Origin of the sequence: Rhizobium sp. NXC24 (assembly GCF_002944315.1) — a bacterium.
Lineage (GTDB): Bacteria > Pseudomonadota > Alphaproteobacteria > Rhizobiales > Rhizobiaceae > Rhizobium.
In genome coordinates this window covers 3,658,208-3,713,844 of record NZ_CP024311.1, presented here as the reverse complement: position 1 = coordinate 3,713,844, position 55,637 = coordinate 3,658,208, and the positions used below count along the sequence as shown (strand labels likewise).

Sequence of the window (55,637 nt, the reverse complement as noted above, 5' to 3'; positions counted from 1 at the left end):
ATCTCATCGAGGATGAGGGTGACGTTGTTGACGGTGCAGAGTTCGCGCACGCGGGTGAAGTAGCCGGGCGCGGGAATGATGACACCGGCCTCGCCCTGGATCGGCTCGATCAGCGCTGCGACGGTGTTTTTGTTGATCGCGGCAGCAAAGGCCTCAGCATCGCCGAAAGGAACAGTGCGGAAGCCCGGCGTATAGGGGCCGAAGCCGGTGCGGGCATCCGGATCGGTCGAGAAGCTGATGATGCTGAGCGTCCGGCCGTGGAAATTGTTGGAGCAGACGATAATCTCGGCCTGGTTTTCCGGAACGCCCTTCACCTCATAGCCCCATTTGCGCACCGCCTTGATCGCGGTTTCGACGGCTTCGGCGCCGGAGTTCATCGGCAGGATCTTGTGCGAGCCGGTCAGCGCCGCCAGCTCCTCGTAGAGATAGGCGAGCTGGTCGTTGCGGAAGGCGCGGGAGGTGAGCGTCAGCTTGCCGGATTGCTCGATCATCGCCTCGCGGATTTTCGGATGGCAATGCCCCTGGTTGACCGCGGAATATGCTGACAGGCAATCGAGGTAGCGCTTGCCGTCGGTGTCCCAGACATAGACGCCTTCGCCGCGGGTCAGCACGACATCGAGCGGCTTGTAATTATGGGCGCCGAGGCGCTGTTCAGTGGCGATAAGATCGGTTGATGCGCTCATGGTAAGTTCCCCCCGAGAATTATGCTGCCCGTGTCGGGCGATCGAAAATGCGTCGTCCGAAGAGGCTCGCCGCCATCTCCACCAGGACGCGGGCGCTCTTGCCGCGGTCGTCGAGGAAGGGATTGAGCTCGACCAGATCCAGCGACGAGACGAGGCCGCTGTCGGACAGCATTTCCATGATGAGATGGGCTTCGCGGAAAGTCGCGCCGCCCGGCACGGTCGTCCCGACACCCGGCGCGATATCCGGATCGAGGAAATCGACATCGAAGCTGACATGCAGCAGGCCATTGGCGGCGCTGATGGTGTCGAGCACCTGGCGCATGATGGCTGCCACGCCCTGCTCGTCCAACGAGCGCATATCGAAGACGTTGACGCCATGCTCGCGGATTTCCTGGCGCTCGTGCGGGTCGACGGAGCGTATGCCGACCTGGAATACCTTCTTCGGATCGACCAGCGGGCGGGAGGCCGGCAGGATATCGGCAATCTCCGCTTCGCCGCAGAAGAAGGCGACTGGCATGCCGTGAATATTGCCCGATGGAGATGTGGCCGGCGAATTGAAGTCTGAATGCGCGTCGAGCCAGAGCACGAACAGCGGCCGGCCAACCTCAGCCGCATGGCGCGCCATGCCGGAGACGCTGCCCATGGAAAGGCTGTGATCGCCGCCGAGGATCAGCGGGAAGCCGCCCGATGAGGCAACTTCGTAAACCTTGGCTTCCAGAGCGCGGGTGAAGGCGCCAACGGTCTTCAGATTATGCGCTTTCGGATGGTCCGGCAGGTCGGCGGCGGGGGCCGGATGCAGGTCGCCGCTGTCGGTGACGCGATGGTCGAGTTCGGTCAGCATCGTCTCGATGCCGGCGATGCGCAGGGCCGTCGGGCCCATGCCGGCGCCGCGGCGGCCGGAGCCTTCCTCGAGCGGAACGCCGATCAGCGTGATGGATGTGGGTTCTACGTTCATCGGCGGTCCTCCGTTCAGCGCATAAGCCCGAAAAGTGCAGAGTGGCTTTCGGGAAGGCCTATGCGTTATCCAAGATACAGGTTGGCTGTCGGTGTCGATTATCAGCGACGGAGATGACAGCAAAAAGATGGAAAATTGTCAAAAATCGAGTAGTCTTCGACAGATTGATAAATGCCATTTAGCAGAATGATAAGTCCATGGATGATCTCGATCGTGACCTCCTGAGTGCGTTGCGCCACAACGCCCGCACCTCCGTCTCGTCGCTTGCGGCAGCGACCGGCGCCTCACGCGCCACGGTGACGGCGCGCATCGAACGGCTGGTCGACAATGGCACCATCACCGCCTTTACCATCAGAACCGGCCACGAGGCCCGCTCCGCCGGGGTGCGCGCCATCGTCATGATCGAGGTGCTCGGCAAATTGGCGGATAAGGTCGCCGATCAGCTTCGCGGCCTGCCGCAGGTGAGGGCGCTGCACAGCACCAACGGAAAATGGGATTTCATCGCCGAGCTGGAGGATCGCGATCTCGCTTCCTTCGACGAAACGCTGCGCAGGATTCGCTTGATCAACGGTATCAACACGACGGAGTCCAATATCCTGCTGAAGACGAGCAAGATGGGATTTTAAACATTCTTTCCAAGGAGGCACCACCCGCCCTCGCCCTTTGAGGCTCCAGCCCCCTTCGACAAGCCCAGGAGGCTTGCGGGTGAGGACTGGTCTCTTGCGCGCCCCAAAACTCTCTCAACCTCACCCTGGGGTACTTTGACGTTTAAGCGTCAGCGAAAGCGGCAAGGCCTCGAAGGGCGAGGTGGCCGCGGATTGGCTTGAGCAGAAAGTCGTGTGATCTCCTTAATACTCATGCTCATAAACGATCCCGGCTTCGCCTGCGCCATCCGAGCCGGCTGCGCCCCGTAGCTTAACGCCGCGGCCTACGTCGAGATTGATGATCGCCTTGGTGTTGTTGGAGGCGCCCTGCTGCAGCTCGATATAGGTGCGCTTGTTCAGATATTTACCGGCGCCAACCTGGGCCTGGCCCTTTGAGTCCGTCGTGATGTCGAGATCGTCGACACCGAGATGGCTACGCAGCCCCTCGAACAAGGAGGTGGAACGGCCGCCGGCGAGCTGGCTCGCGGCATCGGCGAGCTGGGCGATCTGCAGGGCTGAAAGCTTGGACATCGATTGACCGAAGATCAGTTGCGCCAGCACCTCGTCCTGCGGTAGGGCAGGCGACGAGGAAAAGCTGATCTTCGGGTCGGTAGCCAAACCCGTGACGTCGACGGTGATGGTTGTGGAATTCACGGTCGATGTGGCTTCCATGTCGAGGGCAGGCGTCAGGTCGCCACCGAAGGTGATCTTGCTGCTGTTGGTGAAATCCAGACGGCGGCTGAGGATAGTCAGGCGTCCGCGCCGCATGGTGAAGCCGCCGGAGACGATCGGATTGGCGGCCGTGCCGCGAACTGTGATATTGCCGCCGAGTTCCGCGTCGATGCCGCGGCCGCGGACGAAAATCTGCGCGGGCGCGTCAAGCTGCAGGTCGATACCGAGGGTGGTGGATTTATCGCGCGGGCCCTGAGGCTTCTGGTCCCTGAACTGGGCGCTGACGGCGGCGGGTGCGTTCTTGTGTTTGATATTGATCTCGGAGAGCGAGGCCGGCAGCTTTTCCGGCACGGTGATCGATGCCTTGTTGAGCCGCAGACTTCCGGTGAGCGCTGGTGCGGTCAGCAAAGGCCCCTTGATGTTGAGGGTGCCGTTGATGGTTGCGGTCACCAGCGTGCCGTCGACATAGGTGGCATCGTTGAATTTCAACTGGATGTCGGCGGGAAAGCCGCTGTCCGGAACAATGCCGACCGTGCCGCTTGCCGATACGCTGCCGCCGCTGGCGAGATTGCCGTTGAGCCGCGAGATCACCGCCTGCCTGCCGTCGAGCGTGACGGTGACGGCGAGGCCGTTGAGGGTGAGATTGCGACGGACATCGACGAGTTTGGAGCCGTCGGTGGTGATCGTGCCTGTGACGGCAGGTGCGGCGGTCGTGCCGGCGATCCGTATGTCGATCTTCGCCGTGCCAGTCATGCTGAGGCCCTGCGCGGCAAGCTGCCCGGCCACCGCGTCGAAGGGCAGGGTGCCGGAGAAACTCATCCCCAGGGCCTTGCTGCCGGCAATGGCGACGGTGCCGCCGCCGTTGAGCGCCAGGCCATTCTGGCCGGTAAGGTTCGTGTCGATGGTGACGGTGTTGTTGGCGAACTGGCCGTTCGCCTTGATGCCGAGCGGGCCGAGCCCGGCCGATTTCGTCTGGCTGGTCGCCGCACCGGACCAATTGGTCTGAAAGGCGACGACGGGTGCGGCCGGCTTGCCGGTCACCGTCACCTTGCCGGAGATCGCACCTTCGGCGGCAAGCGTCGGGGCGAAGACATTGGCGAGGCTGGCGGGCAGGTTGGCGATCTCAGCGGTGATATTCAGCGCTTGTCCAGCCGTGCCGTTGACCGTCACCGAACCGCCGCCGGTCTGGATGGTGAGGCCGCTCAGCGATGCCGTGCCGTCTTTGACGACGATCTTGGTCGGCGATGCCAGCTTGACCGGAATGGTGCGCGGCGCGCCGGCGAAATTATCGAGGCTGACGACCGTCTGGCCACCGCCGGTTTCGACATTGCCATTGGCTGTCAGCGGCGCGTTGTCGTAGTTCGATTTGAGATCGAAAACCGTGCGGTTGCCCTGCTGCGTGAAGGTCAGCCCGAGATTGGCAATGCGGTCGGCGCCGGAGGCGATGGCGTCGGCGCGGATGCTGCCATTGGCGGAAAAAGCCTTGAGGTCGTCGACGGTCAGCGCGATGGCCGGTTTGTCGATCGAGAGATCGTCGCGGCGAATGCCGCTGCCGCTGGCATTGACTTTCAGGCCGATCTTGCCATTGGCGTTGGAGAGATCGATCGAACCCTTGAGATCGCCGTCGGCCTTCTGCCCCGCGAGGGCTGCAAGCAGGCTGAGGTCAGGCAGATCGAAGTTCAACGCGCCCGACGGTTCGAAACTTGGCGAAAGATCCAGCTTGCCCTGCAGCTTGTTGGCGCCGACTTCGACGGCGAGCTTCGGAATGCTGGTGCGGCCGTTCTGCGAGGTCGCATCGGCGGTAATGCTGATCGGTTTGCCCTCGATTGCGCCGCTTGCCTGTACGCTCGCCTGTGGCGCATTCGGATCGGCGGTTCCGGTCAGCGCCACATCGAGCGTGTCCAGCAGGCGACCGGCCAGCTTGACGTTGACCGCTTTCAGCGTCGCATCGATGCCGAGCGCGGCCAGCGGGCCCTTGGCTTTCAGGCCGATATCCGCCTGTCCTTCGGCATTGGGGACGAGCTTGGAGAGATCGAGCAGTTTGCCGGTGATATCCGATGTCAGCGCCTGGCCATCGAGCGCGGCACTGCCGCTGATTTCGGCAACATTCGATTTCAGGGCCAGGTTGGACAGGTTCATTTTCGTCGGCACGGTGCCGGCGACCTGACCCTCCAGCGAGATCGTCCCCTCGAACTTGTCGGACACACCGTCTGGCAGTACGGCGGGCAGCGCAAAGATCTTGAAGTTGCCGGTGAGCGACTTCGATGACAGCGTGTATTTGCCGTTGATGGTGCCGCCGATGCTGGCGCTTTCCAGCGTCGTATTGTTGAAGCCGATCATGTCGGGCGAGAGTTGCAAGGGCGCCGTCAGCGCGACCGGCGCGCGGATAAGGCGGTTGAGGTCGGGGCTGATGAAGGCCGTCTGGCCGATCACGAGGCGAAGCTGCAGCGGGCCGGAGCCGTTGGTCAGGTTGAAGGCGTCGCTCTTGGCGCTAAGATTCACCTGACCGATCTGGCCCTGCGGCGTGCTGACCCTTTCGAGCGAGGCCTTGGCATCGATCTTCACGGACGGCGCAGCGCCCGTCAGCGCGACATCGACACGCGAAATCATCGCCCGCACTTCGCCGTCTTCCATCGGCCAGCGGAAATCCACAGGCCCCGATGTGCCGAGCAGGTTGGCGTTGAGGCTGTTATTGCCTGAGGGATCGAGCGTGCCGGAAGCGGCGATGACGACGCTGCCGGTGGCGAGATTGCCGGTCTGGATATCGATCTTGCCCTTGCCGTCGAAGGTCGCCGCAAGGTCGATCGTCGTCTGGCCGGCAAAGAGGGGCCGGAAGGTCGGCGGCAGCAATGAATCGACGTCGCCGCCGCCCTTTACGTCGATACGGTGCAGCCCTTCGGCGGAAAGGGCATGATGGCCATTGATCGATACCGTCGGCTTGCCGTCGAGTGCTGCCTGCAGCTTGCCGGTCCAGTTCGATAACGGGCCTTCGCCGGAAAGATTGATATTGATCGCCGGGCCGCCCGGCAGATGCAGCATCCCGGCCAGCATTCCGTCACGCGGTTCGGCGATTTCGGCCTTCAGGTTCAGGCGGTTTTCAGCCGGTGCAAAAGCGATATCGGCGGAGAGCTTGGCGTCCGGAACGTCCTGGCGATTGGCATCGAGGATGAGGTCGACGCTGCTGCTGTTCGCCTTGACGCTGCCGTTGGCGGCAAGCGCGAAATCCTGGCCGGCAACGGCCTGCCCGATGCGAAGATTCGGCAATGCGATGGCGCCGATATCGACGGCGATGGGCAGCGAGAAGCCTTTGCCTTCGTTCGCCGCTGCCTGCTGTTCTGTCGCCGGTTTTGCGGTTGACACCGGCAGGCGTTGAAAATCGACGGCGTCGGCGGCAACGCGGTCGGCATGGAAAGTGCCCGTCAGCAGCGAGACCGGCGACCAGTCGATGGCGAGATTCTGCACCTTCGCGAACGTGCCCTTGGTGTCGGCAACCGCAATCGAGCCGACGCGGAGGTTGCCGGTCAGGAGACCCGACGGCGCGGCGATCGTGATGGTCTGGTCCGGTGTCGAGACGAGCTTCGCCACCTGATTGACGGCATAGTCGGTCGCGGCGGGTACAAAGCCGACAATGAGCACGGCGGCGATCGCAAGCACGAGAATTGCCACGAACGCATAGGCGATGAGGCGCACCAATCTCCCGACAATTCGAATCAACATGCTCATGAGAGCGACAGTAACCTCAATTTTTGTAACCGCGTGCTGAACCGTCTGCGATCGTACGGCGTGTCAGAAGGCTTGACCGATGCCGGCATAGATGCCGTATGCCGTACCATTCTCATATTTCCTGAGCGGGACGGCGACGTCGAGCCTGATGGGACCGAAGGGTGTAGCGTAGCGCACACCGACGCCCGCGCCAATGCGAACATCGGAAAAGTCAGGAAAAGTGCTGTCGGTGACGCTGCCCATATCGACGAAAGGCACGATGCCGATCGTATCGGTGATCTTGATGCGGGCTTCAAGAGAGGCGGTGGCATAGGAGCGGCCGCCGAGCGCATCGCCATTGGAATTATAAGGCGTGATTTCCTGGTAGGCGTAGCCGCGTACCGAGCCGCCGCCGCCGGCATAGAAGCGCCGAGTCGCCGGAATGTCCTCTATACTGTTGGAGCCGATCAGCGAGCCGAGAGAAAGCTTGCCGGCGAAGACGACATTATCGTTGGCGCCGACGCCCTGATAGCCGGAAATCGAGCCTTCGAAGGAGCTAAACACTCCGCCGCCTATTGCTTCATAGCTCGGCTTGGCGCTGACAGAGGCGCGGTAGCCCGCAGTCGGGTCCAGCTTGTTGTCGCGCGTGTCCCTGACATATTCGAGCGGGATCGCCAGCGTCAGATAGTTTTGATCGCCATAGGCGTCGGTGCTGTCCTGCTCATAGCTAATTTCGCCGCCGCCGGAGACGGTATCCTGATCGGAGAGCTCGTAGGCAAGGCTCCCGCTCGCGGTGATGGTATCGGCATCATAGGCATCCGGATGCAGGCTTTGCATCTTCAGGCCGGCGGTAAAGGTTGCCGAGGGATAGAAGGTCGCTGGCCGGACATAGGTAATGCCGGCGCTATAGTCGAGCTGTCCGACATCAGTGGTTTCGCCGATACGGGAGACCGATCCTTCGATGCGCAGCGAATCCGCCCGGCCGGTCAGGTTGCGATGACCCCAATAGCCCTGCACGCCGAAACCATCGATGGTGGAATATTGCGCGCCGACGCCGAAATAGCGCTGCTTGCCTTCAGCCACTTCGATGGTCATGGGAATGCTGCCGTCCGGGGCAAGCTTGTCGGCCTCGCGGATGGTGACGCTCGAAAAGACTCCGAGCTTACGCAGGCGGTCGGAAGCTTTCTTCAGCTCATCCGGCGAATAGGGCTTGCCCTCGTTGATGCGGGCATAGCGCTTGATGAAATCCGGGTCGACCGATTTCTGGCCGCTGACGCCGACATTGCCGATGGGCGCCATGGGCCCGCTTTCGACGCTGAGCGCCACGTCGACCCTGTTGGTCTCGTGATCGGCGACGACATCGCGCTTGATCAGCTTGGCGAGCGGATGGCCTTGGTTCTTGAAGTCTGCGACGATCTTGTCGCCGGCTTTCAGGATCGTCAGCGAGCCGGCGTCACCGCCCGGAACAAGCCCATAGCCGGCAGGGTCGAGATTGCGGGCATCGCCGAGCAGCTTGATCTTGCCTAGCGTGAAGACCGGGCCTGGATCGACGCTGATGGTGACTGCGACGGGCTTCGAACGGCCAAAGGTGGGATTCGGCGACAGCGCATCGATATCGGTGCCGTTGACTGTGATGGTGACCACGCCGCCATAGCGCGCTTTTTCATAGAGGGTGGCGATCAGCCGGTCGCGATCATCGCGCGCCTTGATGACGACGCCGAGGTCGCCGGAGACGGGCTTTTTCTTGTCCGAAACCAGCATGGAGCTGTCGGTCAAGGCCTCCTTGAGATCCTTGTCGAGATTGTCCGTCTTGAAATCGACGGTGTAATGAACGGGATCGGAAACCTGGTCTGTCGTATCGTCTTCGCCCCAGAGCGTCATGCCGAACAGTTTGAAAGCAAACGCGTTTCCGGCATGGAGTGGGCCGAGCGCAATCGTTGCCGCAACCGCCATTACGGTGCCTGCTCGCCGATACGCAATACTCTTCCTCGGACCAGTTCTTTTATGCATACGCCGCTTTACGGTTATATAAGAACTTTCTCAGTTTGGCGTTTCCCCCGGGTTAACGCGCGGGCCACCATAGAGGCAAAACCGTCCCGCGTGTACCTTTTTAGACTCAAAAACCTGCAAAAGACCGCGGCGGAAATGAAAAATCCCGGATTTTCGTCCGGGACTTAGGGCTATTTCAGCGCTCTTTAGGGAGCAAATGGCGGTCGTCGCTCCCATGGTCATTGCTTCGATCCAGCGTTGAAATTGGCGTCATTTCCCTTGGGGCGACACCAGTTTTGCACCTCTTACAGATGAAAAGACGAGGAGCCGGAATCAAAAAGTCCCGGACCTCAGGCCCGGGACTTCGGTATCTCAAATCCGTATTGGATCAGTAACCGCCGCCATCATAGTAGCTGCGACGATAGCCGCCACGCGGGCAATCGTCGATGTAACGGCGGCCATAGCGGTCACGGTAGTAGCACTGGCCCGGCTGTTCGGCGACGCTGCCGATCACTGCACCCGAAACACCGCCAATCGCGGCGCCGACGGCTGCACCACGGACATTGCCGGTAACGGCGCCGCCGATGATGGCGCCAGATGCCGCGCCGATGCCGGCGCCTTGTTCAGTCGGGGTGCAGCTTGCGATAGACAAGCCGACCAATGCGAGCATAAGAGCTTTCTTCATATATTCTCTCCAACGTTAGTTAAGCCGGTACCCCCGGCCAACGCCGTCCCAATTTTTTCAGCTCCACCACGATGGGCTGTCCTTGCAGTCCCTGCAGCTACGAAGAAATATCGTGCAAAATATGTTTGTCCATTGGGCAGTTGCGGTTTTTTTGGTGCTAAACTCGATAGATCAACATTTGGCAAAGAAAAGGAACTAGACGGAGAGAAAAATCCACCGTCTTTCTAAAGTAGAGGTTGATTGCACTACAAAAAAGTCAAATGATGACTGTTGCCTCTGGAGGAGAGGCGAGGAGGAAAATATGTCAAAAGTGACTTTGACGGTGAACGGCCGGACGGTCGGCGGCGAGTGCGAGGATCGCATGCTGCTCGTCCATTTCATCAGAGAAAAGCTTGGCCTGACAGGAACGCATGTCGGCTGCGACACCACACAATGCGGCGCCTGCGTCATTCACATGGATGGCAAATCGATCAAGAGCTGCTCGATCCTGGCCGTGCAGGCATCCGGCTCCGATATTACAACCATCGAGGGTCTGGCTGCCAATGGCGAACTGCATCCCGTTCAAGCCGCCTTCAAGGAGCATCACGGCCTGCAATGTGGCTTCTGCACCCCCGGCATGGTGATGACAGCCGTCGACATGATCAATCGCCATGGCGGCGCGCTGGACGAAAAGACTGTGCGGGCCGAACTTGACGGCAATATCTGTCGCTGCACCGGCTACCACAATATCGTCAAGGCGGTCCTTGCCGCCAATGCTGAGATGCATGCCGCCAAACAGGCGGCCGAATAAAATTTCACCGAGATTGTCTGGCGAACGCCAACGACCGTTATCTTGGCGGATTGCCGACCCCGGAACCCCAATGGGAGGATGTCATGGGCGTTGAAGGCATTGGCGCGCGCGTCGCGCGCAAGGAAGACAAACGATTTCTGACGGGTAAGGGGCGCTATACCGACGATATGGTGGCGCCGGGCATGAAATATGCCTATTTCGTCCGCAGCCCGCATGCGCATGCGAAGATCACCGGCATCGATGCCTCGGCCGCATTGGCCATGCCGGGCGTGATTGGCGTGCTGGATGGTAAGCAATTGCTGGCCGATGGCATCGGCAACCTCATCTGCGGCTGGATGATTCATTCCAAGGACGGCTCGCCGATGAAGATGGGCGCCTGGCGGCCGCTGGCTGTCGAGACGGTGCGCTATGTTGGCGATGCCGTGGCGATCGTCGTTGCCGATTCGCTTGGCGAGGCTCGCGATGCCGCCGAAGCCGTCGTCGTGGATTATGAAGAGCTTCCTGCCGTGATCGAGGCGGTCGAGGCGCTGAAGCCCGGCGCGCCGCAGCTCCATCCGGAAGCGGTCGATAATTTGATCTTCGACTGGGAGCTCGGCGATGCCGCGGCGACCGACAAGGCAATCGCCGAGGCGGCCCATGTCACGGAACTTGAAATCCACAACAACCGGCTCTCGCCGAATGCCATGGAGCCGCGCGCGACCCTCGGCATCTATGATGCCGGCGACGATCATTATACGTGCTACACCACCAGCCAGAACCCGCATGTGGCCCGGCTGGTCATGAGCGCTTTCTACAATGTCGCCCCGGAAAACAAGCTGCGCGTCATTGCGCCTGATGTCGGCGGCGGTTTCGGCTCCAAGATCTACATTTACCCCGAGGAGATCGTCTGTCTCTGGGCGTCGAAGAAGACCGGCGTGCCGGTCAAATGGACGGCAGACCGTACCGAGGCATTCCTAACCGATGCTCATGGCCGCGACCATGTCTCGAAGGTGAAGATGGCTTTCGACGCGCAAAACCGCGTTGTCGGACTGAAGGTCGACACGATCGCCAATCTCGGCGCTTATATGTCGCTCTTCTCTTCGGCGGTGCCGACCTATCTCTACGCGACGCTGCTTTCGGGCCAATATGAAATCCCGGCGATCCACGCCAATGTCCGCACTGTCTATACCAATACGGTGCCGGTCGATGCTTATCGCGGTGCCGGGCGTCCGGAGGCAACCTATCTGCTGGAACGTACCATGGAAACGGCGGCGCGCGAGCTCGGCGTTTCACCGGCGGAACTCAGGCGAACCAACTTCATCCGCTCCTTCCCCCATCAGACGCCGGTGATCATGAATTATGACGCTGGTGACTATGAGGCCTCTCTCAACGCCGCCATGCAGCAGGCCGATTGGGACGGTTTCCCGGCCCGCAGGGCGGCCGCGGAGGCGCGCGGACTGAAGCGCGGTATCGGCATGAGCTGCTATATCGAGGCCTGCGGTATCGCGCCATCACAGGCGGTGGGGTCGCTCGGCGCCGGCGTCGGCCTGTGGGAATCGGCCGAGGTTCGGGTCAATGCGGTCGGCACCGTCGAGGTGCTCACCGGTTCGCATAGCCATGGCCAGGGTCATGAGACGACCTTCGCTCAGCTCGTCGCAGACCGTTTCGGCGTGCCGATCGATAGCGTGTCGATTGTTCATGGTGACACCGACAAGGTGCAGATGGGCATGGGCACCTATGGCTCACGTTCCGGCGCGGTCGGCATGTCCGCCGTGGTGAAGGCGCTCGACAAGGTGGAGGCCAAGGCGAAGAAGATCGCCGCGCATCTGATGGAAGCCGACGAGAGCGATATCGTCATCGAAAACGGCGAAGTCAAAGTCGCCGGTACCGACAAGTCGCTGCCCTGGTTCCAGGTGGCGCTGGCCGCCTATACGGCGCATAACTTGCCCGCCGGCATGGAGCCGGGCTTGAAGGAAACCGCCTTCTACGATCCGGCCAACTTCACCTTCCCGGCCGGCTGCTACATCTGCGAAGTCGAGGTCGATCCGGAAACCGGCAAGACCGACATTATCCAGTTCGTCGCCGCTGACGACTTCGGCAATATCATCAATCCGATGATCGTCGAGGGACAGGTGCATGGCGGCATCGCCCAGGGGGTCGGGCAGGCGATGCTGGAAGGCGTGCATTACGATGCCAGCGGCCAGTTGCTGACGGCGAGCTTCATGGACTACGCCATGCCGCGCGCCGACGACTTGCCGTCCTTCAACCTGTCGCACCAAAACACTCCTTGCCCGAACAATCCGCTGGGGATCAAAGGCTGCGGCGAGGCGGGCGCCATCGGCTCTCCGCCGGCGCTGATCAACGCCATTACCGATGCGATCGGCAATAATGCCCTGACAATGCCCGCCACGCCGCTCAAGGTGTGGGAAGCGGCGCAGGCCGTGGCCTGAGACAAGGGGAGGAGAAAACCATGTACGCAACCAACTATCACCGCGCCTCCTCGGTCGACGAAGCCGTCAAGCTTCTGTCCGATACGTCGGAGGGAAAATATGTCTCCGGCGGCATGACACTGATTGCCACCATGAAGCAGCGTCTGGCCTCGCCGAGCGATCTCGTCGATCTCAGGCATATTCCGGCGCTGAAGGGCATCCGCGTCGACGGCCGCAGGGTAACGATCGGGGCTGCGACGACGCATGCGGAGGTCGCCTCCTCGGCGGCGATCCGCGCCGTCTGTCCGGCGCTCTGCGATCTTGCCGGCATGATTGGCGATCCGCATGTCCGCCATATGGGCACGATCGGCGGCTCGGTCGCCAACAACGACCCGGCGGCGGATTATCCTTCGGCCATGCTGGGCTTGGGCGCCACCATCGTTACTGACAGGCGTCAGATCGCTGCCGACGATTTCTTCACCGGCCTGTTCGAGACGGCGCTGGAAGAGGGCGAGCTGATCACCGCCATAACCTTCGAGGCACCGGAAAAGGCCGGCTACGCCAAGTTTCCCAATCCGGCCTCGCGCTACGCCATGACCGGCGTGTTCGTCACCAAGGGAACGGGAGGTGTGCGGGTCGCAGTCACCGGCGCGGGTGCCGATGGGGTCTTCCGTCATGACGGGATGGAGCAGGCGCTTGCGGCGAACTGGTCGCCGGATGCGCTCGCCAACGTGGCGATCGATTCGTCGGCGCTGCTCTCCGATCTGCATGCCACGGCAGAATATCGCGCCAATTTGATCAAGGTCATGGCCAAGCGCGCCGCGGCGGCGGCATAAAGCCTCGTGAAAACTGCCGGAAGGGCGGCTTAGCTGCCTTTCCGGCTTCGAGGTTCCAGAAAGGTTCGATTGTCAATTCTCGGTGATTGACAATTGTTGTCTGGAATTGTTCAAAATTAAGGGCCATTTGCCGCAGCGAGTGCGAAAGCGATGCGGAGGGGTTGACGTGCAGACCGGCAATCATGAAAACGGTCGCATGGTTCTGGAGCAGATGATGGATTTCGAAGCATTTTTCAAAGGTGAACTGGACGGTCTACACAAGGAAGGCCGCTATCGCGTGTTCGCCGATCTGGAGCGTCAGCGCGGCAGCTTTCCGCGCGCGACCTGGCATACGCCCGAAGGCTCCAAGGACGTAACCGTCTGGTGCTCGAACGACTATCTCGGCATGGGCCAGCATCCCAAGGTGATCGAAGCCATGAAAGAGGCCATCGATCACTGTGGCGCGGGTGCGGGAGGCACCCGGAATATTTCTGGCACCAACCACTACCATGTTCTCCTGGAGCAGGAACTCGCCGATCTGCACGGCAAGGAAGCGGCGCTGATCTTCACCTCCGGCTATATTTCCAACTGGGCGACGCTCGGCACGCTCGGCGCGAAGATTCCTGGCCTGATCATCTTCTCCGACGCGCTGAACCACGCTTCGATGATCGAAGGTATCCGCTACGCCAAGTGCGACAAGGTCATCTGGAAGCATAACGACCTGCATGATCTCGAAGCCAAGCTGAAGGCCGCCGATCCGAAGGCGCCAAAGCTGATCGCTTTCGAGAGCGTCTATTCGATGGATGGCGATATCGCTCCGATCAAGGAGATCTGCGATCTCGCCGACAAATACGGCGCCATGACCTATCTCGACGAAGTGCATGCTGTCGGCATGTACGGCCCACGCGGCGGCGGCATTGCCGAACGCGAAGGCCTGATGGACCGGCTGACGGTGATCGAGGGCACGCTCGGCAAGGCCTTCGGCGTCATGGGCGGCTATATCGCCGCCTCGACCGCACTTTGCGATTTCATCCGGTCCTTCGCGTCCGGCTTCATCTTTACGACATCATTGCCGCCGGCATTGGCGGCAGGCGCAGTCGCCTCGATCCGACACCTGAAGGTCAGCCAGTTCGAACGCGCCCGCCATCAGGATCGGGTTCGCCGGCTGCGCGCGCAGCTCGATGCCTCAGGTATTCCGCACATGCCGAATCCGAGCCATGTCGTGCCGGTTTTGGTCGGCGATGCCGCCAAGTGCAAGTGGATCTCGGATCTGCTGCTTGATATGGGCGTCTACGTCCAGCCGATCAATTATCCGACCGTGCCGAAGAAGACCGAACGGCTGCGCATCACGCCGACGCCGCTGCATTCCGACGCCGATATCGACCATCTCGTCGGCGCGCTGCATGCACTCTGGTCGCGCTGTGCGCTGGCAAGGGCTGTCGCGTAAGAGGTGACTTTCTCACCATGCCGCGCCGGGATTGACGGGCGCGGCTTTCGGCACAATTGAAGCGGTTCTCATTGCGGAAATGTCGGCGTGCGGCCCATTTCCGCGATGATCTTTTATACTGCAGAGGTCAGCTGCGGCTTCCCAGGGCCAGGCGGCATGCAAGGCCGGCAAAGACTGTCGCCAGCAGATATTGCGGCAGCTTCGGAATATGCTTGATCGCCGAGAGTCGACCTCGGATGTGGCTGCTGAGCGCTATGACGGAACCGTTTACTAGGAAGCCGATCCCATTCAGGATGGTAGCCAGTAGAGCCATCTGGATGACCATCGAGCCGTTCGGATCAACGAATTGCGGGAACAGGGCAAGCACGAACAAGGCCATCTTCGGGTTTAGAATATTGGTCGCGAGACCCTCGATGAAGATGCGCCGGCCCGAAAGCCGTTTGAGTCCGGCCGAGGGCGCGAAGGCAGGGCCCTGCGAACGTAGGGTCTTGAAGGCCAGATAGAGCAGATAGGCGCAGCCCGCCCAGCGCACGATCTCATAGGCAATTGGCACGTTCAGGAAAAGCCGTGATAGGCCAAGTGCTGCGGCCAGGGCGTGGCAATAGGTGCCGAGCGCAATACCCGCATAGGTCAGGAAGCCGGCGGATCGGCCCTGGCTGACGCTCCGCGAAGCAATAAGAAGCATGTCTGGGCCGGGCGTGGCGGTTAGCACCAGCGCCGCAGCGGCGAATACAATGAGCGTTGAGAGATCCGGCATCTTGATTCCTTTGAAAGTAAGGCCGGAATTCCTCTCTAGCATCATTATCAGGAATGGCAATAACCAGAACCAATAGGTAAGTTTATGCCTACATGTTGGCGCTTTCGTGGGCCGATGACGGCCCTATCGAAAAGCATCGTCGCCCAAGAGGCTACATCGATCAGGAGGTTTGCCAGGCTTGCAACTGCGTGAGGGTTGCGGTTGCTCCGCCGCAGGCGATCATCAGCACGCGCTCGAAGCGTGCCAACTGATCGGCATGGGCGTAGGCGACGGCCAATGCGGCGCCGCAAGCCGGCTCCACGAGGACGCGATGATCGTCGAGGAAGCGCATGCATGCGTCGACGGCGACTAGGTCATTGACAACAACACAATCGACCGGCCTGTTCCGAGTAATCTCAAAGGCGCGTTCGGCGACCTTGCGAGCGCCAAGCGATGTCGCGATGCTGGTGATGGCCGGCAATTCCACCGGTTTTCCGGCTTTCACTGCGGCTGCGAGCGAGGCGGCACCTTCCGTTTCGGCGGCGATGATCGGAACATGCTGAAGACCGTTACGATCAAGTCCTTCCGAAATGCCGGCCAGCAGCCCGCCACCGCCGACCGAAAGAACGACGGCGTCGAACGGCACGCCGGCTCTGACGACCTCGTCGATCAACGTTGCATGGCCTGTCCAGACGAGCGGATCATCGAAGGGGTGGATGAACGCCGTTCCCGCGTCGACCGCCTGCAGCGCGTGTTCGTTTGCCTCCTGCCAGGATGCCCCGTTCACGAAAACCTCGGCGCCCTCCTGGCGGATCAACGATTTTGCCCGTTCGGTCGTTGTTTCCGGAACGAAGACCGATACGGGGATCGAAAGGCGACGACCGGCATAGGCCACCGCAATGCCGGCATTGCCGCCGGAGGAGGATACGAAGCGCCGCTTTCCGTTTCTGGCATGATGTTCGCAGGCGGCCCCTATGCCGCGGATCTTGAAGGAGCCGGGCGGCTGGAGCGCATCCATTTTCAGCCAGATGGAGCATCCGGAAACCTGGCTGAGCGGTCGGGATTCGAGGAGCGGAGTTTCGAGGTGAAGTGCCATGGAGTGATCTCTCCGCAAAAGCGTTGTTGGCGAGGATGTTAGGCTGCCTTGTCGCGCTGGGCAACAAGCGCGCTGGCGCGGCCGCGTGCCTCATCATCGGCGGCAAAGACTGCATCCATCGTTTCGGCGCTGCCAATCCCGATCATTTGGTCCATGACCGCTTCGGCAATATCGGCCATTTCGAGGAAGCCGATGCGTTCGTCCACGAAGGCTTGGAAGGCAATCTCTTCGGCGGCATTCATGACGGCGCCCTGCAGCCCACCGCGTTCCAGCGCGGTGCGGGCAAGGCGCAGTGCGGGGAAACGAACCTCGTCCGGCGCTTCGAAATCCAGCCGGGCCAGTTTTGCAAAATCCAGCCGGTCGACATCGAGCTTCGGCCGGGACGGATAGGTCAGCGCATAGCCGATCGCCGTGCGCATGTCCGGACAGCCGAGCTGCGCCAGCACCGAGCCATCGGTATAGCCGACCATCGAATGGACGATGGATTGTGGGTGGACGATAACCTCGATCTGATCCGGGCCGACATTGAACAGATGTTTGGCCTCGATCATCTCCAGCGCCTTGTTGAACATCGAAGCGCTGCCGATGGAGATCTTCAGGCCCATGGACCAGTTCGGATGCGCGCGCGCGGTCGCTGCCGTGACATTGGCCATCTCTTCGCGCGACCATGTGCGGAAGGGGCCGCCCGAGGCGGTCAGGATGATGCGCTCGACCGCATGCTGCTGGTCGTCCTCCAGCGCCTGGAAAATCGCGCTGTGCTCGCTATCCACCGGGATCAGCCGTCCGCCGCCTTCGCTGACGGCACGGACGAAGAGTTCGCCGGCTGAAACCAGACATTCCTTATTGGCAAGCGCGATATCGGCGCCCCGGTGCGCAGCCGCAAGCGTCGGCGCAAGGCCCGCCGTGCCGACAATCGCCGCCATCACCCAGTCGGAGGGAATGGAGGCGGCCTCAATGAGAGCATTCCGGCCGGCCGCCGCGGCGATGCCGGTGCCGGCAAGCGCGTCCTTCAGCGCCTGATACCGGTCTTCATTGGCCGTGACGGCGAGAGCGGCGCCACAGGCTTTCGCCTGGCTCGCCAAGAGATCGATATTGTCGTGCCCGGTGATCGCGGCGATCTCGAACGCCTCGCGCCCGCCCAATTGGGCGATGACGTCGAGCGTGTTTTGCCCGATCGAGCCGGTCGAACCCAATATCGTCAGGCGGCGCGGCGCCTTGCTCCCGGTTGTCATTCCAAGTGTCCGAATATTGCTGTAATCGCCCATGGCTCTACAGGGGATCGCGGGAGGCGGCAAGTCCGCAGCTCTATCGGCGCCCTCCCTCTGGTCCCTTCCTGCTGGAGTTTCCAGGTTTTGCGGCAATTTTCGGGCCGCTAATGAACCAATACGCTGATACCGCGTTCCCCATCCGGCAGAGGCGCAGGAGAAGGGCAACAATGGTTTTTAAAGCGGCTACGTTTCACGGCGTAAGGCCTGAAATAGAAAGCGAAAACGCTAAACGCTCGGCACTGGAATCCACCGTCGCCGATGCGCTCGCCGTCGCCGGCGGCCTCGACGCCTCCGACGTCACAGTAACCGCCGTCGGCCAGGAAATCCGTTTGGACGGAACGGCGGCAACACCGCAGGAAATCGAGCGGGCGACTGTGGTGGCCGAGGCCGTGCCGGGGGTGAGGCTGGTAAGGAACAGGATTTTGGTGGGGTGAGGGTCAGGGCGCCACCTTCCGACAACAGGGTTGGGGGACGTGCTGCTGCCTATCCTGGGTTGGCGGCGAACTCAGCAAGCTCTTTCGGTGATCGAATGTGGATGATCCGTGCGTGCCCGCGGTGAGCTTCGATTGCGGCAAGCAGTTTTGGACGCATTTCCCGATGCAGCCACCACATCATTTTGAAGAGACGAATAGTAACCGGAAACATCGGGCATCCGTCAGGTCCATCCGGGCGGCCAAGGAATAGAGACTTCACCTGGCGCTTGGTGGCCCACCAGTAATGAATCCATATCGGGTGATCCACGAAAACAATCGTATCAGCCACATCCATCCGACGTTCAACGGATTCCCACGACCCGTAGCCATCAATCAGCCACCGCCCTTGCGAAAGCCAGGTTTCATGCGACGCTGCAAATTCCGACTTGGGCGTCTGGATCCAATTCGGCTTCCACTGAATCTTGTCGATTGCGAAATAAGGCAATGCGTGCGCAGTGCTTAATGCTCTGCACATCGTCGACTTTCCGCCACCTGCATTGCCGATCACCATCACGCGCGTCATGTTTGTAACCCTACAGGGCATCGAGGCAAAGGCTGCTGTGGTCGTTTCAGCAGCGAGGCCGCAGGTTCGAGATTAGGCTTATTTGAGCCCAGCAGCCTTGCGTAGCGCATGCGTCATATCACTTCGCCAATCCTTTCCCTTGGACTGGAATCGCTCAAGGACATCCGGATCTATTCGCAGGGTGACGGCGACTTTCGGTGCATCCACTTTTGGCCGCCCCCTGGCGCGCTTAATGCTACCCATCAGATCCGGAAAGGCTTCTGCGAAGGGTTTCGCCTGAGCAAGTTGCTCATCCGTTGCTTCCGGAGCATCTGGATCGGACGCGATCATCTTTTGAATTTCGGCTTCTTCTCTCTCATTCAGAGGGCGCCGTGAAGAGAACTTCGTCACCATAAGAGCTTCCTTTTCTTGCGGCTTGCAGGGCGCATCGAAATGACCGAGATGGCTTCTGAGCCAAGCGGCTTGAATACGACGGCTGCAACGATCTGTCCGTCCAGTTCACCGATGGCCATGGAGCGGCCATCATTCGCGGGGACGACGACAGAACCTGCGAAGAATTCAATATCGAGATCGGCAAAGTCCAGGCCGTGCTTGGCGAGGTTTGTTTCGCGCTTCAGTTCGTCCAGATGATCTCCATATAATTTTCGTACACGGAAATTCAATAGGCAGCAAGAATATTCGTACACGGAAAATGGAATGGTGATGCATCCGGTGATGCACTCATAGGCCGCTCCAAGCTAGCCAGCGGCCTCGATCTTCTCGATTGCTCAGCAACCAATTCCTTCACGCTCAGATTGTCCTTCCATGGTAAGGTCCGCATAGATGAATCATTGGGGATAATGCGAATGGAGTTGGGGCAGATATTTAGCATCGGCGCTTCAGTTCTGGCCCTAGCAATGTCGGCGACAACGCTCTGGCTGACCTTGCTTCGAAAGGGCGAGATCAAAATGACTAAGCCAACGGTTATTTTCTTTGGTCCTGACGGCGGCACGGGTGAGGAAAAGGGGATTTCTAAAGTCTTCCTACGGACCTTGCTCTTCTCAAGTGCTCACCGTGGTCATGTCGTCGAAAACGCCTATGCTCGCCTTCGCCGTGGTGAGACACAACAGAATTTCAGCATTTGGGTCTATGGCGAAGACCGGCTTGCAAGAGGTTCTGGCCTATATGTAGGCGCCGAAGGCGTCGCCACAAATCATCATTTTCTTACCCCGTCGGACGTGAGAAATTTCGATTTTGCAGCGGGCGATTATACGTTGGAAATCTTCGCTAAGATTGTCGGCGAAAAGAGGGTGCGGCGCCTAACAGAAATCAATTTGACAATCACGCAAGCTGAAGCTGAACAACTGCGCCAGCCTGGAAACGGGATCTACTTCGATTGGGGGCCGGACGCGGGACGCTACCAGTCTCACGTTGATAGTCGCCCCAAGAAGCCGGTGAACCCGCCTTTGCTGCTTCAGGCGCTCCACGACGGCGCCCGCGAAATCCCTGAGCGTTCTCCTGCAGATCGATGACAATCATACGTCACGCCGAGCGCTGTAGGTCTTTCCGCATTGTTTCGATTAGACCGTGAAAAGCCGCATCCCTTTCATCTCGCGGTCCGTCGTTGGTATCGAGGATAGCTTGTGCGAAGCGCGAAACTTCCGACGAGCCGAATAGCTGGCAGCGGGTCTGCCATAGGGCATATTCCTTGGAGTTTTCGTTCGAATGTTGGATGGCCGCTTTGTGTAACGCACCGAGAAGGCCGATGTAGGCCTCACGCTTTTCTTGATAAAGGCGGTCTTTCGTCACGGCACGCCTGGAATTGAAGTGGTCAATCACGGTCTTCAGAAGCGATCCCAGGCCGAGACCTCCGACAAGTGGCACTACCCATTCCATAGAAGCTGTCTCCCAGAGCCAAAACCGCATGGTTTGATCGTCTTATCAAATCAGAAGGCACAACTCTAATTCCTTTATTGCCATCTGACTTACGCTCAATACGGGTTACACTGCGTCGACATGAATCAAACCTCCGCTAACGGAAATCTCAGTGGAATTGGGAGAGGTCCTCTCGGCTTGGGGATCAGAGGAAATGGCAAAGTCCGAGATCGAAAACATACTTGAGTGGAAAAGGTGGGAGCGAGCGATCTTCAGCGGGGGATTTTTGCGATTCAGTTTTGCCGTGTCGAAGATAATGCCGATTTGCGCCAAAGGTCGCGCCGCGCCACGGCATGGAGAGAACCGGAATCTCTAGGTCACGGATGAGATTCATTGAAACCAATGGTGATCCCGACGCGATTCGAACGCGTGACCCTCAGATTAGGAATCTGATGCTCTATCCTGCTGAGCTACGGGACCACTGACATTGATCCATACAAAAGCAAGGGCCCGAAGCCAAGCCCTTTTACGTCCTGGAGACAATCTGCTTTTGCGGGGCCGTGCGCCGTGGTCAGGCGCACGGAAAGAGGGTGGCGTCTCAGGCGTTGAGGCGCTGTTCGGCGAGGCGGACCCAATAGGAGATGCCGTGGGCGATGGCTTCGTCGTTGAAGTCGTAGGCCGGGTTGTGCAGGCCGGCGGTGTCGCCGTTGCCGACGAAGATGAAGGCGCCGGGGCGGGCGTTCAGCATGTAGGAGAAATCCTCGCCGCCCATCATGGGATCGATGTTGGGGATGACATTAGCAGTACCGGCGATGTCGCGTGCGGCGGCAATCGCGTGCTCGGTCTCGTCGGCGTGGTTGACGGTGACCGGATAGTTGCGGTGGAACTGGATCTCCGCTTCGGCATCGTGGCTGGCGGCAATGCCGCTGACGATCTGCCGGAAGCGCTGCTCGGCAAGGTCGCGGATCTCCGCGTCGAGCGTGCGCACGGTGCCGACGAAGCTTGCGTCGTTCGGAATGACGTTATAGGCGTTGCCGGCATTGAACTTGGTGACGGAGACGACCACCGATTTCAGCGGATCGGCGCTGCGCGAGGCGATGAGCTGCAGGTTGGTGATGATCTGCGCGCCGATGGCGATGGGGTCGATCGTCTTGTGCGGCATGGCGGCGTGGCCGCCGCGGCCCTTGATCGTGACCGTGAATTCGTCGGTCGCCGCCATGATCGCGCCCTTGCGGATGGCGAACTGGCCGACCGGCAGCCCCGGCAGATTGTGCATGCCGTAGACTTCCTCGATCCGGAAGCGCTCCATCATGCCGTCCTTGACCATGGCGTCGCCGCCGGCGCCGCCTTCTTCGGCCGGCTGGAAGATCACGGCGATGTTGCCGTTGAAATTGCGGGTCTCGGCGAGATATTTCGCGGCGCCCAGCAGCATGGCGGTGTGGCCGTCATGGCCGCAGGCATGCATCTTGCCGGGTGTCTCGGAAGCCCAGGGCTTGCCGGTGATTTCGGTGAGCGGCAGGGCATCCATGTCGGCGCGCAGGCCGACGGTGCGGCCTTCGCCCTTGCCGCGGATCAGGCCGACGACGCCGGTGCGGCCGATGCCGGTGACGACCTCGTCGACGCCGAATGCCTTGAGCTTTTCGGCGACGAAGGCGGCGGTGTTTTCCACCGCATACATCAGCTCAGGCCTCGTATGGATATAGCGGCGCCATTCCGTCACTTCGTCCTGGAGTTCGGCGGCTCTGTTCAAAATCGGCATGCTGATTTTTCCTGCTGCTCAATATCGGATTCGGTTTAGCAATTTCATCCGGCGCACAACCCTCAATATCACATCGCACTTTTTGATGCCGTGCGCGTGATCACAAGGCTGTGATCCGTTGGCAATAAAGTCGTCAATCGCCTTTGCCTTCTCTTAGCCATATAGGTTAAATAGGGGGAGCTTTCGAGAAAATTCCGGACTTCTGAAGGATAGACCGTGCTGACGAAGCAGAATCGTTTGTATGCCGCCCTGCGGCTGGTTCCCATGGCCGCAGCCGCATCCATGCTTTTCCTGTCGACCGCGCATGTGGCCGAGGCAAATCCGCATATTCTCGTCGATGTCAGCACCGGCCGCGTGCTCGATCATGAAGACGCCTTCAGAAAGTGGTATCCGGCCTCGCTGACCAAGCTGATGACGGTCTATGTCACCTTCCGCGCCCTCCAGTCCGGCCAGGTCACGCTCGATACGCCCGTCGTCATGTCCAAGCTTTCCTCCTCGCAGCCGCCGGCGAAGATGTATTTCAAGCCGGGGCAGAAGCTGACGCTCGACAACGCCCTGAAGATGATGCTGATCAAATCCGCCAATGACCTTGCCATGGCGATCGCCGAGACGGTTGGCGGTTCCGAGCCGGGCTTTGTCGCGCGCATGAATGCGGAAGCCGCCCGCCTCGGGATGCGTGACACGCATTTCATCAATCCCAACGGCTTGCCGGGCAAGGGTCAGTACACCACGGCGCGCGATCTTGCCGTTGTCAGCGTGGCGCTGCGCCGCGAGTTCCCGCAATATGCCGGCTATTTCTCGCTGGAAGGCTTCACCAACGGCGTCAAGCAGGTGCAGAACATCAACATGCTCATCGGCCGCTTCGACGGCGCAGACGGCATGAAGACCGGTTTCATCTGCGCTTCCGGCTTCAACCAGATCGCCTCGGCCACTCGCAACGGCCGCACCCTGGTCTCCGTCGTTCTCGGAACGGACAGCCTTGCCGCACGCGCCGACGATTCCGCCAATTTCCTGGAAAAGGGTTTCGAGAACCAGTTCTCCGGGCGGGACACCTTGGCAAGCCTGCAGCCCTATGGAACCGGCCAGGACGAGGTTGCCGACGTCACTGCCGACATCTGCAGCGCCAAGGGCGCACAACACCGCAGCGAAACCCGTGATCCCACCGGCCGCACAAAGGTACAGTCGCCCTACATCCATGAAATGGATCACGAGCCGAATTTCGTCTATGCCGGCCTGATCGGCGGTCAGGACGTCGCGACCGCGAGCAAAGGCGACAAGGACGATGTGACGGCAAAGGGCGACAAGGCCGTGAAGGGCGACAAGATTGCCGCCACGGGCGATGTCACCGGCATACCCATTCCCATGCCGCGCCCCACTTACTGATCGGACCTGAACCATGAGCGTTCCGCAGGAGAGGGTGCCGGTTTCGATCCTGACCGGTTTTCTCGGGGCCGGTAAATCGACATTGCTGAACCGCATCCTCAAGGATCCGGAGATGCGGGACGCCGCTGTCATCATCAATGAATTCGGCGATGTCGGCATCGACCACCTGCTGGTCGAAAGCTCCGGCGATTCCATCATCGAGCTCTCCGATGGCTGCCTCTGCTGCACGGTGCGCGGCGAGCTGGTGGATACGCTCGCTAATCTGATGGACGCCATGCAGACCGGCCGCATCCGGCCGCTGAAGCGCGTCGTCGTCGAAACGACCGGCCTTGCCGATCCGGCGCCGGTGATGCAGTCGATCATGGGCAATCCGATCATCGCCGCCAATTTCGACCTGGATGGCGTGATCACCATCGTCGATGCGGTCAATGGGTTGCAGACGCTCGACAATCACGAAGAGGCGCGCAAGCAGGTGGCAGTCGCCGACCGGCTGATCGTCTCCAAGACCGGTTTGGAAGGCGCCGTTTCCGTCGACATGCTGGAGAGCCGGTTGCGGGCGCTCAATCCGCGGGCGCAAATCTTGAACGCCGACAGCAACGAGGCGGGCCATGCCGCCATTCTCGTCAACGGCCTTTACGATCCGGCGTCCAAGATCGCCGATGTCGGCCGCTGGCTGCGAGACGAGCTCGAGGCTGATGATGACCATGATCACCATCATCACGACCATGGGGACGATCACCACCATCATCACGAGGGGCACGGCCATCATCGCCATGGCCACCATCATCATGGCCATCGGCATCAGCACGATCATGATGTGAACCGTCACGACGAGTCGATCCGCTCTTTCTCGATCGTCGAGAGCCAACCGATTGACCCGATCGCGCTGGAAATGTTCATCGACCTCCTGCGTTCCGCGCATGGCGAAAAGCTGCTGCGGATGAAAGCCATCGTTGCCATGTCCGACAGGCCGGAACGTCCGGTCGTACTGCATGGCGTGCAGAATATTTTCCATCCGCCGGTGCGCCTGCCCGCCTGGCCCAATCCCGACGACCGGCGCACGCGCATGGTGATCATCACCAAGGATCTGCCCGAGGATTTCGTGAAGGGCTTGTTCGATGCGTTCCTGAGCAAGCCGCGTGTCGACACGCCGGATCGCGCCGCACTTCAGGACAATCCGCTCGCCGTGCCGGGGATGCGGTTCTGAGGCGCCTTTACCTTCTCCCCGACGGGGAGAAGGTAGCGCGTCAGCGCGGTTGAGGGGGCGTTGCACCGTAAGGAGAATTGCCTTTCGCTTACCGCTCAAGGCCCGCGTCGCGGATCCCCTCATCCGCCCTTCGGGCACCTTCTCCCCGTTGGGGAGAAGGTAGAGCAAAGATGCGCTCCAGGTGAAAATCGCTATCCCTTGCGGATCACGAAGCGATGGCCGCGTTCGGTTTTTTCGCTTGTGAGCAAGGTATGGCCCTGCTCGTTGCAGAGATGGGGAATGTCGATGACGGCAAGCGGGTCCGTCGTCTCCACCGTCAAAACCGCGCCGCTCGGCATGCCGCGCAGGCGTTTTTCCGTTTTGATCGCCGGATACGGGCATTTCAGCCCGCGCAGATCGTAAACCTCGTCGGTCAGGCTATTCACTCTTGGCCCAGAACTTCCAGAAGGGCGGCTTCTTGGCCGGCTCGGTCTGGGCTGTTTCGACGGGCGGGGGTGCATAGGCGAGCGGATTGACCATGGGGTTTGCCATCGGGATCGGCACGTTCGCCGGGACGGCCGTGGCGACCACGGGGCCGCCGGCCGGAGCCGCCGGCTGCGTGGCAAGGCCGTTGCCGGCCATGCGGATGCTTGCGGTCGTCGGATTGGCGACGGTGGTGCCACGGGCGACCTGCTGCGCCGACTGGTTGGACATCATCGTCTCCAGATCGGCCACTTTCATCATCTTGCCGGCCGCAAGTGCGGTGCCGGTCGGTGCATAGGCGAGATCGTGGCCCTTGCGCTGCTTGGCGACGACAGCCTTGCGTTCGGCTTCGGTCGGGTCGTACCAGGCCATGCCGTCGTATTTCTTCAGAGCGGCGCTGTAGTCGGCGTCATACTGCTTGTCGTGGCTCAGCAGCGCGGTCTGCAGGGCCGGCGGGGTGGTCATGACGGGGCATTTGCCGCCGGCGTTGAAGGGGCCGGCGGCCTGCTGGTTGAAGACGTATTTCTTCTCGCAGACCTCAACTTCCGGCGGACGCTTCGTCACTTCGAAATTGTCGTAGCCGACCTTCAGCATCTTCCAGAATTCGATATTGGGGCTGAGGCGATGCTTGACCATGTTTTCCGCGGTCATGCGGAAGGGGAAGGCCTCGAGTTGGATCGCCTTCTGGCCGCCTTTGAACGCGTCGCGCGCGAAGGCATAGATTTCCAGCACCTGCTGGTCGGTCATCGAATAGCAGCCCGATGACGAGCAGGCGCCATGGATCATCAGATTGGCGCCGCTGCGTCCATTGGCCGCGTCATAACGGTTCGGAAAACCGGTGTTGATGGCGAGATAATATTTGGAATTCGGATTGAGGTTGGCCGGCGTCAGCATGTAGAAGCCTTCCGGCGCTTGCCGGTCGCCTTCCTTCACCTTCGGGCCAAGACGGCCAGACCAGGCGCAGATCTTGTAATCGGCGATGACCTCGAAGCGATTGCTCTGGTTCGCCTTGAGGATCTCCATCACGCCTTCTTCCTTGAAGATGCGGATCATGATCGGCGAATTGCGGTCCATGCCCTTTTTCGTCATGTCGGCAAGGATGTGGCTCGGAAGCGGCTGCTCGACCTTGTTTTTCACCGTCGACAGATCGACCGACGCGGATTCCAGCGTGTCGTTACAGCCGGCGAGAGCCAGCGCCATCAGGGAAACATAGGCGAGGTGACGGAAGCGCATTCTGACTTAGCCCATAGACACGAAGAGCGGCTGCACGATCTGTTTCGCCGCCCCCAATCGAAACATGAAACAGAATCATAGACGGCTTATACTTGACAATTCCTTACCAGCCTATGACGCGCCCGCGGCATGGCCGCAAGCTTTTCTTTGTCATAAGCGTTTCGATAACAAGAATGTGGCCAAGATTTGGCCTCATTCCCGTTTTGAGAGATCACGAGTCTCTAACTGAAGTTAGAGATTGCGACCCATATTGAGGAATTTCTGGCGGCGGTCGCTGCGCAATTGTTCGCCCGAACGGCTGGAAAGTTCGCCGAGCGCGTTGGAAATCATGTCGCCCGTCGCCGCAATCACGGTCTGCGGATCGCGATGCGCGCCGCCGAGCGGTTCGGGGATAATGCCATCGATGATGCCGAGCCCCCTCAGATCCTCGGCCGTGATTTTCATATTGGTGGCTGCTTCCTTGGCACGGGTGGAATCGCGCCAGAGGATCGAGGCGGCACCTTCGGGTGAAATCACGCTGTAGATCGAATGTTCGAGCATATAGACGCGGTTGCCGGTGGCAATCGCGATTGCGCCGCCCGACCCGCCTTCGCCGATGACGACCGAGATGATCGGCACCTTGACGCCCAGGCACATTTCCGTGGAGCGGGCAATTGCTTCCGCCTGGCCGCGCTCTTCGGCGCCGACGCCGGGATAGGCGCCGGCCGTGTCGACCAGGGTAACAACCGGCAATCCGAAGCGATCGGCCATTTCCAGGATGCGGATCGCCTTGCGGTAGCCCTCGGGACGGGCGCTGCCGAAATTGTGCTTCAGGCGCGTCTTGGTGTCATTGCCCTTTTCCTGGCCGATGATGGCGATCGGCTGGCCGCGGAAACGGGCAAAGCCCGCTTGGATGGCGGCATCCTCGGAAAACTTGCGGTCGCCGGCGAGCGGCGTGAATTCCGTAAACAGCGCGCCGGCATAATCGACGAAATGCGGGCGCTGCGGATGACGGGCGACCTGCGTCTTCTGCCAGGCATTGAGCTTCGAATAGATATCGGCCATGGCTTCGCGGACGCGAATTTCGAGCCGGCCGACTTCGTCGGACGTATCGATGCTCTCGTCTTCGCTTGCCAGTTTCTTCAGCTCGTGAATCTTGCCTTCGAGATCCGAGATGGGTTTTTCGAAGTCGAGATAATTGTGCATGAGGTGCGTTTCCGATCCTTTTGCCCGTGACGAGAGACGGCACGTATAGCCTGTGTGCCGGTCCTATTCCCGTTTTTTGGCCTGTTTGGCAAGGGGGTGATGCGTTTGCACCAGTTGGTGAAGCCGTTCTTCCAGCACATGTGTGTAGATTTGTGTGGTCGAAATGTCGGAATGGCCAAGAAGTTCCTGCACCACGCGGAGGTCCGCGCCATTGGCGAGCAAGTGGCTGGCAAAGGCATGGCGCATGACATGCGGTGAGATCAAAGAGGGCGTCAGCCCGGCGCGAATGGCAAGATCCTTCAAATCCCGCGCAAAGACCTGGCGCGGCAGATAGCCCTGCTTGGAGGCCGCGGGAAAGAGCCATGGACTTTCCGGGGCGGGCTGCTTGGCCTTTGCCACCTCCAGCGCCTGTCGGCGGCCATAGGTCTTCAGCGCAGCGATCGCCGATTGCGACAGCGGCACCAGCCGCTCCTTGTTGCCCTTGCCGCGGATCATCAGGAAGCGCCCTTCCTGGTGCAGGACTTTCGCCGGCAGGGAAACGAGTTCGCTGACGCGCATGCCGGTGGCATAGAGCAGCTCCAGCAGAACCAGCATGCGCAGATGCTGCAATTGATCGGGACCTTCGACGGCAGCTTCGTGTTCGGCCTGGGCGAGAAGGCGCGTCACCTCGTCGACACCCATGGTCTTCGGCAGGGCGCGGCCTTTCTTCGGCGCGTCGAGAATGCCGGTGGGATCATCGGTGCGCAGACCCTCGGCATAGAGAAATTTATAGAACTGGCGCATGGCCGACAGGCGGCGGGCCTGCGACGAAGGCTTGAAGCCCTGGCGGGAAAGACCGGAGAGATAGGCGCCGAGATCGTTCGATGCCGCTTCCGTCAGGCGGACGTTGCGCTCGGACAAAAAGGAATGGAGATCGTCGAGGTCGCGCTCGTAGGACTGCAGCGTGTTGACCGCCGCGCCGCGTTCGGCGCTCATCATTTCGAGGAAGGCTTCCATATGGACGCGGCCCAGGTCCTTCACGGCAAACTCCGCGCTCACGGCTTCACCGAACCGGTCGCCGGCGGGTTGACGCGCTCAGACGGTATGCGGATCGTCACATCACGCGGCTGCGGATCGACGAAGAGCACAAGGGCCCACATTGCTCCATAGACCGATCCGGCGATCACCGCACAGATGACAAGGAAGCGAAACAGGGTCGGCATTCAGAAACTCTCCTCGTCCCAATCATTGGTCCGACGCTATACTGTAATCATATCCGACAAGCGTTAGCCGAAGGATATTGCAGACATGTTTATGTTGCGGCGTCTTGACGCTACAGGCGCATTTGACGATACCGTTTCCAAACAAATTGTGAATGGGCCGATGAGTGAACAAGTACTGACCCTTGCAGAAAGCCTTAGAGACAGAGCGCGTGCCGTATTGGGTACGCGCAATCTTGTCCTCGTCGGGTTGATGGGGGCCGGAAAATCCTCGGTCGGCCGGCTGGTCGCGCATCAGCTCGGCATTCCCTTCGTCGATACGGATATCGAGATCGAGCGCGTGTCGCGCATGACGATCGCCGAGCTGTTCGAGGCCTACGGCGAAGACGAATTCCGGGCGCTGGAGACGCGGGTGATCAAGCGGCTGCTTAAGGGCGGCCCTCGCGTCGTTTCCACCGGCGGCGGCGCCTTCATCAACGACCGCACGCGCCGGCACGTCAAACGCAGCGGCCTGTCGGTCTGGCTGAAAGCCGATCTCGACGTGCTCTGGGAGCGGGTCAACAAGCGCGATACGCGACCGCTGCTTAAAACCGAAAATCCGAAGCAGACCCTCGAAAAGCTGATGAATGCGCGCTATCCGATCTATGCGGAAGCCGATCTCACGGTTTTGTCCCGCGATGTGGGCAAGGAAGTTATGGTCAAGGAAGTCCTTGCTGCCATCGTCGAGGGGAAAGAAGAAAGCAAGACACCATGAATGCGATCCCATCGGCATCGGCCGAGCGTCTCGTCCGCGTGCCCCTCGGCGAGCGCGCCTATGACATTCTGATCGGCCCTGGCCTGATTGCGCGCGCCGGCAAGGAAATCGCAGCAAGGCTGAAGGGCCGCAGAGCGGCTGTCATTACGGACGAAAATGTCGCGCCGCTCTATCTCGATGCCCTGATTGCGAGCCTTCAAGAAGCCGGTATTCAGCCGTCGAAGCTGGTGCTGCCGGCCGGCGAGAAGACCAAGAGCTTCGAGCATCTGATGGCCGTCTGCGATGCCGTGCTGACCGCCCGTGTCGAGCGCAACGATGCCGTCATCGCGCTTGGTGGCGGCGTGATCGGCGATCTCGCCGGCTTTGCTGCCGGCATCGTGCGCCGCGGCGTCCGGTTCGTGCAGGTGCCGACATCGCTGCTGTCGCAGGTGGATTCTTCTGTCGGCGGCAAGACCGGCATCAATACCCACCACGGCAAGAACCTTGTCGGCGTCTTCCATCAGCCCGATCTCGTGCTCGCCGATACCGACGTGCTGAATACGCTCAGCGAACGCGAATTCCGCGCCGGCTATGCCGAGGTTGCCAAATACGGCCTGATCGACAAGCCGGATTTCTTCGCCTGGCTGGAAGCCAACTGGAAAGAGGTGTTCTCCGGCGGCGAGGCGCGCATCGAGGCGATTGCTGCGAGCTGCCAGGCAAAATCCGACGTCGTCGTTGCCGACGAGCGCGAAAACGGTCCGCGGGCGCTGCTCAATCTCGGCCACACCTTTGGCCATGCCTTGGAGGCGGCCACCGCCTATGACAGCCGGCGGCTGGTGCATGGCGAGGGTGTTTCGATCGGCATGGTGCTGGCGCACGAGTTTTCTTCGCGCCTCAATCTGGCGAGCCCCGACGACGCGAACCGAGTCGAGACGCACCTGAAGGCGGTCGGCCTGCCGACGCGGATGGGCGACATTCCGGGCGAGCTGCCGCCGGCCGAGGTACTGATGGACGCGATAGCCCAGGACAAGAAGGTCAAGAGCGGCAAGCTAACCTTCATCCTGACCCGCGGCATCGGGCAATCCTTCGTCGCCGATGACGTTCCTTCCTCCGAAGTTCTCAGTTTCCTAAGGGAAAAACATCCGCAATGACGGTCGAAAGCACCCTGGCTGTTCTGTGGGAATATTGGCCCGAGATCATCTCGATCATCGCGCTGGTGCTGCTTTCGGCCTTTTTCGCCGGCTCGGAGACGGCGCTGACGGCGGCTTCGCGTAGCCGCATCCACACGTTGGAAGCCAACGGTGACAGCCGCGCCGGCATCGTGCGGCTGCTGATCGAGCGTCGCGACCGGTTGATCGGCGCGCTGCTGATCGGCAACAATCTCGCCAACATTCTGTCGTCGTCGCTTGCGACCAGCTTGTTCCTCGGCCTGTTCGGCAACTCCGGTGTGGCGATCGCCACTGCCGCCATGACAGTCATCCTTGTCATTTTCGCCGAGGTTCTGCCGAAGAGCTGGGCCATTGCGACGCCGGACCGCTTCGCGCTGAATGTCGCCGGTGCGATACGTCTCTTCGTCATCGTCGTCGGGCCGGTGTCGAGCGTCGTCAACGCCATCGTGCGTCAGATACTGAGCATCTTCGGTGTCAATCTCTCCAGGGAAGTGTCGATGCTGTCGGCGTATGACGAATTGCGCGGCGCCGTCGATCTGCTGCATCGCGAAGGTTCGGTGGTCAAGGCGGACCGCGACCGGCTGGGCGGTGTGCTCGATCTCGGCGAGCTGGAGCTTTCCGACATCATGGTCCATCGCACGGCAATGCGCGCCATCAATGCCGACGATCCGCCGGAAGTCGTGGTGAGGGCTATTCTCGACAGCCCCTATACGCGCATGCCGCTCTGGCGCGGTACGATCGACAACATCATCGGCGTCGTGCATGCCAAGGATCTGTTGAGGGCGCTGGCGGAGCGGAATGTCGAGCCAGAAAACCTCGATATCGTCAAGATCGCCCAGAAGCCCTGGTTCGTGCCCGACAGCACCAATCTCGAAGATCAGCTCAATGCCTTCCTGCGCCGCAAGCAGCATTTCGCCGTCGTCGTCGACGAATATGGCGAAGTGCAGGGCATCGTCACCCTGGAGGATATTCTGGAGGAGATCGTCGGCGATATTGCCGACGAGCACGATCTCGATATTCAGGGCGTGCGGCAGGAGGCCGATGGTTCGATCGTCGTCGATGGCGTCGTGCCGATTCGCGATCTGAACCGCGCCCTCGATTGGGATCTGCCGGACGAGGAGGCAACGACGATCGCCGGCCTCGTCATTCACGAATCAATGACCATTCCGGAAGAGCGCCAGGCGTTCACCTTCTACGGCAAGCGCTTCATCGTCATGAAGCGGGAGAAGAACCGCATCACCAAGATCAGGATCAGGCCAGCGGAAACGGAAGAGGGGAAGCCGGAGTAGCTGGTTACCACCGCACCGCTTCGCCCGGTGCTGCCGGCTCCACGGCCAGGGCATGGAGGCCGGCATCGAGTTCCGGCTTCAAAAGCTCGGTTATTGCCCTATGGCGGGCAAGGCGTGTCATGCCGGCGAACTTGGCGGAGACGATGCGAACCCTTATATGAGTTTCGCCCGTTCCGGTCATATCGGGCTGATGGCCGGCATGCATATGGCTTTCGTTGATGACAGCGAGACGCTCGGGCGCGAAGGCGTCGTTGAGCTTTTTCTCAATGCGGGATTGAAGCGTCGTTTCCATATTCCCGCCGTCACCTCGTTCGCGAAAAAGGTTTCACAAAGCCTGCAACATTCCCATTTGTCAATTCTTGTTGTGGGGTGGCTGAGGCCCCATAATTAGGGCGCCATGAGACTCGATTCAAAATATTTCGATCGCATTCGAACCCGCCGCAAGCGCGAGCCGGAGGCCGAACAGGCTCCGCCGACGTGCCAATGGGACGGCTGCGACAAAAAGGGTACGCATCGTGCGCCGGTCGGGCGCAATGCGGAAGGGCAGTTCTTTTTGTTCTGCTTCGAGCACGTCAAAGATTACAACAAGGGCTACAATTATTTCTCCGGCCTCTCGGACGGTGAGATCGCGCGTTACCAGAAGGAAGCCATCACCGGTCATCGCCCGACCTGGACCGTCGGCGTCAATAAGTCGGCCCGCAACAGCCCGCTGCAATCCGACATCCGCTCCGGTTCCTATTCCCGCGTTCGCGATCCCTTCGGTTTCGTCAAGGACGGGCAGGGGCAGGGACGCGGTCCGCGCTTCCCCCAGGAGCGCAAGTTGAAGACGCTCGAGGCGAAAGCCTTCGACACGATGGGGCTGGGTGCCAATGCCACCAGCGCCGAGATCAAGAGCCGTTACAAGGAACTGGTGAAAAAGCACCATCCGGACGCCAACGGCGGCGATCGCGGCTCGGAGGAACGGTTTCGCGCGGTCATTCAGGCCTATCAATTGTTGAAGCAGAACGGTTTTTGTTAATTCCTGTCCTTGCTCTCCGTCTTCAATCAGGTATGGTCCAAATCGGCTGAGGCCGCAGGCGACTGCGGCAAGGTGCGCTTTTGGCTGGCTGCACCTCGGTCAACTTTCCGGGCGCGGCGTTTCTTGTCCGGGACTCAGTTCCAGAATGCTCGTAAGCGATCATTTCATCGCGCCGAGGTTTCGCTTCAGTCCCGGAGAAGTATCGCCGATGTCCCGACCGGACGGATGCGGACAATAAGCTGCGGCGTCACGGATGAAAAAAGCTGAGATTGATATGGCTGGGTGACAGTCGCCCGCCTTGGAGACATGATGAGCAAGATTGACCTTGATATTTCCGAGCTTCCCGACACGACCGTTTCGGTCCGTGAAGTCTTTGGAATCGATTCCGATATCCGCGTTCCGGCGTACAGCAAGGGCGATGCCTATGTGCCCGACCTCGACACCGACTATCTGTTCGATCGCGAGACGACGCTCGCCATCCTCGCCGGCTTTGCCCATAACCGCCGCGTGATGATCTCCGGCTATCACGGCACCGGCAAGTCCTCGCATATCGAGCAGGTCGCAGCCCGCCTTAACTGGCCATGCGTGCGTATCAACCTCGACAGCCATGTCAGCCGTATCGACCTCGTCGGCAAGGATGCCATCGTCGTCAAGGACGGCCTGCAGGTCACCGAATTCAAGGACGGCATTCTGCCCTGGGCCTATCAGCACAATGTCGCGCTCGTCTTCGACGAATACGATGCCGGCCGCCCGGATGTCATGTTCGTCATCCAGCGCGTGCTGGAATCGTCCGGCCGCCTGACGCTGCTCGACCAGAGCCGTGTTATCCGTCCTCACCCGGCCTTCCGCCTGTTTGCGACCGCCAACACCATCGGTCTCGGCGATACGACGGGCCTCTATCACGGCACGCAGCAGATCAACCAGGCGCAGATGGACCGCTGGTCGATCGTGACGACGCTGAACTACCTGCCGCACAACAACGAAGTCGATATCGTGCTGGCGAAGGTAAAGTCTTTCCGCACGGAGAAAGGCCGCGATACCGTGTCCAAGATGGTGCGCGTCGCCGATTTGACCCGCGCGGCCTTCATGAACGGCGATCTTTCCACCGTCATGAGCCCGCGTACGGTCATCACCTGGGCGGAAAATGCGGAAATCTTCGGCGATGTCGCCTTTGCCTTCCGTGTGACCTTCCTCAACAAGTGCGATGAGCTGGAGCGGCCGCTGGTCGCCGAGCAATATCAGCGCGCTTTCGGCGTCGAGCTGAAGGAAAGCGCCGCCAACATCGTGCTCGAAGCCTAAGAGAAGAGGCAGCAAGTCATGGCAGGTCGCGGAGACAATTCCAAAGCGAAGCCGGGCGCTCCGGTGGACATGGAGCCGTTGCGTCGGGCGATTACCGGCTGCGTGCGCTCGATCGCCGGCGATGCCGAGGTCGAAGTGGCCTTCGCCAACGAACGCCCGGGGATGACGGGCGAGCGCATTCGCCTGCCGGAGCTTTCGAAGCGGCCGACGGCGCATGAGCTGGCGGTGACGCGCGGCCTTGGCGATTCCATGGCGCTGAGGCTTGCCTGCCACGACGCCCGCGTCCACGCCACCATGGCGCCGCAGGGCGCCGAGGCGCGCTCCATCTTCGATGCCGTCGAACAGGCCCGCGTGGAATCGATCGGGGCATTGCGCATGAGCGGCATGGCGGCCAACCTCAATTCGATGAATTCGGAGAAATACGCCAAGGCGAATTTCTCCGGTATCGAGCGGCAGGAAGACGCGCCGATCGGCGAGGCCATGGCGATGATCGTGCGCGAGAAGCTGACCGGTCAGCGGCCGCCGGAAAGCGCCGGCAAGGTGCTCGACCTCTGGCGTCCTTTTATCGAGGACAAGACCGGCGGCGAACTCGACAATCTGCTTTCTGCCATCAACGACCAGCAGAGCTTCGCCCGCGTCGTCCGCAATATGCTCACGGCCATGGACATGGCCGAGGAATACGGCGACGAGGACATGGAGCCGGATTCCGATGAGGAGTCTGCCGAGGAGGACAAGCCGAGCGGCGAAGATCAGGATGATCAGGACGTCGAGAGCGACGACGGTTCCGACTCCGCGCCTGCCGAGGACAGCGAAGCTTCCGATGAGCAGATGGACGACGGCGAGATGGATGGCGCCGAAATCTCCGACGACGACATGAGCGAAGAGGGCGAAGAGGATTCGGAAACGCCGGGAGAGACCCGCCGTCCGAATACGCCCTTCGCCGACTTCAACGAAAAGGTCGACTACCACGTCTTCACCGAGGAGTTCGACGAGACGACCACGGCGCAGGAACTCTGCGACACGGTGGAGCTCGAGCGCCTGCGTGCCTTCCTCGACAAGCAGCTCGCGCATCTTCAGGGCGCCGTAGGGCGGCTTGCGAACCGCCTGCAGCGCCGGCTGATGGCGCAGCAGAACCGCGCCTGGGATTTCGACCTGGAAGAGGGGTATCTCGATCCGGCGCGCCTGACGCGCCTGATCATCGATCCGATGCAGGCGCTCTCCTTCAAGATGGAGCGCGACACGCAATTCCGCGATACGGTCGTGACTCTGCTGATCGACAATTCCGGTTCCATGCGCGGCCGGCCGATTACCGTCGCCGCGACCTGCGCTGATATTCTGGCGCGCACGCTGGAACGCTGTGGTGTCAAGGTCGAAATCCTCGGCTTTACCACCAAGGCCTGGAAGGGCGGACAGGCACGCGAGAAATGGCTCGCCGGCGGCAAGCCGCAGACGCCCGGCCGGCTCAACGATCTCCGCCACATCATCTACAAATCGGCCGACGAGCCCTACCGACGGGCGAGAACCAATCTCGGCCTGATGATGCGCGAAGGCCTGCTCAAGGAAAATATCGACGGCGAGGCGCTGATCTGGGCCCATAACCGCCTGCTCGGCCGCCGCGAGCAGCGCCGCATCCTGATGATGATCTCGGACGGCGCGCCGGTCGATGATTCGACGCTGTCGGTTAATCCGGGCAACTATCTGGAGCGGCACCTGCGCGCCGTGATCGAGCAGATCGAGACGCGGTCGCCCGTGGAGCTGCTGGCAATCGGCATTGGCCATGATGTCACTCGCTATTATCGCCGCGCCGTGACGATCGTCGATGCCGACGAGTTGGCTGGCGCCATGACCGAACAGCTCGCATCGCTGTTTGAGGATCAGGCCAGCCTGCCGCGTATGCGTCGCGCAAGCTGAACAGCCTATAGTCCAACCTGTATCGGCCTTCCGGCCGGTGCTTCCGCCGATTTTCCGCCTAGAGCTGTTCATCGCTTCACGGAATCGCTGAACTGCTCCATCTCTTTGTTTTAACGCAATTCCGGACGGAAAACCGCTACGCACTTTTCCTGGAATTGCTCTAGTTGCAAGGCCCCGTGAGAGCCCATGAAACGCCTTTGCCGCGCGACCATGCTTGTGATGCTGCTCGCCGGCTGCGGCTCTATGGATACGTCGGAAGGTGGGCCGGCGGAAATACACGCGACGGCGATAACGGCATTCAAGCCCGGTTCCGAACAGACACGGTTCGGTGCGCTCGAATTTCTCGGCGGTCTTGAACTCAGCTCCGGCAACGCACTTCTCGGCGCCCTCTCCGCCATCCGCTTCCGTCCTGATCAGCGTCATTTCGTTTCGGTCCTGGATACCGGTCATTGGCTGACGGGGGCCATCGAGCGCGATGAGGACGGCAGGCTGAGGCGCATTGTCGATGCCCACATCATGCCGATGATCGATCGCTTCGGCGAGACGGATGCCGGCAAAGGCGCGATGGATGCGGAAGGGCTGGCGCTGCGGGGAAACCATGTGCTCGTCAGCTATGAGCAGAATCATCGCGTCGACACCTATCCCGATCCTGGTTTCGAGACTTCTCCGCCCGACGGCAGCGTTCCGATCCTAATTCCGAAGAAACTATTGCGCGGCAACCGCAGCCTGGAAGCCCTGATGACTGCACCGCAATCGAGCCCGCTTGCGGGAGCAGCGGTGATCGTCGCGGAGCGCAGCCTGGACGATCAGGGGAACATGCTGGCGGCGATTCTGGACGGACCGTTGAAGGGCCGCTTTACCGTGCGCCATTACGACGATTTCGACGCCAGCGACGGTGTTTTCCTACCCGACGGCGATCTACTGCTGCTGGAGCGGCGCTTCGATCTGGCGCACGGTATCGGCGTACGTATCCGCCGCATCGCGGGCGGCGATATCAAGCCGGGCGCGGTCGTCGACGGCAACGTCATCTTCCAGGCAGGGTCCAATCTGCAGATCGACAATATGGAAGGACTGGACGCCTTCCGCGCCGCCGATGGCGCGATCCACCTGATCATGGTCTCCGACGACAATCATTCGATCCTGCAGCGAAGCCTGATGCTGGAATTCCGGCTGAGGGATGAGAAGCTGGTCAGCCAGAAATGAGAAAGCCCGCGACTTGCGGGCTTTCATGAAATCGCATGGGTAGCTGTTTACGCGGCGCGGACCGGCTGCGTCGGCTTCAACACGTTCATCAGCGCGCCATAGGGCAGCAGCATGACCAAGCCGACGGTCATCTTCACCGAGAAATCGCCGATCGCCCAGGAAATCCAGCGCGGCGCCGAGGTCGAGAAAGTGCCGAGAATTGGCGCCCAGTCGATTGCGAAGGGATCGTTGGGGCCGAAGAAGACGAAGAAGGGCGCGAAGGCGAAGGAGAAGAACATCACCGTGTCCAGCATCGAGCCGATCAGCGAACCGAACAGCGGCGCGCGCCACCAGGCCATACGGCGCAGGCGGTTGAAGACCGAGATATCGAGAAGCTGGCCAGCGAGATAGGCTGAGCCGGAGGCGATCGCGATACGCGGCTGTGCGGTGAAGAAAGATAGCGTAACGCCGACGACGAAGCCGGCGAAGACCACCTTGCGCGCGGCCTTCGGCCCGAACTGGCGGTTGGTCAGGTCGGTGATCAGGAAGGCGACGGGATAGGTGAAAGCGCCCCAGGTCAGGATGTCGGCGAGATTGATACCGGCGAGCTCAGCCTGCAGCGGATACTGCACGAGGATGTTGGAGGCGACGACGACGAGCGTCATCAGCAGAACGTAGACAAGCGTATAGCGTGACGTCAGCATTTTTTTATCCTGGGTGATGCCACCAGTTCGAGGAACAAACCGGGCATGGAAAAAGGCTTGTCCGGAGGTTATCCGTGCAAGCCTTTCAGCCCGTATTATTTCTAGAAGCGCGGAAGCTTAGGCTGCTACGGCAGCAGCTTCAGCGGTCTTCTTGACGATCTGGCGACGCAGCAGGCGGGCGCGCATGCTGAGCTCGTTTTCGCTTGCCTTGATCAGGAAAGCGTCGAGACCGCCGCGATGCTCGACCGAGCGGAGTGCTGCAGCGGAAACGCGCAGACGATAACGCTGGCCAAGAACGTCAGAAATCAGCGTGACCTGGCAGAGGTTCGGCAGGAACCGACGCTTGGTCTTGTTGTTGGCGTGGCTGACATTGTTGCCCACGAGGACGGCCTTGCCGGTCAATTCGCACATGCGGGACATAGTACACCTACTTTTGTTTTTCTTGGCCATCGGATAGTCATCCCGGGCAAAACCCGGCGCGCAATCCAACAGGCCATAATTGGAAAGTTGCGGTTCTATAGTCAGAGCGACCGGCTACGTCAAGCCAAACCTTGAGCTTTCCCGCAATTCCGTCAAAAAGCTGCTGTTTTCTGATTGTCGCAGCAAGGGCATAAAGCGCCTATATATGCTGTCTGCTCTTTGTTGAAGGCTTTGGTCATGGTTCATTTTGGAAGGTGGCTTTTTGTTTCGGCCCTGCTGGCGTCGATGCCCTTGGCGGCATCGGCCGAGGAACTGCGGCATGAAACACAGTATCGCGTGTCGCTCGCCGGTTTTCCGATCGCGAGGGCGGATTTCAAGACCGAGGTCAAGGATAAGCAGTTTACCATCCGGGGCGATATTACGTCGGCGGGCCTTGCCGATCTCGTCACGTCGATCGATGCGAAAACCGATGTGACCGGCACGGTCGGCGATAACAAGCTGCAGGCGACGCATTACACTCTCTATTACAAGAGCGGAAAGAAGGAACGCACCTATGATGTCGCCTATACCGATGGCAATGTGACGTCGAATACGATCACGCCGGAGCCGAAGCGGCCGCAAAGCTGGATTCCGCTCAGCAACGGAGATCTGCACTCGGTACTCGATCCGATTTCCGGCATGATCTTTCCAGCGACCGCCAATCTCAACCTCTGCAATCAGACCTTGCCTGTCTTCGACGGCGAGATGCGCATGGATCTGAAACTGTCGCCGAAGGGATCGCACCCGTTTTCGACGGATGGTTTCAAGGGCAAGACGATTGCCTGTGGCGTACGCTTCACGCCGAAGAGCGGCTATAAGGGAACGCGCAAGGATTATCTCTATCTCGCCAAGAGCGACGGCATGGAGATCTGGTTTGCCAAGGCTGATGCCATGAATGTATATGCGCCTGTCTACGTCCGTATCCCGACGCAATACGGGACGGTGACGATTACTGCCGTGAAATACGGTAGCTAGACGGGCTTTCGATTCGGAAAGAGCCCGCGGCGACAGACTGGGGGCCGACTTGAAGTTTCGCGCAACATTGACGGGATTTGCGGCCATCGTGATGTGGTCGTTTCTGGCCTTGCTGACGGTGGCATCGGGTAAGATGCCGCCGTTTCAATTGCTCGCCATCTGTTTCGCCATCGGCAGCATCCCCGGCATCGTTGTTCTCGCCTTGAGGCCGGAGCGCCCGCAGTTGCTGCGCCAGCCGGCCAAGGTCTGGATCACCGGCATCGCCGGGCTGTTCGGCTATCATTTCCTCTATTTCACCGCGCTGCGCCATGCGCCGGCGGTCGAGGCGGGGCTGATCGCCTATCTCTGGCCGTTGCTGATCGTGGTCGGCTCGGCGCTCCTGCCGGGCGAGCGGCTGCGCTGGTACCATATCGTCGGCGCGCTGATGGGTCTTGCTGGCACGGTGCTGATCGTCGGCCGCAACGGGTTTCACTTCGAGGGTGCCCATGCCATCGGCTACGGTGCGGCATTTCTCTGCGCCTTCACCTGGTCCGGCTATTCGTTGATCACCCGCCGGTTCGAGGCGGTATCGACCGATGTCGTCACTATCTTCTGTCTGGTGACATCAGCCCTTTCCCTCGTCTGCCATCTTGGCCTGGAGGATACGATCTGGCCGGAAGCGGCGTCGCAATGGATTGCGGTATTCGGGCTCGGGCTTTTTCCGGTAGGCGCTGCCTTCTATGCCTGGGATTACGGCGTCAAAAACGGCGATATCCAGATTCTCGGCGCGGCGAGCTATGCTGCACCGCTGCTCTCGACGCTGATCCTCACTTTGTTCGGCTTTGCCGAACCTAGCTGGAGCATCGCGCTTGCCTGCATTCTGGTCACCGGCGGGGCGGTGCTGGCAGCGCACAGGATGATCCTGCGCCGGGACAATACCGGCCCGGCACAGGCGGAAGCGGCGCAATAGCTCCGCTCCGGTCGTTGCCGCCTATTCCTTGAAGACTTTTTGCAGGAATGCGATCAGCGACGGCCGCCAGACATCCATCTCATGCCCGAGGTCCGGGTATTCTTGATAGTCGTGTTTGATTTTCTTCTCTTCGAGCATCGCCTTCAGGCCGGCGACGTCCTTGCCGACGACCTGGTCCTTGCTTCCAACCGTCACCGTGAAGTTGCGTAGCTTGTTGACCTTGTCAGGGCCGCTCAAAGCTGCGTCAACGGCCTTGTTCGACACGGTGGTCGTGCTCACCCCGCTGAAGGTCGCGACCCAGCCGAAGGTGCCGAGATGCGAGAGGCCGGAAACGAGCGCCTGGTATCCGCCCTGCGACAGGCCGGCGACCGCACGTCCGTCAGCATCGCTGCGCACCTGGTAATGGTTTTTCATATAGGGGATGAGATCCTCGATGAGTTCTCGATCCGCTGCTTCGGCATTTGCCGGATAGAAGTTTTTCCGGCGTTCGGCGGCGGGGAAATTCTCCGCAACCGCATCCGGCACGTCGGTTTCCGTGTCCGGAATGACGACGATCATCGGCTCGATCTTCTTTTCCGCCAGCAGATTGTCGAGAATCTGGGGTGCCCGTCCCTGCGCAATCCAGGATGCGGCCGTGTCGCCGAAGCCGTGATAGAGATAGAGCACGGGTAGTGGCTTCGTCGGATTGCTATAGCCGGGCGGTGTGTAGACATACATCTGGCGCTCCGAATCGAGCGCTTTGGAATGTAGTGTCACCAATCGCAGGTCGCCGTGCGGAACATTGCGAATATCGAGGATGCTGCCGGGCACGAGGATGAGGCTGGTATTCACCTGCCGCTGCGGCTTGGGCGAATTTGTGCCGGGATCGATGCTGCGAAAGCCGTCGACGTTGAAATAGTATTCATAGAGGTTGGGCTTCGTCGGCTCGGTCTTGGCAGCCCATATGCCGTCATCGCCGCGTTGCAGCGCGATCGGATTGTGCGAGCCGAGAACGACGGTGACGGCTTTTGCCGAAGGAGCGTAGAGGCGGAAGGTGATCGATCCGTCTTTGCCGACGGAGGTGACGAATTCCTTCAGCGGACGTTCCGCCGGCGGTGCGGCGGGAGCGTCAAGGGCAGCGGCGGGAAGGCTCATGACACAGCCCGCCAGAACAAACACGGGGAACAACAAGCGCACGAAAAAATCTCCTCCACATCAACCAATTTCTCTCTCCCCGTGTAAAGCTGCGGCAGTGCGAAGGTTTTTCAAGGCGGCTGTCCGCAAAGCAGCCACCTTGGGTCGTACGTGATATCAAAGAACGGGAAAAGTTCAGTCTGATGAAGGCTTCCAGCCGGGAGCGGCCATTTCGAAGCTGGAAAATTCGAAGCCCGGCGCGACCGTGCAGCCGACGAGGGTGAAATCGCCGAGAGTTTCGGCCGCCTGCCACCAATCGGCGGGGATGATCGCCTGCGGACGCTCGCCTTTTGCGAGGTCGACGCCGAGGACGATCGTCTCGCTCGTTTTGCCGTCGGCGGAGCGATACAGCGCAAGCGGTGCGCCGGCATAGTAGTGCCAGACCTCCGCGGCGTCGCGCACCCGATGCCAATGCGAGCGTTCGCCCGCCTGTAGCAGATAGTAGATCGCGGTCGAATGGCCGCGGTTGCCGCCATGCTCGTCGCGGAACGTCTGTACATACCAGCCGCCTTCCGGATGCGGCTGCATGGAAAGTGCCTCGATGATCTCTTCCGGCCGCATCAGAAATTGTCCTTGCGCTTGCGGATTTCGGCAAAGACTTCCTCGTTGCTGCGGCTTTCCATCAGCAGATTCCTGCGGATCGATGGATCGGCGGCGCGCAGGAAGGGATTGGTTTCTTTCTCCAGCGCGAGCGTCGTCGGAATGGTGAATTTGCCTTCGGCCCTCAGCGCCTCGATATCGGCGGCGCGCGCCTTCAGCCTTTCATTGTCGGGATCGATGGTAACGGCAAAGCGGGCGTTGGACAGCGTATATTCATGGCCGAAATAGATTGCCGTTTCGTCCGGCAATACGGCGAGCTTCTGGAGGGATGCCCACATATCCGCCGCCGGCCGCTCGAACAGCCGGCCGCAGCCGAGCGCAAAGAGCGTGTCGGCGGCAAAAAGCAGCTTGTCATCCTCGAAGTGGTAACAGACATGACCAGCCGTATGGCCCGGTGTCTCGATGACGTTGACGGTATGATCGCCGAACTCGAAGGTGTCACCGTCGCTGACGGCGCGGTCGAGGCCGGGAATGGCGACTGCTTCATTGATCGGGCCGATGATTTCGCAGCCGAATTGCTCCTTCAGCGCCAGATTGCCCTCGACATGATCGGTGTGGTGATGGGTGGTGAGGATGTGGGTGATCGTCCAGCCCCGACGCTTGGCGGCCGCCAGGATAGGCTCTGCTTCAGGCGCGTCGATCGACGCCGTGTAGCCGCTTTCTGGATCATGGACGAGCACGCCGAAATTGTCTGAGCGGCAGATAAATACCTCTAATTCCAAGGGTTTCATGGTCGAAATAGTCCTTATCGATGCGCTTGAATCGGAATGTAGGCGGTTCGGCCTTGAAGTCCAACGGGTGGCTGATAACATTTGTGGCGATGCACGCCGATATCGTCGATCTCCGCCAATTCTATCATTCCGAGCTTGGGCGCTTGGCCGAGCAGTCTATCGCCATGGCGCTTTCCTCGATCTGGTCGCGGCTGCCGGAAGAACGGCTTGTCGGCCTTGGCTATGCCGTTCCCTATCTCGATCGTTTCCGCGCCGACACCGAACGCACTTTCGCCTTCATGCCGGCCGGGCAGGGCGCCGTGAACTGGCCGGTGGATTCGGTTTCGGCGACAGCATTGATCTTCGACGAGGAATTGCCACTGCCGGACAGTTCCATCGACCGGGTTCTGATGGTGCATTCGCTGGAATTCGCCGAAAGCCCGCGCGAGACGCTGAAGGAGCTTTGGCGCGTGCTGGCGCCTGGCGGCCGGCTCGTCATCGTCGTGCCGAACCGCACGGGCGTATGGGCGCGCATGGAGCATACACCCTTCGGCTCCGGTCGGCCCTATTCGCGAGGGCAGCTTACTTCACTGCTGCGAGAGACCAACTTTACGCCGGGTGCGACCGCCGAGGCGCTGTTCTTTCCGCCCTCGAAGCTGCGCACCGTCCTGCGGCTCAGACGCGCCTTCGAACGGATCGGGCGTACGCTCTGGCCGGCTTTTTCCGGCGTCATCATCGTCGAGGCGCAGAAGCGGCTTTACCAGGGCCTGCCGGTCGCCGTCCGCGCCTCGCGCCGCGTCTTCGTGCCGGTGCTGGCGCCGCGCGGCATACCGACGACGCGCGACGGTGCATGAGCAGGCTTGCCAACTGGCAAACACTCGACAAATTCGTCAATCCGCATTAATGCCACGAGATGTCTAAAGCCGGAATTTTCCGGCCCTTCCCAAGGTCGATCCCATGAGCATGGAAATGAGCAAGCCCGTCCCGCGCCCCGGCATTCTCGATATCGCCGCCTATGTGCCGGGCAAGGAGCATGCGCCGGGCGTGGCGCGGGTGTTCAAGCTCTCCTCGAACGAGACGCCGTTCGGTGCAAGCCCCAAGGCCATCGAAGCCTTCCGCGCAGCCGGCGAGCATTTGGAACGCTACCCGGACGGGCAGGCCACGGAGTTGCGTCAGGCGATCGCCGACATTCACGGCCTGAACACCGCCAATATCCTCTGCGGCAACGGTTCCGATGAGCTGCTCGGCCTGCTCTGCCATGTCTATCTCAGCGCCGGAGATGAAGGCATCATCACCGAGCACGGCTTCCTGATCTACAAGATCCAGATCCTGGCCGCAGGCGCAACGCCGGTGACGGTCAAGGAGAAGGATCGTACTGTCGATGTCGACGCGATTCTTGCCGCTGTAACCGACAAGACCAAGATCGTCTTCATCGCCAATCCGGCCAACCCGACGGGCACTTATGTGCCGGTCAGCGAAATCCGCCGTCTGCAGGCGGGCTTGCCGAAGCATGTTATCCTCGTGCTTGACGCTGCCTATGCCGAATATGTCCGCCGCAACGATTATGAAGCCGGCCTCGAGCTTGTCTCCTCTAATCCCAATGTCGTCATGACCCGTACCTTCTCGAAGATCTACGGGCTTGCGGCGCTGCGCGTCGGCTGGCTGTATGGGCCGGCCGATGTGGTGGATGCGCTGAACCGTGTGCGTGGCCCGTTCAACATGAATGCGGCAGCCATTGCCGCCGGTGCGGCCGCCATCCGCGACCAGGCCTTCACCCAGAAGGCCGTGGCGCACAATACGCTGTGGATCGAGAAAGTGACGAAGGCCTTCGAATCGATCGGCCTCGAGGTGACGCCGTCGGTCGCCAACTTCGTGCTTGTTCACTTCCCCGATATCGAGGGCAAGCGTGCTGCCGATGCCGACGAGTTCCTGACCAGCCGCGGCTATATCCTGCGTGCGGTGCGTGCCTACGGCTTCCCGAATTCGCTGCGCATGAGCATCGGCACGGAAGAGGCTAATCTGGGCGTCATCGATGCCCTGACCGAATTCATGGGGCGCAAGGCATGAGCAGCATGCAGTTCGACCGTATCGCGCTGATCGGCATCGGCCTGATCGGCTCGTCGATCGCCTATGACATCAAGCGGCTCGGCCTCGCCAAGGAAGTAGTGATCTCGACGCGAAGCGCCGAGACGCTGAAGCGTGCCGAAGAACTCGAACTCGGCGACCGCTATACGCAATCGTCGGCCGAAGCCGTTGGGGATGCCGATCTCGTCATCGTCTCCGTGCCGGTCGGCGCATCGGGAAGCGTTGCGGCGGAAATCTCCGCGCATCTGAAGCCCGGCGCCATCGTCACCGACGTCGGCTCGACCAAGGCGTCCGTCATCGCGCAGATGCAGCCGCATATGCCGAGCAATGTGCATTTCATTCCCGGCCACCCCATTGCGGGCACGGAGAAGTCCGGGCCTGACGCCGGGTTTGCCGGGCTGTTCGAAGGGCGCTGGTGCATCTTCACGCCGATCCCCGGCACCGACGAGGCCGCCGTCAAAAGGCTTCGCCATTTCTGGGAAGCGCTCGGCTCGCGCGTCGATGAGATGGATGCCACCCATCACGACAAGGTGCTGGCGATCGTTTCGCATCTGCCGCATCTCATCGCCTATAACATCGTCGGCACGGCTGATGATCTGGAGACGGTGACGGAATCGGAAGTGATCAAATATTCCGCCTCCGGCTTCCGCGATTTCACCCGTCTCGCCGCGTCCGACCCGACAATGTGGCGCGACGTCTGCCTGCACAATCGCGATGCCATTCTGGAAATGCTGGCGCGTTTCTCGGAAGATCTTGCCTATCTGCAGCGGGCAATCCGCTGGGGAGAGGGCGACAAGATTTTCGATCTCTTCACCCGCACACGCGCCATCCGCCGCTCGATCGTCGAGGCTGGCCAGGACGTCGACGCCCCGGATTTCGGGCGTCACGCGCTGGATGTGAAGAAGTAGGTATCGACATAACCTTCGCCCCGCTGAGGCGCAGGTGGTGATTCTCAGATCGGCGGGATCTTGCCGAGCGGAATGAAGCCGCTGAGCGAGAGGCGGCCGCGATCGGCGGTGAGATCGACGGAGACCTTGTCACCGCCGGCCGCGAGCGACTTCAGAAGCTTGGTGGCGGTGTCGATCATGTTTTTGGCGGCTGGGATCGTTGCTTTCAGGCTGTCGCCCCATGGTCCGATCTGATTGATCTCCAGTTTGAACTGACCGGACAGAAAGCCCTGATCGTCGAAATTGAAGGGGCCGGAAAGGGTCATGACGCGGCCGTCGCCGATATCGATCACCACCTTGCGAAGAACGCCTGCAGCACCATAAAGGCCGTGTCCGTCGCTGCCGTCGAGCAAGCCTGCCTTGCCGGTCAAGGTGATATCGGCGCTTGTCGATGCCGTCGGCAGCGTCTGCGGAAAATCCTTGATGACGGCATTGGCATTTTCGATGCCGATCGCCAGTTCCAGGTCGTCGCCGTTCTGGCGCGCGTGCATTTCGGTGTGCGCGGCGGTCACGTCGGCGCTCTGGCCGGTGAACGAGGAGACGATGCCAGCCTTTAGCCCATCGATGACGGTCTCGCTCTGCGCCACGCCACGGCCCTTGGCGATGAGATTCGATTGCAGATCCGTCCATTCGGCCGACACCGTCAAACCCTGCGCGGTGCGGATCTCGGCCGGCGATCTCAGGCTCCAGCCGACATGGTTCGGCTGATAGACCGGCGCCGAGGCATGGAGGTTGTCGAAGGAGGCGGAAACGCCCTTCACATGATCGTCGACGGTCACCTTGGCGCAGGAGAGGCCGATGGAGAAGGGAAAGCCGCTGAAGGCCATGTCGCTGCATTCGCCCGAAATGCCTGCGTCTTTCTGCTCGCCGAGCGCCTTCAGCACGGTCGTCTTCACCATCGTGGTCGCATAAAACCAACCGCCGGTATAAAGCCCGGCAAGGATCACGATCAGCCCCAGCCCGATGAGCCACATGCGTTTGCCTCTGCCGGATGCTACGCTCTGGCTTGACGCTGCCATGTTGTTCTCCAATGGTTGAACCTATGTGTTCACAATGATTTGGCGTTGGATATGGACGAATTTTGGGTATTTGGCTACGGATCACTCATGTGGAATCCGGGGTTTAGCTATGTTGAAAAAGCAGAGGCCTTGATTTTCGGCTACCGCCGCTCCCTTTGCGTCCATTCCTGGGTCCATCGCGGCACGGAGGCAAGTCCGGGCCTGGTGCTCGGCCTCGATCACGGCGGCTCCTGCCGCGGCATGGCATTCAGCATAGCAGCCGCCGAGCGGGACGAAGTGCTGAGCTATCTACGCGAGCGGGAGTTGGTCACCAACGTCTATCTGGAAAGGACGCTGCCCATTCGTCTCGCGGATGGCCGAAGGGTAGCTGCCGTCGCCTATATTGTCGACCGTAATCATCAGCAATATGCCGGCACGCTCGACGCCATAGAGGCGGCCCATATTGTCGATTCCGCCGTCGGACAGTCCGGACCGAACGATGCCTATGTCTTCAATACGCTGACGCATCTGCGCGAGATGGGCATTCGCGACCAATGGCTGGAGCAGGTGGCGGGCGAGATCGAGCGGATGCGGGAGGCGTCTTAAACCGCGGTCGCCATCTTCGCTTTTGCGATCTCGGCCAGGCGCCGCGCGGCCGTCGGCGGGACCGGCAGATGCGGATTGTTGGCGATGGTTTCGACCAGCAATTCGTCGCTTGCCTTTTCCGTCTCCTCAAGCAATCGCGCGAAGAAGGCGTCCGGATCCAGGCCCGGCGGGATCGGCGGCAGGATGCGCACCTTGAAATGGCCGGGATACTTGCGGAAGGTGCGGCGCGGCCAGAACAGGCCGGGATGCATGGCCACGGCGACGACGGGAATGTCGAGATCACGATACATGCGGGCGATGCCGTACTTATAGACCGGCTCGGCCCCCGGCGGACGGCGAGTGCCCTCGGGATAGATGATCAACTGGCGGCCGGTAGAAAGCTCTTCCCGCGTGCGCTTCAGCACGTCGAACATCACCTTGCCGCGGGCGCTGCGGTCGACCGGGATCATGCGCTGTTTCTTCGCATACCAGCCGAACAGCGGAATCCACATCAGCTCGCGCTTCAGAATGTAGACCGGATCATCGAGATAGGGCAGCAGTGCGAAGGTATCCCAGAAGGATTGATGCTTCGGGGCGAAGATGTAGCTGCCGGCGGGAATATTCTCCAAGCCCTCGATCTCGAAGGTGGTGCCGACGATCTTCTCCATCAGCCAGACGCTGGATTTCGCCCAGGCCTTGGGGATCGCGTAGCCGGCCTTGCGCGGCATCAGGAAATAGATCGGTGAAAGCACGATCATGCGAATGATCAGGTTGGCATAGAAGGTCGTATTGAACAGGATCGAACGCAAGGTGATCATCAAAGGCTTTCCCAACACGCCGGCTTTCGCCAGCATCTGAAGCTTTGCCTACACGATTACGCTGTCAATAAAAAGTCGGTCCATGTGTCGCCAAGTATCTTAGTCCGGATCATCGTCCGTCTCCCGCGAGCGCAGGCCGAGCGGGCGTCCGAGACCCGTGAGATTGCGGGCGCCGGCGAGAAGAACCTTGGCATATTCGGAGAGCATGGTGCGCAGCGCATTGGGGTCGGTGAACCAGTTCTTGGTCTTGAGATCGGAATTGACCACCGGATAGGGAATGAAATCCGTGGCCGGATCGACATATTTCAGCTCGGCCAGGCTGCGCGGCATGTGATAGTTGTTCGTCACCACCAGTATGCTCTTGTAGCCTCTGGCATGGATCCATTTCGCGGCTTCGCGGGCATTGCCGATGGTGTCGAGGGCGTCATAACCGACATCGACACAGCAATTGAAGAGACTGACGGGGCTTTGGGTCAGCCTGCGGATTTGCGACGGCGTCGTGGTCGGATGGACGCCGGAAATCAACAACCTGTTGCCGGCGCCGGTGCGCAGCAGTTCCACGGCCTGGCCTATGCGCTGATAGCCGCCAGTCAGCACGACAATGGCATCCGCCTTCGGTTCCGGCGGCGGCTTCAGCGTGGTGATCGAATCGGCGAAATGCAGGAAGCCGCCGAAGACAACGGCGACAAGGATGATGAAGCCGAAGCCGCCCCAGCGCAAAAACCTTCGGAAGAGGCTGCGCCGCACAGGCCGGTCGCTGCGGGATTGCTCTCGCAACGTCTGCGAACTCACGGTCTTGCGAGTCGTCAGGTCCATGCTCATGATTCGCTATTATGCGCCAATTGCGGCAAGGAACAGACCATTAGATCGAAAAAAATCATCGCCCTAGCGTCAATTTTGCACAGTTTCGGTTCTTCCGGGGTCGGAGCGGATCAAATCGATCTCGTAAATGGTGCGCATGACGGTGAAGCGCGCCGTGACCGTGGTGAGCAGGGCAATGATGATCATGGTGGCGAGGATGCCGAGATAGCCGAGCGCGCCGACCGAGAATGTGCCGAACAGGGCGGTTGCCTGGTCGGTCTGCGGCGTCGCGATCGTGCGGCTTTGCAGAAAGCCGGCGCTGGCGAAAAACAGGGCGGCGAGCGCGCTGCCGGCAGCCGAACCCTTCAGGCTGATCTTCAGGAAATGCTTCTGGAATTCGGTGGCAACAAAGGTGCTCTCGGCGCCGACGAAATGGAGCACCTCGACGATGTGGCGATTGCTCGAGAGCGCGCCGCGCGTGGCAAACACCACGGTCAGCACCATGGCGGTGAAAACCAGGAGCAGGACGCCGGTGCCGATGAGAACGGTGGTGTGCGCCATCGAGACGAGCCGATCGACCCAGGTGCGGTGATCATCCAGCGTCGCCTGCGGAATCTGATCCTTGAGGAGGTTGCGCATCGCCTCGAAGTCGGGGGGATGCGTTTCGTCGATCGTGATGATCACCAGGCGCGGGACGGGCAGCTCCTTGAGGTCGAGGCCGGCGCCGAGCCAGGGTTCGAGCAAGCGAGCGGTCGCCGCCTCGTCGACGATCTGGCCGGACTTGGTGCCGACGAAACCAAGCGCGATGTCGCGGGCGCTGGCCAGCGCCTTGTCCATATCGAGATTGTCGTCCGGCTTGATCTGGATGGTGATCTCGCGGGAAATCTGGCTCTCCCAGCTTGCCGCCGTCGAGCGCACCATGCTGACGGCGCCGAGCGTCAGGCAGGCAAGGAAAGCCATGATGGCGATAACGACGATCAGCGCATTGCCTTGGATATTGGAGGACGGCACGATCGGTCCGGTCGGGCGCACGCGCATTTCCGGCCGCCTCTTCTCCGGCGGAGATGCGACGGGTCTTTCCTGGTTGTTGGCAGCCCCGGCATTCGAGGCTTTCCTGCGGGGAGCGGGCTCAGTCATAGATATCGAGATGCCCTCCCGATAAAATCATGCGCCGGGCTTCGATCTGATCCATGAGCGTGAGGTCGTGCGTGGCGATGACGACGGCCGTGCCGAGGCGATTGAGTTCGAGGAACAGGTTCAGCAGCCGCCGTGCCATGGGTGGATCGACATTGCCGGTCGGTTCGTCGGCGAGCAGGATCTCGGGGCGGTCGATCAGGGCGCGGGCAATGGCGGCGCGCTGCTTCTCGCCGCCCGACAGCACCGGCGGCAGCACATTGATGCGTTCGCCGAGGCCGACCCACTTCAATAGTTCCAATACGTCGGTGCGATAGGAACTTTCCTCCTTGCCGCGCACGCGCAGCGGCAGGGCGACGTTTTCGTATGTCGTGAGATGCTCCAGCAGCCGGAAGTCCTGAAAGACGATGCCGACGCGGCGGCGCAGCAACGGCAGCTCGTTGCGCGGGATCGAGGAAATCTCGCGGTCGAACATGCGGATCAGTCCGCGGGTCGGCTGCAGCGACATGAAGAGAAGCCGAAGCAACGTCGTCTTGCCGGCGCCGGAAGGTCCCGTCAGGAACTGGAACGATTTTCGCGGAATGTCGAAGGTCAGGTCACGGAGGATTTCCGGACCCATACCATAGCGCAAACCGACGTTCTCAAAATGAATCAACGGGCAGTCCACTCTTCCGCAGTGTTCAATCAGGCGACTTGTTAACCAAGGGCGTTAACAGCCGGTAAATTTTGCTGGAAAGGCGCCCGATTCATGGCGATCTTTGCGAAGCATTAACTATTAAAATTTACGACTGGGCAGGATTCGTTTCAATGCCCAGAATTCAGGTGGGCGTTGAAACCATGTGGATCACCGGAAAGGGAGATCGTCATGGGCACTTTTCGCCACCGCCAACAACAGGCGGGATTGATCTATGACCTGCTGCCGCCCGAACGCGCATTGGGTTCGGGACTATCGCGCCGCTTCGGGCCGAAGCCGGATGTCGTCGACGCCGAGTTCGTGACGGTCATTCCCAGCCGCATCAGAACCGCCTCGGGCAGCAACGCTCGCGACGGGGCTTTCCGCCCCAGCCAATCGCCGCGGCCGGCTCCCAAGGGAGCTTTCCTGCATGCGCTCACGGGCCTGCGCCTTGCCGAAGGCTGGCTGCAGCAAGCCTCGCGGCGCAGCTTCGTGGCGCTCATCGTTGCTCTGGCCATCCTGGTCTTCGGGCTTGCCGGCGGCTTCTCGGGATTGTCGGGTACGCCGGCACAGGCCACCTCGGAGCCGCTACAGTTTTCCCATGTGACGCTGACGCCGCGCGACGAGAACGGCATGCGGGTGCTCACCGTTAACGGCATCATCGAGAACGAGACCGGCGCCACGCTCTCGGTGCCACCTGTCCGTGCAGATATCTTCTCCGGCGGTCAATTGCTGACAAGCGTGGTGGTGAACCCGCCGGTAAACCGTATCGGGCCGCATGAGAGCCGCGGATTTTCCACGCGATTGCAGCATCCCGGTGGAAAAATGCCGGATGTTCGCCTCTCCTTCATGCCTTAGGGGGTGTGTCGGCCCTCAGGTTTGTGCTACGGGCTAGAGCTTGATCGGCGGACAAGCGCCGAAAATAGCCATGGAGCATGCCAATCAATGCCTGTCGTACGCGGGAAGAATATCGAGCCGCTTTTCACCGCCGAGCAGATCGCCGAGCGCAATCGCGCCATGGCGAAGGAAATCGCCAGCGGACCGACGAAGGATCTCCTCGTCATCGCCATTCTCAAGGGCTCGTTCATCTTTGCCGCCGATCTGCTGCGTGCGCTGCATGAGACGGGACTGGCGCCAGAAGTCGAGTTCATCACGCTCTCGAGTTACGGCGCAGGCACGGTCTCCCAGGGCGTGCGCATCGTCAAGGACATCGACAGCGATGTCAGGGATCGCGATGTGCTGCTGATCGACGACATTCTGGAATCCGGCCGCACGCTGCGATTCGCAAAGGAATTGCTCTACGAGCGCGGCGCCCGCCATGTCACGCTCGCGGTGCTGCTCGACAAGAGCGTGAAGCGCCAGGAAGAGCTGGAGGCCGACTATGTCGGCTTCGAATGCCCCGATTATTTCGTCGTCGGTTACGGCATGGACGTTGCCTATGCCTTCCGCGAGTTGCCCTTTGTTGGCGTGGTAACCGGGGACGCCTGACGTATCGGGAGCCAAGTATGGCTGCCGTTTTGGGACAATCCAACGCTCATACAAGCTGTCCCAATATGCTCCAGCGATGACGACTCATTAACCACGGAGCCGCATCGCACCGCCGTCGTTTACCGATCGCAAACGGAATTCTGGTGATTTCGGTCGCGGAACATGACGGACCACGGAGCATAGACCATGGCAAAAATTCTGATCACCGAAGACGAAGATTCTCTTCGCACCTTTGTCGCGCGCGCCCTGCGCTTGGACGGACACGAGACCGAAGAGGCGGCCGATGGCGCCGAAGGTCTGGAAAAGCTGAAGCAGGGGGCTTACGACCTGCTACTCTCCGATATTCGCATGCCGGTGATGGACGGTATCGAACTGGCGCATCAGGCTGCCTCGACCTGCCCTGGCATGAAAATCCTCTTAATGACCGGCTATGCCGAGCAGCGCGAACGCGCCGACGACCTCATGGAAAAGATCGTCGACGTCGTCGCCAAGCCTTTCGCTTTGCCGGATATTCGCAAGGCCGTTGCCCGCGCGCTGGCGGCTTAAGCAGTTATGTCAGACATGACCTTCGCCCGTGGCGGCGAAGGTGGCGTCAGCTCTTCTCTTACTGGCCAAGATCGAGCAGGCGCTCCAGATAGCGCCGTTCTTCCGAAAATGACGGGTTGTTGCTTAACCGCTCGCGGATCGCATCGAGGATTTCGCGGGCGCGTTGCGGATCGATGATGTTCGGTATCTTGTTTTCGTTTGCATCATCAAAGAAGTTGCCATCGTTGCGTTGACGGCCGAGGGGATCGCGGCCGTTCTGATTACCCTGGCCGACTTGTCCCTGCTGCTGACCTTGGCCCTGACCCTGCTGTTGCTGCATCTGCGCCATAAGCTGGTTCATCATATCGCGCGTGCCCTTGCGTAGGGCGTCCAGCGCGCGGCCCTGGCCCTGTACGGCGGCTTCGCCATTGCCCTGGGAGAGGTCGCCGGAGGCGCCCTTCATTTCCTGTTGAGCCTTGCCGTAATTCTGGTTCGGCTTCATGCCCATGGAACCGAGGTCCTTTTGCAGTTCGCCGAGCTGCTTGCCGAGTTCATCCTGCTGCTTGCGCAATTGCTTCAGCGCATCACGCAGTTGATCGGCAGTCATATTATCAGTCTGATTGTCGCCCTGCTGCTTCTGACCCTTCTGCTGGCCTTGCTGTTCCTGGCCCTGCTGCCGATCCTGCTGCCCCTGATCCCGCTGCCCCATATCCGGCTGTGTCGGATCGGTCAGATCCGGCATGGGCTGGTTCAGCGCATCGTCACCATCTTCGTTGGGATCGCCGCGCTGCATGCGGTCGCGCATGGCCTGGTCGAGCTTGAAGGTCTGCTCCATCAGCTTCTGCTGGTCGCGCAGGATGCGGCCGAGCTTGTCCATCTGCTGGCGCATCTTGTCGTTGGCTTCGTTCTGCTGCTGGTTCTGACCGCGTTGCGGCCGTCCGGCCTGGAGGCTGTTCATCATCTGCTGCAGTTCGGACAGCATCTGCTGCGCCGCCTGGCGGTTGCCGGAACGGGCCAGATTTTCGATCTGATCCATCATCCGCTGCAGGTCCTGCTGGCGCAGGATATTGGCCGACTTCTGGTTTGGCTGCGCCGGCATGTTCTTCATGCGCTCGGCGAGCTCCTTCATATAGTCGTTCATTGCCTTGCGCAGTTCGTCCATCAGCTTCTTGATCTCGGCATCGGACGCATTGCGCTGCAGGGCCTCGGAGAGCTTCTGCTGCGCGTCGCGCAGCGCCTTTTCCGCATCGGTCAACTGTGCGTCTTCCATGCCGAGCGCGATCTGCCACAGATAGTCGGCAGTATCCTTCAGCGCGATATCGCCCCGAGCGAGTTTCATACGGGTCAGCGCCGATTCGAGCAGCAGGTAGTTGCCGAGATCCGGGATCGTCTCATTCGGCCGGATCGTCAGCGACCGATTGAGTTCAATCGCCTCCGGCATTTTGCGGGTGTCCAGCGCGAAAACCTGGCGTTCCTCGGCAACGGCGGCAGCGAGCGGCTCGGTGAAATTGCGCGAGGGCAGGGTCATTTCATAGGGTGCGCTGCGGCCGGTCTGGCCCGCGCCGTCGCGGGCGACGAGGGTAATGCGCACCTGCCTGCCGGCAAGCGGGTCCTGCGTCAGGTCGTGGCTCGCCAGCCCTTTGCCGTTACGGCGATCCCGGCGCGAAATCTCCAGCTTGTATTCCGGCAGGCCGTAAAGCGGCGTGGCTTTGGGATCGGTCTCCACAGGCACGATTTCGGCATGGGCCTCCTCGATGCCGTAGTCGTCCTTGACTTTGAAGCCCATTTCGAGCGCGCCGTTGGGGTTGCCGTGCGGAATACCGTCGAAGGCGATTTCCGGCGGCTTGTCGGTGACCACTTTGAAGGACCAGGATTTGCCGTTGACGGTGAGCTTGCCGCCTTTTTCGAGCTTCAGCACATGGGTGCGGGCGACCATGGCGTCGGCGCCAGCCGGAGCGGCGGCGTTGTTGGACACCGGTTGTACGGCCGGAGGCGTGGCGGCATTGCCGTTCGCCGGCGGCTGCTTGCTCACATCCGCCGCCTGCTCGGGGATTTCGGCGCCGGTGTCGCTGCCGCTGCCGGCAGCCTGAAACAAGACCTTCTCATCCGTCGAAGCGCCGGTGACGCGCACGGTAAGTTCGGAGAATTGCGGTACGTTGACGCTGTCGCCCGTGTTAGCAGCACTGCCCGTCAGGTAGACGGGGGCTTCCCCGGTATAGTAGGGCGGCGTTACCCAGGCATCGA

Annotated in this window: 55 protein-coding genes and 1 tRNA gene (2 of these 56 running past the window's edge); 25 read left to right on the top strand and 31 right to left on the bottom strand. The window is 60.7% G+C overall.

The features are described 5' to 3' along the window. Together rocD and rocF are read right to left on the bottom strand one after the other, a co-directional pair. On the bottom strand, positions 1–683 hold the 5' portion of the coding sequence (gene rocD, locus NXC24_RS18200) for an ornithine--oxo-acid transaminase (RefSeq protein WP_104824568.1). Its footprint begins 520 nt before the window's first position; only the first 683 of its 1,203 coding nucleotides appear in the window; it begins with the start codon at positions 681–683; the stop codon falls past the left edge of the window. 19 nt (positions 684–702) lie between these two features. Then, positions 703–1,638, bottom strand: a complete 936-nt coding sequence (rocF, locus tag NXC24_RS18195; RefSeq protein ID WP_104824567.1) for an arginase — start codon at positions 1,636–1,638, stop codon at positions 703–705. A 197-nt stretch (positions 1,639–1,835) separates the two neighbouring features. On the opposite strand from rocF, the gene NXC24_RS18190 reads away from it, so the two are divergent. After that, positions 1,836–2,264, top strand: coding sequence for an Lrp/AsnC family transcriptional regulator (locus NXC24_RS18190; protein WP_028751246.1), 429 nt, complete (start codon positions 1,836–1,838; stop codon positions 2,262–2,264). Positions 2,265–2,486: 222 nt separating this feature from the next. Here the strand turns inward: NXC24_RS18190 and NXC24_RS18185 are convergent, their stop codons facing one another. The 3 genes from NXC24_RS18185 to NXC24_RS18175 all read right to left on the bottom strand — a co-directional run bounded on the left by NXC24_RS18185 (position 2,487) and on the right by NXC24_RS18175 (position 9,330). Next, positions 2,487–6,677 carry a translocation/assembly module TamB domain-containing protein gene (locus NXC24_RS18185; RefSeq protein WP_104824566.1) on the bottom strand — a complete coding sequence of 1,397 codons (4,191 nt, stop codon included), beginning with the start codon at positions 6,675–6,677 and terminating at the stop codon, positions 2,487–2,489. 63 nt (positions 6,678–6,740) lie between these two features. Beyond that, positions 6,741–8,666, bottom strand: coding sequence for an autotransporter assembly complex family protein (locus tag NXC24_RS18180; protein ID WP_199773496.1), 1,926 nt, complete (start codon positions 8,664–8,666; stop codon positions 6,741–6,743). Positions 8,667–9,033: 367 nt separating this feature from the next. Continuing rightward, entirely contained in the window at positions 9,034–9,330 is a 297-nt protein-coding gene (locus NXC24_RS18175; protein ID WP_104824564.1) for a glycine zipper domain-containing protein, read from the bottom strand. 301 nt (positions 9,331–9,631) lie between these two features. Between NXC24_RS18175 and NXC24_RS18170 the strand changes: the two genes are divergently transcribed. The 4 genes from NXC24_RS18170 to hemA all read left to right on the top strand — a co-directional run bounded on the left by NXC24_RS18170 (position 9,632) and on the right by hemA (position 14,790). Next, complete coding sequence (locus tag NXC24_RS18170; protein WP_104824563.1) at positions 9,632–10,120, top strand: (2Fe-2S)-binding protein; 489 nt, start codon at positions 9,632–9,634, stop codon at positions 10,118–10,120. Positions 10,121–10,203: 83 nt separating this feature from the next. Continuing rightward, positions 10,204–12,549 (top strand): xanthine dehydrogenase family protein molybdopterin-binding subunit, encoded by a 2,346-nt coding sequence (locus NXC24_RS18165; protein ID WP_104824562.1) that lies wholly within the window; start codon positions 10,204–10,206, stop codon positions 12,547–12,549. 20 nt (positions 12,550–12,569) lie between these two features. After that, on the top strand, positions 12,570–13,364 hold the full coding sequence (locus NXC24_RS18160; protein WP_104824561.1) for a xanthine dehydrogenase family protein subunit M: 795 nt from the start codon (positions 12,570–12,572) through the stop codon (positions 13,362–13,364). A gap of 214 nt (positions 13,365–13,578) precedes the next feature. After that, the gene (gene hemA, locus NXC24_RS18155) at positions 13,579–14,790 is read left to right on the top strand and encodes a 5-aminolevulinate synthase (protein WP_104825237.1); all 1,212 of its coding nucleotides are present in this window, start codon (positions 13,579–13,581) and stop codon (positions 14,788–14,790) included. Positions 14,791–14,917: 127 nt separating this feature from the next. Here hemA and NXC24_RS18150 read toward each other — a convergent pair whose 3' ends face one another. The 3 genes from NXC24_RS18150 to dxr all read right to left on the bottom strand — a co-directional run bounded on the left by NXC24_RS18150 (position 14,918) and on the right by dxr (position 17,854). Further along, the gene (locus NXC24_RS18150; RefSeq protein ID WP_104824560.1) at positions 14,918–15,547 is read right to left on the bottom strand and encodes a LysE family translocator; all 630 of its coding nucleotides are present in this window, start codon (positions 15,545–15,547) and stop codon (positions 14,918–14,920) included. 160 nt (positions 15,548–15,707) lie between these two features. Further along, the gene (locus NXC24_RS18145) at positions 15,708–16,622 is read right to left on the bottom strand and encodes a pyridoxal-phosphate dependent enzyme (RefSeq protein WP_104824559.1); all 915 of its coding nucleotides are present in this window, start codon (positions 16,620–16,622) and stop codon (positions 15,708–15,710) included. 38 nt (positions 16,623–16,660) lie between these two features. Beyond that, positions 16,661–17,854 (bottom strand): 1-deoxy-D-xylulose-5-phosphate reductoisomerase, encoded by a 1,194-nt coding sequence (gene dxr / locus NXC24_RS18140; RefSeq protein ID WP_104824558.1) that lies wholly within the window; start codon positions 17,852–17,854, stop codon positions 16,661–16,663. Positions 17,855–18,057: 203 nt separating this feature from the next. On the opposite strand from dxr, the gene NXC24_RS18135 reads away from it, so the two are divergent. After that, positions 18,058–18,324 (top strand): BON domain-containing protein, encoded by a 267-nt coding sequence (locus tag NXC24_RS18135; RefSeq protein ID WP_104824557.1) that lies wholly within the window; start codon positions 18,058–18,060, stop codon positions 18,322–18,324. A gap of 49 nt (positions 18,325–18,373) precedes the next feature. On the opposite strand, the gene NXC24_RS18130 is transcribed toward NXC24_RS18135, so the two are convergent. The 3 genes from NXC24_RS18130 to NXC24_RS18120 form a co-directional block, all read right to left on the bottom strand. Further along, the gene (locus NXC24_RS18130) at positions 18,374–18,886 is read right to left on the bottom strand and encodes a EutP/PduV family microcompartment system protein (RefSeq protein WP_104825236.1); all 513 of its coding nucleotides are present in this window, start codon (positions 18,884–18,886) and stop codon (positions 18,374–18,376) included. Between the two features lie 78 nt (positions 18,887–18,964). Further along, positions 18,965–19,279 carry a BrnA antitoxin family protein gene (locus tag NXC24_RS18125; RefSeq protein ID WP_104824556.1) on the bottom strand — a complete coding sequence of 105 codons (315 nt, stop codon included), beginning with the start codon at positions 19,277–19,279 and terminating at the stop codon, positions 18,965–18,967. Next, complete coding sequence (locus tag NXC24_RS18120) at positions 19,273–19,548, bottom strand: BrnT family toxin (RefSeq protein ID WP_245463903.1); 276 nt, start codon at positions 19,546–19,548, stop codon at positions 19,273–19,275. Before NXC24_RS18120 ends, NXC24_RS18125 begins: the two co-directional genes overlap by 7 nt. A 183-nt stretch (positions 19,549–19,731) precedes the next feature. Here NXC24_RS18120 and NXC24_RS18115 point away from each other — a divergent pair, with 183 nt between their 5' ends. Further along, entirely contained in the window at positions 19,732–20,397 is a 666-nt protein-coding gene (locus NXC24_RS18115) for a hypothetical protein (protein ID WP_104824555.1), read from the top strand. A gap of 10 nt (positions 20,398–20,407) precedes the next feature. Here NXC24_RS18115 and NXC24_RS18110 read toward each other — a convergent pair whose 3' ends face one another. From NXC24_RS18110 to NXC24_RS18095, 3 genes are all read right to left on the bottom strand, one after another. Beyond that, a complete protein-coding gene (locus NXC24_RS18110) occupies positions 20,408–20,761 on the bottom strand; it encodes a hypothetical protein (RefSeq protein ID WP_104824554.1) in 354 nt (117 codons plus the stop codon). 382 nt (positions 20,762–21,143) lie between these two features. Next, positions 21,144–21,220, bottom strand: a tRNA-Arg gene (locus NXC24_RS18100). Between the two features lie 118 nt (positions 21,221–21,338). Next, complete coding sequence (locus NXC24_RS18095) at positions 21,339–22,499, bottom strand: M20 aminoacylase family protein (protein ID WP_104824552.1); 1,161 nt, start codon at positions 22,497–22,499, stop codon at positions 21,339–21,341. Between the two features lie 264 nt (positions 22,500–22,763). On the opposite strand from NXC24_RS18095, the gene NXC24_RS18090 reads away from it, so the two are divergent. Further along, positions 22,764–23,882 (top strand): D-alanyl-D-alanine carboxypeptidase family protein, encoded by a 1,119-nt coding sequence (locus NXC24_RS18090; protein ID WP_199773586.1) that lies wholly within the window; start codon positions 22,764–22,766, stop codon positions 23,880–23,882. Between the two features lie 13 nt (positions 23,883–23,895). After that, positions 23,896–25,089, top strand: coding sequence for a GTP-binding protein (locus tag NXC24_RS18085; RefSeq protein ID WP_104824550.1), 1,194 nt, complete (start codon positions 23,896–23,898; stop codon positions 25,087–25,089). Positions 25,090–25,280: 191 nt separating this feature from the next. On the opposite strand, the gene NXC24_RS18080 is transcribed toward NXC24_RS18085, so the two are convergent. The 5 genes from NXC24_RS18080 to NXC24_RS35495 all read right to left on the bottom strand — a co-directional run bounded on the left by NXC24_RS18080 (position 25,281) and on the right by NXC24_RS35495 (position 29,171). Then, positions 25,281–25,505 carry a sulfurtransferase TusA family protein gene (locus NXC24_RS18080; protein ID WP_199773585.1) on the bottom strand — a complete coding sequence of 75 codons (225 nt, stop codon included), beginning with the start codon at positions 25,503–25,505 and terminating at the stop codon, positions 25,281–25,283. 1 nt (position 25,506) lies between these two features. Next, positions 25,507–26,784, bottom strand: a complete 1,278-nt coding sequence (locus tag NXC24_RS18075; RefSeq protein WP_104824548.1) for a murein L,D-transpeptidase family protein — start codon at positions 26,782–26,784, stop codon at positions 25,507–25,509. A 231-nt stretch (positions 26,785–27,015) separates the two neighbouring features. Beyond that, on the bottom strand, positions 27,016–27,969 hold the full coding sequence (locus NXC24_RS18070; protein ID WP_104824547.1) for an acetyl-CoA carboxylase carboxyltransferase subunit alpha: 954 nt from the start codon (positions 27,967–27,969) through the stop codon (positions 27,016–27,018). 63 nt (positions 27,970–28,032) lie between these two features. Further along, a complete protein-coding gene (gene xerD / locus NXC24_RS18065) occupies positions 28,033–28,989 on the bottom strand; it encodes a site-specific tyrosine recombinase XerD (RefSeq protein WP_104824546.1) in 957 nt (318 codons plus the stop codon). Between the two features lie 14 nt (positions 28,990–29,003). After that, positions 29,004–29,171 carry a hypothetical protein gene (locus NXC24_RS35495; protein ID WP_028754795.1) on the bottom strand — a complete coding sequence of 56 codons (168 nt, stop codon included), beginning with the start codon at positions 29,169–29,171 and terminating at the stop codon, positions 29,004–29,006. A gap of 160 nt (positions 29,172–29,331) precedes the next feature. Here NXC24_RS35495 and NXC24_RS18060 point away from each other — a divergent pair, with 160 nt between their 5' ends. Genes NXC24_RS18060 through NXC24_RS18050 form a run of 3 tightly spaced genes read left to right on the top strand, consistent with a single transcriptional unit; the run spans position 29,332 to position 32,359 of the window. Next, positions 29,332–29,922, top strand: a complete 591-nt coding sequence (locus NXC24_RS18060) for a shikimate kinase (protein WP_104825234.1) — start codon at positions 29,332–29,334, stop codon at positions 29,920–29,922. After that, positions 29,919–31,052, top strand: a complete 1,134-nt coding sequence (gene aroB / locus NXC24_RS18055; protein WP_104824545.1) for a 3-dehydroquinate synthase — start codon at positions 29,919–29,921, stop codon at positions 31,050–31,052. Before NXC24_RS18060 ends, aroB begins: the two co-directional genes overlap by 4 nt. Further along, on the top strand, positions 31,049–32,359 hold the full coding sequence (locus NXC24_RS18050) for an HlyC/CorC family transporter (protein WP_104824544.1): 1,311 nt from the start codon (positions 31,049–31,051) through the stop codon (positions 32,357–32,359). The genes aroB and NXC24_RS18050 overlap by 4 nt, the downstream gene beginning before the upstream one ends. A gap of 4 nt (positions 32,360–32,363) precedes the next feature. Here the strand turns inward: NXC24_RS18050 and NXC24_RS18045 are convergent, their stop codons facing one another. Beyond that, positions 32,364–32,651 (bottom strand): BolA family protein, encoded by a 288-nt coding sequence (locus NXC24_RS18045; protein WP_104824543.1) that lies wholly within the window; start codon positions 32,649–32,651, stop codon positions 32,364–32,366. A 105-nt stretch (positions 32,652–32,756) separates the two neighbouring features. Between NXC24_RS18045 and NXC24_RS18040 the strand changes: the two genes are divergently transcribed. The 4 genes from NXC24_RS18040 (at position 32,757) to NXC24_RS18025 (ending at position 37,790) form a co-directional block, all read left to right on the top strand. Then, positions 32,757–33,377 carry a J domain-containing protein gene (locus tag NXC24_RS18040; protein WP_104824542.1) on the top strand — a complete coding sequence of 207 codons (621 nt, stop codon included), beginning with the start codon at positions 32,757–32,759 and terminating at the stop codon, positions 33,375–33,377. 309 nt (positions 33,378–33,686) lie between these two features. Next, positions 33,687–34,676 (top strand): cobaltochelatase subunit CobS, encoded by a 990-nt coding sequence (gene cobS, locus NXC24_RS18035; protein ID WP_104824541.1) that lies wholly within the window; start codon positions 33,687–33,689, stop codon positions 34,674–34,676. A gap of 18 nt (positions 34,677–34,694) precedes the next feature. After that, positions 34,695–36,587, top strand: a complete 1,893-nt coding sequence (gene cobT, locus NXC24_RS18030) for a cobaltochelatase subunit CobT (protein WP_104824540.1) — start codon at positions 34,695–34,697, stop codon at positions 36,585–36,587. 186 nt (positions 36,588–36,773) lie between these two features. After that, positions 36,774–37,790 carry an esterase-like activity of phytase family protein gene (locus NXC24_RS18025; protein ID WP_104824539.1) on the top strand — a complete coding sequence of 339 codons (1,017 nt, stop codon included), beginning with the start codon at positions 36,774–36,776 and terminating at the stop codon, positions 37,788–37,790. A 47-nt stretch (positions 37,791–37,837) separates the two neighbouring features. On the opposite strand, the gene NXC24_RS18020 is transcribed toward NXC24_RS18025, so the two are convergent. Together NXC24_RS18020 and rpmB are read right to left on the bottom strand one after the other, a co-directional pair. Next, positions 37,838–38,473 carry a queuosine precursor transporter gene (locus NXC24_RS18020; RefSeq protein ID WP_104824538.1) on the bottom strand — a complete coding sequence of 212 codons (636 nt, stop codon included), beginning with the start codon at positions 38,471–38,473 and terminating at the stop codon, positions 37,838–37,840. Positions 38,474–38,590: 117 nt separating this feature from the next. Further along, positions 38,591–38,893 (bottom strand): 50S ribosomal protein L28, encoded by a 303-nt coding sequence (gene rpmB / locus NXC24_RS18015; protein ID WP_104824537.1) that lies wholly within the window; start codon positions 38,891–38,893, stop codon positions 38,591–38,593. A gap of 237 nt (positions 38,894–39,130) precedes the next feature. On the opposite strand from rpmB, the gene NXC24_RS18010 reads away from it, so the two are divergent. Together NXC24_RS18010 and NXC24_RS18005 are read left to right on the top strand one after the other, a co-directional pair. Then, a complete protein-coding gene (locus NXC24_RS18010) occupies positions 39,131–39,907 on the top strand; it encodes a DUF3108 domain-containing protein (RefSeq protein WP_104824536.1) in 777 nt (258 codons plus the stop codon). A gap of 49 nt (positions 39,908–39,956) precedes the next feature. After that, positions 39,957–40,856 (top strand): EamA family transporter, encoded by a 900-nt coding sequence (locus NXC24_RS18005; RefSeq protein WP_104824535.1) that lies wholly within the window; start codon positions 39,957–39,959, stop codon positions 40,854–40,856. 21 nt (positions 40,857–40,877) lie between these two features. On the opposite strand, the gene NXC24_RS18000 is transcribed toward NXC24_RS18005, so the two are convergent. From NXC24_RS18000 to gloB, 3 genes are all read right to left on the bottom strand, one after another. Further along, positions 40,878–42,032, bottom strand: coding sequence for an esterase (locus NXC24_RS18000; RefSeq protein ID WP_104824534.1), 1,155 nt, complete (start codon positions 42,030–42,032; stop codon positions 40,878–40,880). Positions 42,033–42,164: 132 nt separating this feature from the next. Then, on the bottom strand, positions 42,165–42,590 hold the full coding sequence (locus NXC24_RS17995; protein WP_104824533.1) for a cupin domain-containing protein: 426 nt from the start codon (positions 42,588–42,590) through the stop codon (positions 42,165–42,167). After that, on the bottom strand, positions 42,590–43,360 hold the full coding sequence (gene gloB / locus NXC24_RS17990; protein WP_104824532.1) for a hydroxyacylglutathione hydrolase: 771 nt from the start codon (positions 43,358–43,360) through the stop codon (positions 42,590–42,592). Before gloB ends, NXC24_RS17995 begins: the two co-directional genes overlap by 1 nt. 53 nt (positions 43,361–43,413) lie before the next feature. On the opposite strand from gloB, the gene NXC24_RS17985 reads away from it, so the two are divergent. The 3 genes from NXC24_RS17985 (at position 43,414) to NXC24_RS17975 (ending at position 46,332) form a co-directional block, all read left to right on the top strand. Beyond that, on the top strand, positions 43,414–44,193 hold the full coding sequence (locus NXC24_RS17985; protein ID WP_104825233.1) for a class I SAM-dependent methyltransferase: 780 nt from the start codon (positions 43,414–43,416) through the stop codon (positions 44,191–44,193). Between the two features lie 103 nt (positions 44,194–44,296). Beyond that, positions 44,297–45,406, top strand: a complete 1,110-nt coding sequence (gene hisC / locus NXC24_RS17980; protein ID WP_104824531.1) for a histidinol-phosphate transaminase — start codon at positions 44,297–44,299, stop codon at positions 45,404–45,406. Further along, positions 45,403–46,332, top strand: coding sequence for a prephenate/arogenate dehydrogenase family protein (locus NXC24_RS17975; RefSeq protein WP_104824530.1), 930 nt, complete (start codon positions 45,403–45,405; stop codon positions 46,330–46,332). Before hisC ends, NXC24_RS17975 begins: the two co-directional genes overlap by 4 nt. Positions 46,333–46,376: 44 nt before the next feature. Here NXC24_RS17975 and NXC24_RS17970 read toward each other — a convergent pair whose 3' ends face one another. Then, positions 46,377–47,390, bottom strand: a complete 1,014-nt coding sequence (locus NXC24_RS17970) for a DUF2125 domain-containing protein (RefSeq protein ID WP_104824529.1) — start codon at positions 47,388–47,390, stop codon at positions 46,377–46,379. Positions 47,391–47,441: 51 nt separating this feature from the next. On the opposite strand from NXC24_RS17970, the gene NXC24_RS17965 reads away from it, so the two are divergent. Then, the gene (locus NXC24_RS17965) at positions 47,442–47,975 is read left to right on the top strand and encodes a gamma-glutamylcyclotransferase (protein ID WP_104824528.1); all 534 of its coding nucleotides are present in this window, start codon (positions 47,442–47,444) and stop codon (positions 47,973–47,975) included. Here the strand turns inward: NXC24_RS17965 and NXC24_RS17960 are convergent. The 4 genes from NXC24_RS17960 to ftsE form a co-directional block, all read right to left on the bottom strand. Beyond that, positions 47,972–48,772: a 1-acyl-sn-glycerol-3-phosphate acyltransferase gene (locus NXC24_RS17960; protein WP_104825232.1), complete on the bottom strand. Its 801-nt coding sequence runs from the start codon at positions 48,770–48,772 to the stop codon at positions 47,972–47,974. The two genes, NXC24_RS17965 and NXC24_RS17960, sit on opposite strands and share 4 nt — an antisense overlap. Before the next feature lie 99 nt (positions 48,773–48,871). Then, positions 48,872–49,594 carry a YdcF family protein gene (locus tag NXC24_RS17955; RefSeq protein ID WP_104824527.1) on the bottom strand — a complete coding sequence of 241 codons (723 nt, stop codon included), beginning with the start codon at positions 49,592–49,594 and terminating at the stop codon, positions 48,872–48,874. 69 nt (positions 49,595–49,663) lie between these two features. Further along, positions 49,664–50,611, bottom strand: coding sequence for an ABC transporter permease (locus NXC24_RS17950; protein ID WP_104824526.1), 948 nt, complete (start codon positions 50,609–50,611; stop codon positions 49,664–49,666). Positions 50,612–50,702: 91 nt separating this feature from the next. Next, entirely contained in the window at positions 50,703–51,362 is a 660-nt protein-coding gene (gene ftsE, locus NXC24_RS17945) for a cell division ATP-binding protein FtsE (RefSeq protein WP_199773495.1), read from the bottom strand. Between the two features lie 210 nt (positions 51,363–51,572). On the opposite strand from ftsE, the gene NXC24_RS17940 reads away from it, so the two are divergent. The 3 genes from NXC24_RS17940 (at position 51,573) to NXC24_RS17930 (ending at position 53,414) form a co-directional block, all read left to right on the top strand. Next, complete coding sequence (locus tag NXC24_RS17940; RefSeq protein WP_104824524.1) at positions 51,573–52,238, top strand: hypothetical protein; 666 nt, start codon at positions 51,573–51,575, stop codon at positions 52,236–52,238. 87 nt (positions 52,239–52,325) lie between these two features. Further along, positions 52,326–52,868 carry a hypoxanthine phosphoribosyltransferase gene (gene hpt, locus NXC24_RS17935; protein WP_104824523.1) on the top strand — a complete coding sequence of 181 codons (543 nt, stop codon included), beginning with the start codon at positions 52,326–52,328 and terminating at the stop codon, positions 52,866–52,868. Positions 52,869–53,054: 186 nt separating this feature from the next. Beyond that, positions 53,055–53,414 (top strand): response regulator, encoded by a 360-nt coding sequence (locus tag NXC24_RS17930; RefSeq protein WP_104824522.1) that lies wholly within the window; start codon positions 53,055–53,057, stop codon positions 53,412–53,414. 58 nt (positions 53,415–53,472) lie between these two features. On the opposite strand, the gene NXC24_RS17925 is transcribed toward NXC24_RS17930, so the two are convergent. Further along, a protein-coding gene (locus NXC24_RS17925) for a TIGR02302 family protein (protein ID WP_104824521.1) crosses the window boundary here: on the bottom strand, positions 53,473–55,637 show its 3' portion. Its footprint extends 607 nt past the window's final position; 2,165 of the gene's 2,772 nt are visible here — the last part of the coding sequence; its start codon lies off the right edge, out of view; the stop codon is at positions 53,473–53,475.

Coding starts and splice junctions, on each gene's coding strand:
- rocF (WP_104824567.1), bottom strand. CDS start 1,638: ATGAACGTAGAACCCACATCCATCACGCTGATCGGCGTTCCGCTCGAG.
- NXC24_RS18190 (WP_028751246.1), top strand. CDS start 1,836: ATGGATGATCTCGATCGTGACCTCCTGAGTGCGTTGCGCCACAACGCC.
- NXC24_RS18185 (WP_104824566.1), bottom strand. CDS start 6,677: ATGAGCATGTTGATTCGAATTGTCGGGAGATTGGTGCGCCTCATCGCC.
- NXC24_RS18180 (WP_199773496.1), bottom strand. CDS start 8,666: ATGCATAAAAGAACTGGTCCGAGGAAGAGTATTGCGTATCGGCGAGCA.
- NXC24_RS18175 (WP_104824564.1), bottom strand. CDS start 9,330: ATGAAGAAAGCTCTTATGCTCGCATTGGTCGGCTTGTCTATCGCAAGC.
- NXC24_RS18170 (WP_104824563.1), top strand. CDS start 9,632: ATGTCAAAAGTGACTTTGACGGTGAACGGCCGGACGGTCGGCGGCGAG.
- NXC24_RS18165 (WP_104824562.1), top strand. CDS start 10,204: ATGGGCGTTGAAGGCATTGGCGCGCGCGTCGCGCGCAAGGAAGACAAA.
- NXC24_RS18160 (WP_104824561.1), top strand. CDS start 12,570: ATGTACGCAACCAACTATCACCGCGCCTCCTCGGTCGACGAAGCCGTC.
- hemA (WP_104825237.1), top strand. CDS start 13,579: ATGGATTTCGAAGCATTTTTCAAAGGTGAACTGGACGGTCTACACAAG.
- NXC24_RS18150 (WP_104824560.1), bottom strand. CDS start 15,547: ATGCCGGATCTCTCAACGCTCATTGTATTCGCCGCTGCGGCGCTGGTG.
- NXC24_RS18145 (WP_104824559.1), bottom strand. CDS start 16,622: ATGGCACTTCACCTCGAAACTCCGCTCCTCGAATCCCGACCGCTCAGC.
- dxr (WP_104824558.1), bottom strand. CDS start 17,854: ATGACAACCGGGAGCAAGGCGCCGCGCCGCCTGACGATATTGGGTTCG.
- NXC24_RS18135 (WP_104824557.1), top strand. CDS start 18,058: ATGGTTTTTAAAGCGGCTACGTTTCACGGCGTAAGGCCTGAAATAGAA.
- NXC24_RS18130 (WP_104825236.1), bottom strand. CDS start 18,886: ATGACGCGCGTGATGGTGATCGGCAATGCAGGTGGCGGAAAGTCGACG.
- NXC24_RS18125 (WP_104824556.1), bottom strand. CDS start 19,279: ATGGTGACGAAGTTCTCTTCACGGCGCCCTCTGAATGAGAGAGAAGAA.
- NXC24_RS18115 (WP_104824555.1), top strand. CDS start 19,732: ATGGAGTTGGGGCAGATATTTAGCATCGGCGCTTCAGTTCTGGCCCTA.
- NXC24_RS18110 (WP_104824554.1), bottom strand. CDS start 20,761: ATGGAATGGGTAGTGCCACTTGTCGGAGGTCTCGGCCTGGGATCGCTT.
- NXC24_RS18095 (WP_104824552.1), bottom strand. CDS start 22,499: ATGCCGATTTTGAACAGAGCCGCCGAACTCCAGGACGAAGTGACGGAA.
- NXC24_RS18090 (WP_199773586.1), top strand. CDS start 22,764: ATGGCCGCAGCCGCATCCATGCTTTTCCTGTCGACCGCGCATGTGGCC.
- NXC24_RS18085 (WP_104824550.1), top strand. CDS start 23,896: ATGAGCGTTCCGCAGGAGAGGGTGCCGGTTTCGATCCTGACCGGTTTT.
- NXC24_RS18075 (WP_104824548.1), bottom strand. CDS start 26,784: ATGCGCTTCCGTCACCTCGCCTATGTTTCCCTGATGGCGCTGGCTCTC.
- NXC24_RS18070 (WP_104824547.1), bottom strand. CDS start 27,969: ATGCACAATTATCTCGACTTCGAAAAACCCATCTCGGATCTCGAAGGC.
- NXC24_RS35495 (WP_028754795.1), bottom strand. CDS start 29,171: ATGCCGACCCTGTTTCGCTTCCTTGTCATCTGTGCGGTGATCGCCGGA.
- NXC24_RS18060 (WP_104825234.1), top strand. CDS start 29,332: ATGAGTGAACAAGTACTGACCCTTGCAGAAAGCCTTAGAGACAGAGCG.
- aroB (WP_104824545.1), top strand. CDS start 29,919: ATGAATGCGATCCCATCGGCATCGGCCGAGCGTCTCGTCCGCGTGCCC.
- NXC24_RS18050 (WP_104824544.1), top strand. CDS start 31,049: ATGACGGTCGAAAGCACCCTGGCTGTTCTGTGGGAATATTGGCCCGAG.
- NXC24_RS18045 (WP_104824543.1), bottom strand. CDS start 32,651: ATGGAAACGACGCTTCAATCCCGCATTGAGAAAAAGCTCAACGACGCC.
- NXC24_RS18040 (WP_104824542.1), top strand. CDS start 32,757: ATGAGACTCGATTCAAAATATTTCGATCGCATTCGAACCCGCCGCAAG.
- cobS (WP_104824541.1), top strand. CDS start 33,687: ATGAGCAAGATTGACCTTGATATTTCCGAGCTTCCCGACACGACCGTT.
- cobT (WP_104824540.1), top strand. CDS start 34,695: ATGGCAGGTCGCGGAGACAATTCCAAAGCGAAGCCGGGCGCTCCGGTG.
- NXC24_RS18025 (WP_104824539.1), top strand. CDS start 36,774: ATGAAACGCCTTTGCCGCGCGACCATGCTTGTGATGCTGCTCGCCGGC.
- NXC24_RS18020 (WP_104824538.1), bottom strand. CDS start 38,473: ATGCTGACGTCACGCTATACGCTTGTCTACGTTCTGCTGATGACGCTC.
- rpmB (WP_104824537.1), bottom strand. CDS start 38,893: ATGTCCCGCATGTGCGAATTGACCGGCAAGGCCGTCCTCGTGGGCAAC.
- NXC24_RS18010 (WP_104824536.1), top strand. CDS start 39,131: ATGGTTCATTTTGGAAGGTGGCTTTTTGTTTCGGCCCTGCTGGCGTCG.
- NXC24_RS17995 (WP_104824533.1), bottom strand. CDS start 42,590: ATGCGGCCGGAAGAGATCATCGAGGCACTTTCCATGCAGCCGCATCCG.
- gloB (WP_104824532.1), bottom strand. CDS start 43,360: ATGAAACCCTTGGAATTAGAGGTATTTATCTGCCGCTCAGACAATTTC.
- hisC (WP_104824531.1), top strand. CDS start 44,297: ATGAGCATGGAAATGAGCAAGCCCGTCCCGCGCCCCGGCATTCTCGAT.
- NXC24_RS17975 (WP_104824530.1), top strand. CDS start 45,403: ATGAGCAGCATGCAGTTCGACCGTATCGCGCTGATCGGCATCGGCCTG.
- NXC24_RS17970 (WP_104824529.1), bottom strand. CDS start 47,390: ATGGCAGCGTCAAGCCAGAGCGTAGCATCCGGCAGAGGCAAACGCATG.
- NXC24_RS17965 (WP_104824528.1), top strand. CDS start 47,442: ATGGACGAATTTTGGGTATTTGGCTACGGATCACTCATGTGGAATCCG.
- NXC24_RS17960 (WP_104825232.1), bottom strand. CDS start 48,772: ATGATCACCTTGCGTTCGATCCTGTTCAATACGACCTTCTATGCCAAC.
- NXC24_RS17955 (WP_104824527.1), bottom strand. CDS start 49,594: ATGAGCATGGACCTGACGACTCGCAAGACCGTGAGTTCGCAGACGTTG.
- NXC24_RS17950 (WP_104824526.1), bottom strand. CDS start 50,611: ATGCGCGTGCGCCCGACCGGACCGATCGTGCCGTCCTCCAATATCCAA.
- NXC24_RS17940 (WP_104824524.1), top strand. CDS start 51,573: ATGGGCACTTTTCGCCACCGCCAACAACAGGCGGGATTGATCTATGAC.
- hpt (WP_104824523.1), top strand. CDS start 52,326: ATGCCTGTCGTACGCGGGAAGAATATCGAGCCGCTTTTCACCGCCGAG.
- NXC24_RS17930 (WP_104824522.1), top strand. CDS start 53,055: ATGGCAAAAATTCTGATCACCGAAGACGAAGATTCTCTTCGCACCTTT.